The organism is Catellatospora sp. NPDC049133 (genome assembly GCF_040648455.1).
GTDB classification, from domain to species: Bacteria; Actinomycetota; Actinomycetes; order Mycobacteriales; family Micromonosporaceae; genus Catellatospora; species Catellatospora aurea.
In genome coordinates this window covers 60,503-103,619 of the sequence record NZ_JBEZDT010000034.1, presented here as the reverse complement: position 1 = coordinate 103,619, position 43,117 = coordinate 60,503, and the positions used below count along the sequence as shown (strand labels likewise).

Sequence of the window (43,117 nt, the reverse complement as noted above, 5' to 3'; positions counted from 1 at the left end):
TCCGTTGTTTTTCTGGTAAAACGCGGGGGTGGGACCCGAGGTTTTGACCTGAAACGGCGATCATGCCGGGCGCCACGGCGGCGTGAGCTCTACTTCACCGCCCCGGCGGTCAGCCCGGCCTTCCAGTAGCGCTGGAGGCTGAAGAACGCCACGATCAACGGCAGGATCGCCACCAGCGAGCCGGTCATCAGCAGCGGGTAGAACAGGTCCTGGTCGGCGGCGATCTGCTGGCGCCACATGAACAGGCCCAGGCCGACCGGGTAGAGATGGTGGTCGGACAGCATCAGCAGCGGCATGAAGAACGCGTTCCAGCCGCCGGTGAACCCGAACAGGAACAGCGTCGCGAACGCCGGGCGCAGCAGCGGGAACGCGATCTGCCAGAAGGTGCGCAGCTCGCCCGCGCCGTCGACCCGGGTCGCCTCCAGCAGCTCGTCCGGCACGTACGCCGAGCTGAACACCCGCCCCAGATACACCCCGAACGGGCTGGCCAGGCCGGGCAGGAACACGCCCCAGAAACTGTTGGTCAGGCCCAGGTCAGAGGCCATCAGGTACAGCGGCACCGTGGTCACCGCCGCGGGCACCAGCACGCCCAGCAGCACCAGCCCGAACCAGCGCTCCTTGCCCGGGAAGCGGAACTTGTCGAAGGCGTACCCGGCCAGGATCGAGATCATCGAGCTGGCCAGCGCGCCGACCCCGGCGTACAGGAAGCTGTTGAGCAGCCAGCGCAGGAACAGCCCGTCGCCGAAGGTGAACAGCTCGACCAGGTTCTCCCACAGCCGCACCCGGGCGAACTCGAACCCGCCGGTGGAGTAGAGGTCGGCGTAGCCCTTCGTCGCCGCGATGACCAGCCAGGTCAGCGGGAGCACGGTCCACAGCATGGCGGCGACGAGCACGCCGTTGACGACGCCTTTGGACAGCAGCGGCGAGGCGGACCGGGTGCGCCGCGGCTCGGCCGCCGGGGCGGGGGAGAGCGCCGGCTCCGGCCGAGTCAGGGTCTGCGAGGTGCTCACAGCGCCGCCCCCTTCTTCGAGAATCGGGTGACCAGGAACGACGCCACGGCCAGCACCACGGTCAGGATCAGCGAGGCCGCGGCCGCGCCGCCCATGTCGTACGCCTTGGTCAGCTGGTAGATGTACAGGCTCGGGGTCCACGCCTGGTCGATCGTGGTGGCCGCGTCGCGCACGATGAACGGCTCGGTGAACAGCTGCATCGCGCCGATGACGGTGAACAGCACGGCGAGCACGACCGCGCCGCGGATCATCGGCGCCTTCACCGACCACGCGATGCGGATCTGCCCGGCCCCGTCGACGGTGGAGGCCTCGATGACCTCCCGCGGCACGGCCTGCAGCGCGGCGAAGAAGATGATGACGTTGTAACCGGTGTGCATCCAGGTGGTCAGGTTCGCCACCGCGCCGACGGCCCCGGCGTCCGAGCCGAGGTTGAACGGGATGCCGGCCTGCTCCAGCACGTCGATGATCGGCGACAGGCCGGGGGTGTACAGGTACGTCCAGATCATCGCGGCGATCAGGCCGGGCACGATGTTCGGCAGGTACAGCGCGAGCTGGAAGAAGCGCTTGGCGCGGGCGTACGCCGAGTCGAGCAGCAGGGCCAGCAGCAGCGCGATGCCGATCATGACGGGGATGTAGACCAGGCAGTAGACGCCCACGGTCACGAAGCTGCCGAGGAACTGGGTGTCGGTCAGTGCCCGGGTGAAATTGTCCAGGCCGACGAAGACCTGCTCGGGCTCGCCGCCGAGGCCGAGGCCCGAGGTCTGCTCGCGGTGCAGGCTCAGCCAGGCGCCGTATCCGATGGGCGCGAGCGTGAAGGCGAAGAACAGCAGGAAGAACGGGGCGGTGAAGAGCGCGGCGACGCCGTACTGGCGGCGGGCCAGGCCGGAGCGGGTGGGGGGCATGGGCGCACCTCCTTTCAGCAACGAGGGAAGGGCGGGCGGCGCTGCCCCGAAACAGCGCCGCCCGCCCCGGTGGGTCGTCAGGACGCGTTGATGCCGCGGCCCTTCAGGTCCTCGATCGTCTTGGTCTGCACCGGCGCGTACACCGCCGGCAGCTGCTGCTTGCCCGTCTGCACCAGCTTGAACTGCTCGCCGATGCCGTCGAACACGCCGCGCATGCCCGGACCCCACACCCAGCCGGTCTTGATGGTCGGCAGGGCCGCCTTGGCCACCGCGTAGATGTCCTGGCCGCCGAAGAACTTGGTGTCGAAGTTCTTCGCCGCCACGTCGGCCAGCTCCGGAATGGCCGGCAGTGTCGAGCTGGCACCGCTGGCCAGGCGGGCCTGGATACCCTCCGGGGTGGTGGTCATCCAGGTGATGAACTTGAGCGCGGCTTCCTTCTTCTTGCTGGTCTTGCTCACGCCGAACGAGGAGCCGCCGACCATCGCCGAGGCCGGGTTCGCGTCCCACGAGGGCAGCGGGGCCGAGGCCCACTTGCCGGCCTGGTCGGGCAGGCCCGCCTTGAGGCCGCCCGCGGCCCACGCGCCGCCGAGCTGGGTCCAGACCTGGTTGGCGGCCTTGCGCTTCTGCACTTCCTCGGCCGGGACGTTGGTCACCAGGTCCTTGGTGATCAGGTCCTGCCAGTAGCCGGCGACCTTCTGCGACTCGGGGGAGTCCAGCGTGACCTTCCAGGAGTCGCCCTCGATGCCGAACCACTTCGCGCCGGCCTGCCAGTTCAGCGACACGAAGTTGGCCGAGTCGGTCTGGTTCCAGTCGGTGATGCGCGCCTTCGGGTCGGCCTTCTTCACGGCCTCGGCCGCGGCCTTGAACTCGTCCCAGGTCTTCGGCACGGCGATCTTGTGCTGCTCGAACAGGTCCTTGCGGTAGAACATGACCATCGCGCCCGCGTCCAGCGGCACGGTCCAGGTCTTGCCCCCCAGCGTCACCAGCTCCTGGATCGCGGCCGGATACTTCGACTTCACCAGGTCGGTGATGTCACCCGAGACGTCGGCCAGGTTCCCCTGCGCCAGCATGTCCGGGAGCATCGCGTACTCGACCGTGGCCACGTCCGGCGCGTTGCCCGCCTTGACCGCGTTGGTGAGCTTGCCGTAACCCTCGGCGCCGCCCGGGATCTGCTCGAACTTGACCTGCACGTCGGTGTGGGTCTTGTTGAACGCGTCCGTGACCTCCTGCGAGGCGCGCAGCCAGGACCAGAAGGTGATCTCCGTGACGGCGGGCTGGTCGGCGGGGGTGTCGGCGCCCTTGCTGCAACCGGTCGCGACCAGAGCCATGGAAACCATGGCGCCGGCGAGCGCCGCGGCTGCCTTCATCGATCGGGTCTTCATGACCGCTCCTTTGCGGGGGGAATCGGATCGTAGCGGAAAGTTTTCGCAGTTCAGAGCCCTGGCCCTGGGGCCCGGACGGGATGCCGGGGGAGTGGCTCAGATCACCGTGCCCGGCGGAGTCAGAAACTAAACCGTTTTCTACGACGACGTCAAGTCGCTGATTCCATCTCGTCGCAAACGGGGCTTGATCCCAGTGTTGACCACGCAAACGGATGCGGCTACGGTCCTGAATCCATACAGCAAACGTTTACTAGAGATCGCTTTGGGAGATGCCGTGAGCCAGCCGGACCGCCCTGCCGGGCTCATCGTGATGTCGCCGTCGGCGGCGGGCGCGGTGTTCCCCGAGGATCTGCTGACCCGGCTCGGCGGATCGTTACGTCTGCTCAGGCCCGGTGCGGTCGGCGACTTCGCGGCCGCCGCCGAGGCGCTGTCCGAGGTGGAGGTCCTGCTGACCGGATGGGGCTGCCCGCCGCTCGACGAGCCCGTGCTCGACGCGATGCCCCGGCTGCGCGCGGTCGTGCACGCTGCCGGCTCGGTGAAGCTGCACGTCGGCCCGGAGGTCTTCGCCCGCGGCATCGCGGTGTCCTCGGCCGCCGACGCCAACGCCGAGCCGGTCGTGGATTTCACGCTGGCCGTGCTGCTGCTGGCGGGCAAGCGCGCCTTCGCCTTCGCCCGCCGCTACGCCGAGGGCCGACAGCCGACGTTCGCCGTCAACGAGCGCGCGGGCAACGACGGCCGGGTCGTCGGAGTCGTCGGCGCGTCCCGCATCGGCCGCCGCGTCATCGTGCGGCTGCGCGCGGCCGGTTTCCGGGTGCTGGTCAGCGATCCGTACCTGGACCCGCTGGACGCTGCCGCGCTGGGCGCGGAGCCGGTCGGGCTCGACGAGCTGTGCGGGCGCAGCGACGTGCTCACCCTGCACGCGCCCGAGCTGCCGGAGACGGTGCACATGATCGACGAGCGGCGGCTGGCCATGCTGCCCGACGGCGCGATCGTGATCAACACGGCGCGCGGGGCGCTCATCGACACCGAGGCGCTCACCCGCGCCTGCGCCGACGGCCGCATCGACGCGCTGCTCGACGTCACCAGCCCCGAGCCGCTGCCCGCCGGGCACCCGCTGTTCGCCCTGTCCAACGTCTGGATCACCCCGCACCTCGCGGGCGTCCAGGGCACCGAGGCCCGCCGCCTGGGCGCGTACGCCGTCACCGAGGTCGAGCACTTCCTCGCCGGCCGCCCCATGCCCGGCGAGATCCACGCGCACCAACTCGCCGTCCTGGCCTGATCCGGCGGCTCACCCTCGCGGTCCGTGCTCCGCTCCCGGTCCGCGAGTGCGCACGCTCGACGCCCGGTCCACGCGCGGTTCCCGGTCCCGCGGTTCCCGGTCCGCGCAGGGTTCCCGTCCGCGCGCGGGTCCGTCTGCGCGCGGTTAGCGGTCCGGGCGCGGTTCACGGTTCACGCGGTCCGCGCCCGTCGGGGCGCGTCATGCGGGGCGCGTCCCGCACCAAGGTCGTTCGACTTGCCTGGCACCTGTGCGAAAGACCGTTCAAGATACGCACAGGTGCCAGGCAAGTCCGGCGATCTAGGACGGGCGGGGGCGGAGGTGGGACAGGAGGAACGCCGTGATCTCGGCTTCGTAGTGGGCGTGGGCGTAGCGGCCGGCGGGGCCGGTGTGGGCGCCGGAGCCCAGTTCGGTGCGTAGGTAGAGGGGGCCGTCCTCGGGGGTGGCGGTGGCGCGCAGGCGGGCGATCCACTTGGCGGGTTCGTGGACCATGACCCGGGGGTCGTGCAGGGCGCCGGTGGCCAGCAGCGCCGGGCGGAGGCCGGACGGCAGGTGGTTGTAGGGGGAGTACGCCCACATCCAGGCGAACTCGTCGGGCTTGCGGGGGTCACCCCACTCGTCCCACTCGTTGACGGTCAGCGGGATGTCCGGGTCGAGCATGGTCGTGATCACGTCCACGAACGGCACCTCCGCCACCACGGCCGTCCAGCGCTCGGGGCGTCGGGTGTAGACCGCACCCTGCAGCAGGCCGCCCGCCGACAGCCCGCGGGTGGCCAGCCGGGACCCGTCGGCGATGCCGTCGGCCAGCCAGTCGGCCACGGCGAGGTGGTCGGTGAAGGTGTTGGCCTTCGCGGCGAGCCGGCCGTCGTGCCACCAGCCGCGGCCGTTCTCGCCGCCGCCACGTGGATGGGTCAGCGCGAACAGCACGCCGCGGTCGAGCAGGCTGGGCAGCACCGGATCGAACTCCGGGTCCAGCACGGACTCGTACGCGCCGTACCCGTAGAGCAAGGCGGGGGCGGTGCCGTCGAGCGGGGTGTCCGCGCGCCAGGCCAGCGTCACCGGCACACAGGTGCCGTCCGGGGCGGTCGCGTGCCGTCGCTCGGTCCGGTACGCCGCCGCGTCGTACCCCGGCACCTCGCGGCGTTTGCGCAGCTCGCGCTCGCCGGTGCGGAGGTCGGCGGTGTGCCAGGACGGCGGTTCGATCAGAGACTCGACGACGACCGTGACGGCGGTGTCGCCGTACTCGACCGGAGTCGCCAGGCGGACGTGCCCCGCGTCGATGCCCGCGCCGATCTCGACCTCCGCGCCGGTCGTCCGGTCGACGGCGCGCAGCAGCGGGAAGCCGTCGCGGCGCAGCTCGACCAGCCAGTGCCCGCGCAGCGCGTGGCAGGCGGTGACGCGCTCGCCCGGCCGTGGTGCGAGCAGCTCGGTCCAGTGTTCCGGGCCGGGGGTCGCCACCGGCGCGGACATCACGCGGAACTCGGGTGCGCCGTCGTCGGTGACGATGACCAGCCGCCCGTCGGCGTGGTCGACGGTGTAGTCGACGCCCTTGCGCCGCGGCGCGACGAGCACGGGTGCCGTGTCCGGGGCGTCGGCGGGGATCAGCCGCCACTCGGCGGTGTCCCGGCTGCGCGCCTCGATCATGATCCAGCACAGGTCGCGGGTGGCGTGCACGGTGAGTTCGAAGCGGGCGTCGTCCTCCTGGAAGACCAGCACGTCCGCTTCGGCCTGGGTGCCGATGGCGTGCCGCCAGACCTGGTGGGGGCGGAACAGCTCGTCGTGCACGGTGTAGAAGAACGTGCCCGAGTCGGCGCTCCACGCGCCGGTGTAGTACGTACGCGGAAGCTCCTCCGAAAGGTCAGTCAACGTCGCCGTATGGCGGAACTTCAATCGATAGACCTCGTCGCCGGTGGTATCCACTGAGTACGCCAGGAGCGTGTCGTCGGGGCTCAGCTCCCGCAACCCGATCTCGGCGAACCCGTCGGGGCCCGCCAGCCGGGCTCCGTCGAGCAGCACCCGGTCCGGTTCCCCGTCATGTCCGGCTTGTAAGAACTGCTCGTACTCACTTCCCGCGACGGTCCGGGTGTAGTAGAAACGTGAACCACGTCTCCAACTGACTGAGCTATCAGTCGGAAGAAGGCGTCGCTCCACCTCGTGAAAGACCTCGGTCTGGAGGCCCTCCAACCGGCTGGCGGCAGCATCGTAGTACCCGCGCTCGGCGCGCAGGTAGGCGAGAAACCGCGGGTCGGAGTGGTCGCGCATCCACCCGTAATCGTCGGTCCACCGGCGGCCGTGCAGCTCGCGCTCGCACGGCTCGCTCGGGGCGACCGGCGGGACGTCGATGTTGTCGAGATCGTGCGGCATGAACGGGCACCCTACCCGCCACGCCCCCGGGCACCAAGGAGTAAACCGATGAGCAGCACCTCTCCTGCTCCCAGATCCTGGTTGACCAATCAGTCAGCGCGGCGTGCGCGGGCGCGGGTGGCGATGGCGGTGGCCGCCGCCGTGATCGCGCTCGGCGCGCTCGCGACGCCCGCCGCGGCCGACGGGACGCCGTCGCCGGGGGCCGCGGAACGCAGCAAGACCAGCTTCGTCATCGGCATGAAGCAGGACATCGACTCGCTCAACCCCTACGTGGGTGTCGTGTCGGCGGCGTACGAGTCCTACCGGCTCATGTACGACTACCTGATCGGCAACAGCGCCAAGGACTTCTCCCCGACGCCGGAGCTTGCCGAGAGCTGGGAGACCTCGGCCGACGGCAAGACCTGGACCTACCACCTGCGCAAGGGCGTCAAGTTCTCCGACGGCGTCGAGCTGACCTCCAAGGACGTGGCGTACAGCTTCCAGCGGGCCAAGGACGACGAGAAGGCCAACAGCCAGTACGGCAGCTACGTCGACAACATCTCGAAGATCACCGCGCCGGACGCGTACACCGTGGTCATGGAGACGGCGCAGCCGTCGCCGATCATGGTGAGCCTGGCGGTGCCGATCCTGCCGGAGCACGTCTGGTCGAAGATCGACGCGACCGCGGTGGCCAACTACGCCAACGACAGCAACCCGGTCGGGTCCGGGCCGTTCCGCCTGGCCGAGGCGAAGAAGGGCCAGTTCTACCGGTTCACCGCGAACAAGGACTACTACCTGGGCGCGGCGAAGATCGACGAGCTGGTGCTGCGGATCTTCACCGACGACGAGGCGCTGTCGCAGGCCGTGCAGAACGGTGAGATCGACATGGCGCAGGACCTGCCCGCGGCCGTGTTCGAGCCGCTGATCGGCAAGGACGGCATCACCGTCAACGACGCCAAGTACTACGGCTTCAGCGAGCTGGCCTACAACATCGGCGCGGCCACCACCGACGACAAGCCGATCGGCGACGGCCACCCGGCGCTGAAGGACAAGCAGGTCCGGCTCGCCATCGACCACGCCATCGACCGCAAGACGCTGGTCGACAAGGTGATCCGCAACCACGGCACCGCCGCCACCGGCGTCATCCCGCCGATCTACGCCGACCTGCACTGGAACCCCGGCGCCAACGAGCGCGCGTTCGACCTGGCCAAGGCCAACTCGATCCTCGACGCGGCCGGCTACGCCAAGGGCGCCGACGGCATCCGGGCCAAGGACGGCAAGGCGCTGAAGTTCCGGATGTTCGCCCGCAGCGAGTCGGAGTCGTCGCAGAAGGACGCCGAGTACATCCGCGACTGGCTCAAGGAGATCGGCATCGCGGTCACCGTCTCGGTGATGAGCGAGGACAACCTGACCACCGTGCTCGGCAAGGGCGAGTTCGATCTGTTCCACTGGGGCTGGGTCGTCGAGCCGGACCCCGACTTCCAGCTGTCGGTGATGACCTGCGGTCAGCGCTCGACCGAGGAGGACGGCGAGATCTCGGCCGGCTGGTCGGACAGCTACTACTGCGACGCCGACTACGACGCGCTCTACGCCAAGCAGCAGACCATCATCGACCGGGCCGCGCGGGCCGAGGTCGTCAAGCAGGCGCAGGCCAAGCTGTACGACGACGTCGCCTACTCGATGCTCTACTACTACAACCAGGCCGACGTGTACCGGTCGGACCGGTTCACCGGGTTCGTCGCCCAGCCCAGCGACGGCGGCATCCTGGCGCTGCAGTACGGCACCTACTCGTACCGCAACATCGAGCCGGTGGCCGAGAAGGCCGCGACCGACGACGGCGGGCTGCCGACCGCCGTGATCGTGTCCATCGTGGTCGGTGTCGTCGTGCTGATCGCCGTCGCGGTCATCGTGGTCGTGCTGCGACGCCGGTCGACCGCGGACGACCGGGAGTGACCCGCTGATGGGCAACGCCAACGGGGGCGGCGCACCGCGCCGCCCCCGTCCCCTCTCCCTCTCGCTGGTGCTGCGGCGCTGCGCCGCGGCGCTGGCCACGCTCGTCTTCGTGGTGCTGGCCAACTTCTTCCTGTTCCGGATCCTGCCCGGCAACCCCGAGAAGACCTTCGCCCCGCGCGGGCGCAACGCCGACCCCGAGACGCTCCGGCAACTGCGCGAGACGCTGGGTATCAACGATCCGCTGAACGTGCAGTTCGGCAAGTACCTGCAGCAACTCGCCCACCTCGATCTCGGCTGGTCCTGGAGCAAGAAGGAGCCGGTGCTCGACCTGATCCTCCGGGGGCTGTGGCCGACCGTGCTGCTGTCGGGCACCGCGCTGGTGCTGGCCAGCGGCATCGGCGTCTGGCTGGGTTCCCGGGCGGGCTGGCGCTACGGCAGCAGGTTCGACCGCTGGTCGTCCAACCTCGCGGTCACCTTCTACAGCACCCCCGAGTGGCTGCTCGGCCTTGTCGTGCTGGTGGTGCTCGGCCGCTTCGGGCTCGGTGCGGGCGGCATGACCGATCCGCGCTCCGAGCTGCCGGTATGGCTGGACGTGCTGCGGCACATGGTGGTGCCGGTCCTCGTGCTCGCCGTCGTCTACGTCGCCGAGTACTCGCTGATCATGCGGTCCTCGATCCTGGACGAGCGCCGGGCGGACTACCTGACCACCGCACGGGCCAAGGGCCTGCGGGACGACCTGGTGCTGCGCCGGCACGCGATGCCCAACGCGCTGCTGCCGACCGTGTCGCTGCTGTTCCTGAGCCTCGGCTTCGTCGTCGCGGGCGCGATCACGGTGGAGATGGTGTTCTCCTGGCCCGGCCTGGGCAGGCTCACCTACGAGGCGACCCGCGGCCCCGACGTCCCGCTGCTGCAGGGTCTCTTCCTGTTCTTCAGCGCTGCGGTGATCTTCATGAACCTGCTGGCCGACCTGCTGATGCCGGTGCTCGACCCGAGAGTGAGGCAGCCGTGACCGCGGGTTCTGCGCAACGCCGATCCGGCCGGAGCGGGTGGCGCGGGCTGCTGCGCGACGGCGAGTTCCGGTCCGGCGCGATCGTGCTGGTCCTGTTCGGCCTGGTCGCGATTTTCGCGGACCTGTTGGCCGACCCGGACGGGCTCAGCGTGGTCAAGGCGGCCGGCGGGGCCCTGGAGCACCCGTCCTGGCAGTACCTGCTGGGCACCGACGCCGACGGCCGCTCCGTGCTCACCCTGGTCGTGCACGGTACCCAGATCACGCTGCTGGTCGGCCTGGCCGCCACGCTGATCTCGATGGTGCTCGGCACCGTCGTCGGCGTCATGTCCGGGCACTTCACCGGCGTCGGCGGCGGCCTGCTCAACAGGTTCACCGAGTGGTTCCTGGTGATCCCGTACCTGCCGCTGGCGATCGTGCTGGCCACGGTGTTCCCGCCGCAGGTGCCCAAGCTGCTCGCGGTGATCATCGTGATCGGCGTGACGTCCTGGTCGAGCACCGCCCGGCTGGTCCGGGCGCAGACCATGGCCGTCGAGGCGCGGCCCTACCTGGAGCGGGCGCGGGCGCTCGGCGCCGGGCACCGGCACCAGATGACCCGCCACGTGCTGCCCAACGTCATGCCGCTGGTCCTGGCCAACACCACGCTGACCGTGTCGATCGCGATCATCGCGGAGACCTCGCTGTCGTTCCTCGGGCTCGGCGATCCGCTGCGCATCTCGTGGGGCCGGATCCTCGACATGGCGTACAGCGGCGGCGTGATCAGCCAGGGGGCATGGTGGTGGGTGCTCGGCCCCGGCGTCGCGGTGGTGCTGGTGGTGCGGGCCTTCAACATGTGCGGACGGGCGCTGGAGCGCATCCTCGACCCGAGGCTGGGGGAACGGTGAGCAGCGAGGAGCGAGCGGAGCGAGCCCCGCAGGCGAGGGCGAATACGGCGGGCGAGGTGCGGGTTCCGCAGGCGCGTGCCGGCGGCGGCCCGGCGAGCCTGCTGGAGATCAGGGACCTGCGGGTGTCGTACCGCGACCGCGGTGTGCCGCTGCCTGCGGTGCGCGGCGTGGACCTCACCCTCGGTGCGGGGCAGACGCTGGGGCTGGCGGGGGAGTCGGGCTGCGGCAAGTCGACGCTGGCGAGCGCGCTGCTGCGGCTGCTGCCCGCCAACGCCGAGGTGTCCGGTGAGATCCTGCTCAACGGCAGCGACGTGCTGAAGATGAGCTGGGGCCAGCTGCGCGCGGTGCGCTGGAACGAGGCGTCGATCGTGTTCCAGGGCGCGATGCACGCGCTCAACCCGGTGCGCGCCATCGGTCGGCAGATCGCCGAGGCGATCGTGCTGCACGCCCCGAAGTCGTCCGCGGCCACCGCCCGCAGGCAGGTCGGCGAGCTGCTGGAGCAGGTGGGCGTGCCCGCGTGGCGGGCCGAGTCGTACCCGCACGAGCTGTCCGGGGGGCAGAAGCAGCGCGTCATGATCGCCATGGCGCTGGCCTGCTCACCTCAGCTGATCATCGCGGACGAGCCGACCACCGCGCTCGACGTGATGGTGCAGGCCCAGGTGCTGACGCTGCTCAGGCAACTGGTCCAGGAGCGGGGCGTCGGCCTGATCCTGATCAGCCACGACCTGTCGGTGCTCGCGTCGACCTGCGACCGGGTCGCCGTGATGTACGCGGGCCGGATCGTCGAGCAGGGACCGGGGCACCGGCTGTTCGCCGGCGCCGCCCACCCGTACACCCAGGCGCTGGCCGCGGCGTTCCCGGTGATCGGGGACATGGCCTCGCGTCGGGCGCCCCGGGGCCTGCCCGGCGACCCGCCGGACCCGCGCGACCTGGGCGAGGGCTGCGCCTTCGCGCCCCGTTGCCCGGTCGCGCTGCCCGAATGCGCCCGGCACGACATCGCGCTGCGCACGGTCGACGCCGAGCGCAGCGCCGCCTGCGTACACGTGGGGGCGGTGGCATGAGCGAGCGAATCGGCGGGCACGGTTCTCATGCTGGTGACGAGCGAAGCGAGGAACGGGCATGAGCGAGCTGGGCGAGCGAATCGGCGGGCACGGTTCTCATGCTGGTGACGAGCGAAGCGAGGAGCGGGCATGAGCGAGCTGGGCGAGCGAATCGGCGGGCACGGTTCTCATGCTGGTGACGAGCGAAGCGAGGAGCGGGCATGAGCGAGCTGGGCGAGCGAATCGGCGGGCACGGTTCTCATGCTGGTGACGAGCGAAGCGAGGAGCGGGCATGAGCGGGATCTCGGTGCATCCGGTGCTGGAGGCGCGGAACCTGCATGTCGGGTTCGGCGGGCGTGGCAAGGGGACCCCGCCGGTGCGGGCCGTGGACGGGGTCGAGCTGTCCGTCGACAAGGGACAGATCGTCGCGCTGGCCGGAGAGTCGGGCAGCGGCAAGACGACGCTGGCCCGGACCCTGCTGGGCCTGCAGCGGCCGTACCAGGGCGAGGTGCTGCACCACGGCAGGCCGCTGGATTACAGCGGCAAGGGGCTCAAGGCGCTGCGGCGCAAGGTGCAGCTGGTGCTGCAGGATCCGACCGGCGCGCTCAACCCGCGCCGCACCGTGTACGAGGCCGTCGCGGAGGGTCTGCGCATCCACAAGGTGCCCGGGGACGAACGCGCGCTGGTCGCCAAGGCGCTGGGGCAGGCAGGGCTGCGGCCTGCGGAGCGCTTCTTCGGCCGGTATCCGCACGAGCTGTCCGGCGGGCAGCGCCAGCGCGTCGTCATCGCGGGTGCGCTGGTGCTGGAACCCGAGCTGATCATCGCCGACGAGCCGGTGGCGTCCCTGGACGCGTCGGTGCGCGGCGAGATCCTCGCGCTGCTGCTGTCGCTGCGCGCGGAGCTGGGCCTGTCGGTGCTGGTCGTCACGCACGATCTCGGCCTGGCCTGGAACATCGCCGACCGGCTCGCGGTGATGTACCTCGGGCGCATCGTCGAGGTGGGGCGGACCGAGCAGGTGCTGGCCGCGCCGAGGCACCCGTACACGGCGGCGCTGCTGTCGGTGCTGCCGGAGGCTTCGGGGCGTACCCCCGTGATCCTGTCCGGCGAGTCGCCGGACCCGTCGCGGATCCCGGCGGGCTGCCGCTTCCATCCGCGCTGCCCGGCGCTGGCCGACGGTCTCGCGCAGCGGGCGGGCATCGCGGACCGCTGCGTCGGCGAGACGCTGCCGGTGCTGCCGCTGCACGGCCCGCACGCCGCCGCCTGCCTGCTGTCCGGCCACATCGGCGACGGCATCGCCGGCGCTGCCGGCGGCTCCCCGACCGGCCTGCACTCCGCCTGACGGGCAGCTCTGCCTGGATCTAGATGATTTGTGGTCGCCCTGGCGACCACAAATCATCTAGATCCAGCGATGGTGGGGAAATCGCGAGACGGGAGCGTTGCCGCCGGCTTATCGTCGGCCTTTCGGCGACGGCGGAGGGGCAGTGGACGGGTATCGGGTGCGGGCCGCGACCGAGGGCGACTGGCCGCTGCTGGAGGTGCTGGAGTCGGCGGCCGACCGCGTGTTCGAGCCGATCGGGTTCGGCCCGCTGCCGCCTGCCGCGCCTGCCGCGTCCTACGCCGATGCGGACTGCGTGCTGGTCGTGGGCGATCCGCCGGTGGGCTTCGCCCGGCTCGGGCTGGTCGACGGGACGGCCTACCTGGAGCAGCTGTCCGTGCATCCCGACCACAGCGGCCAGGGTGTCGGCACCGCGCTGCTGGCGGCGGCGTGCGCGTGGGCGGCGGCCGCGGGCCATCGCGAGCTGACCCTGACCACGTACGCGGAGATCCCCTGGAACGGCCCGTTCTACGCCGGTCGGGGCTTCCGCCCGGTCGCCGAGCCCGGCCCGCAGATGCGTGAGCTGCGCCTGCACGAGGCCGAGCTGGGCCTGGACGCGCTGGGGCCGCGCCTGGTGATGAGCAGGGCGCTGTGAGCCGGGAGGCGCTCGCGCTGATCGACGTCGACGGGGTGCTCAACCCGCACGGCTCGGCCGCCTGCCCGCCGGGGTACACCGAGCACGAGCTGTTCCCCGGGGAGCTGGTCCGGGTCCGGCCCGAGCACGGGGCGATGCTGCTGCGGCTGGCCGAGCGATACACCCTGGTCTGGGCCACGTACTGGGAGGACGAGGCGAACCGGCTGCTCGCGCCGCTGCTGGGGCTGCCGCGGCTGCCGGTGATCCCGTGCGCGGGACCGCCCGGCGGCGGGCAGGACAAGCTGCTCGGGATCGCGCCCTGGGTCGCCGACCGGCCCGTGGTGTGGTTCGACGACCTGCACAGCGCGGCCGCCCACGAGTGGGCCGAGCGCCGGGACGCGCCGACCAGCCTGATCCACGTCGATCCGGTCTCGGGTCTGACGGACGTCCACATCGATCAGGCGTTGCGGCTCTGACGCGCCGACGGCGCAGTCCTGCGCCCCGCCAACGGGCGGCGGGGCAGCCGGCTGGGTCGGCGGGCGGTCAGGTGGCGAGGTTGGCGAGGATGAAGAGCCCGACGATCGCGGCGACCGGGACGCCGGCCATCCAGCCGATGACGAGCCCGACGGCGTTGGCTCCGTCGCGGCGAACCGTCCGGGCGACGCCGAGGGCGACGACGAAGGCGGCGAGCAGCAGCTGGGCGACTACGCCGCAGACGGCGAAGACCGGGCCCGGGTCGTCGGTCAGCATCGACGGGAGCATCGGCAGGATCACGGCCACGCCGTGACCGGCCAGCGCGGTCCCTATGCCGGAGCGCACCCGCCGCACGCGGCGCGGGCCGCGCTCGGCGGCGGGCGGCTCGAAGGCGTTGGCGCGGTTCTCGACGGCCGAGGCGATGGGCGGCCGGGCGGCGAGCAGCGGAGCCCGGTAGGGGTTGGGGGTCACCTCTTCATTGCACCAACCCGGCTGCCGCGCGGCCCTGTGTTGCACGAGGTCTTCACAGCATCCACACGACCTGCGCCATCGCGTGCCGCGCGTTAGGAAGGGCACCTTCTGCAACGCGGAGCGTTAAGAAGGTGCCCTTCCTTTGCCCTAGAAGTCGGCGAGGACCAGTTCGGCGATCTGGACGGCGTTGAGGGCGGCGCCCTTGCGCAGGTTGTCGCTGGAGCAGAACAGGGCCAAGCCGTTGGGGGCGGTCTCGTCGCGGCGGATGCGGCCGACGTACGTCGGGTCCTGGCCGGCGGCCTGCAGCGGGGTGGGCACCTCGGCCAGGATCACGCCGGGGGCGTGCGCGAGCAGCTCACGGGCGCGCTCGGGGCTGATCGGGTTGGCGAATCGGGCGTTGAGCTGCAGCGAGTGCCCGGTGAAGACGGGCACCCGGACGCAGGTGCCGGAGACCGGCAGACCCGGGATGTCGAGGATCTTGCGGGTCTCGTTGCGGAGCTTCTGCTCCTCGTCGGTCTCGTTCGAGCCGTCGGCGACCACCGAGCCCGCGAGCGGGAGCACGTTGAACGCGATCGGGTGCGCGTACACCTTCGGCTCCGGGTAGTCGACGCCGCGGCCGTCGTGGGCGAGCGTGCGGGCGTCGGCGACCACGGCGGTGGCCTGCTCGTGCAGCTCGTCGACGCCGGTCAGGCCGGTGCCGGAGACGGCCTGGTAGGTGCTGGCGATCAGCCCGGTCAGCGTCGCCTCGTCGTGCAGCGGGCGCAGCACCGGCATCGCGGCCATGGTGGTGCAGTTCGGGTTGGCGATGATGCCCTTGGGGCGCAGCTTGGCCGCCTGCGGGTTGACCTCGGCGACGACCAGCGGCACGTCCGGGTCCAGCCGCCAGCCGGACGAGTTGTCGATGACGACGGCGCCGGCCGCGGCGACCTTCGGCGCGAGCGCCAGCGAGGTCGTCTTGCCGGCGGAGAACAGCACGATGTCGAGCCCCGTGTAGTCGGCCGTGGCCGCGTCCTCGACGGTGACCTCGCCGTCAGCCCAGGGCAGGGTGCGCCCGGCGGACCGGGACGAGGCGAACAGCCGCAGCTCGTCGACGGGAAACTTGCGCTCCGCGAGCACCCGGCGCATGACGCCGCCGACCTGGCCCGTGGCTCCGACAATGCCGATTCTCATACGCACAGGTTACTCAAAAGGTTGATCTACCAGGCGCGCTGTCCCGTCATCCGGGCCGCGCCGTCCCGTGACGAGCGGCACGTCAGCCGCGGCCCAGGGTGACGCCGACCGCGCCGACGACCACGCCGAGCGCGGCGATCAGCCGCCGCCACATGTCGCGCTCGCCCAGGAACCGCGCCCCGAGGAACACCACCAGCAGCACGCTGACCTCGCGCAGCGGCGCGACCACGGTCACCGGGGCCATCGTCATCGCAGTCAGGGCCAGCATGTACGCCCCCGGCGAGCAGATCGCGGTGCCGAACACCTCGCGCCGGTGCTCGCGCCACACCTGCTTGACCTTCGCCCGGTGCCTGATCAGCCACGGGGCCAGCAGCAGCGCCCGGCCGGTGTCGCCGCCCCAGTTGACCAGGATCGGCGAGAGCGCGGCGACCGCGACCGCGTTGCGGTCCCACAGGGTGTACGCGGCGATGAACACGCCCGTCGCCAGCGCGTACAGGATGGGGGCCTTGCGTTTGAGGGCGTCGGGGGAGGGCTTGCCGATCAGCGCGACGCTGACCGACAGCGCGAGCGTGCCCGCCCAGCCGAGCAGGCCCGGGTCCTCGTCGAAGAACGGCACCGCGACGGCGCAGATCAGCACCGGGCCCAGCCCTCGGGCGACGGGATACACCACCGACAGGTCGCCGACCGCGTAGCCGCGCTGCAGCAGCAGGTAGTAGCCGGTGTGCAGCAGCGCCGCGCCGCCGAGCAGCACCAGGCTGCCCCAGCCGAGGGAGTCCCAGCCGGTGACCAGCGCCCAGATGCCGATCGGGGCCCAGATCAGCGCGGCGACCACGGACCAGACGGCGACGAAGACGGTGCCCGCGACGGCGGCCCGCTTGGACAGCAGGTTCCACGTCGCGTGGCACAGCACCGACGCGGCGACCAGGGCGAAAGCGGTGAGCGACACGTCAGGCCACCGTGGCCGGGTGGCGCTCGGGGATCAGGGAGGTCCCGGCGAGGTGGCTCTCGCCGATCAGCGGCTGGCCGAGCACCGCCAGCACGGTCGGGGCGACCGAGACGTGGCTGACGTCGGCGGGCGGCGTGGCCCCGATGCCCGCGCCGCAGGCGGCCAGCCACGCGGTGCGCTCCCACCGGCTGCGGCCGCCGTGACCGCCCTCGTCCCGGTGCCCGTGGTCGGTGACGACCAGGACCGTCCAGCTCTCCTCGGCGTGCCGGGGGCGGGCGCGGACGGCGTCGAGGACCTGGCCGAGGCGGCGGTCGGCGCGCTCGATCGCGGCCGTGTACTCCGCTCCCGTGCCCAGCTCGTGGGCGACCTCGTCGGGTTCGCCGAGGTAGACGAAGGAGGCGTGGAACGTGCCCTGGCCCAGGGCCCGCGCGGCGGCGTCGGCGACGTGCTGGTCGGCCGCGTCGTGGCCGAGCGTGTGCCCGTCGGCGAAGGTGAGCAGGCTGGGCGAGGCGAACATCGGGCCGCCGTACGCGGTGGTGACCAGCGGGGCCCAGCTCGCCCCGACGAACGTGGTGAAACCCCGTCGCTTGGCCGTGGTGAACACGTCGGGGAAGGCGTCGAGGCGGTGGCCGGAGAACACGTTGCCGTAGATGCCGTGCACCCGCGGCCACAGCCCGGTCGCGACCGACGCCCAGGTCGGCCCGGACAGGGTGGGCGCGTCGGTGCTCAGCTCGAACTCGGCCAGCCATCCTTCGCGCTCGATCGTGTCCAGGTGGGGGGTGTGCGCCGCGCGTGCGGTGTCCAGCCGGACTCCGTCGATGCCGACGACCAGGATGTGTGCGCTCATGCGGTCGCTCCAGGGTGTTCAGGGCATGGTCGTGGTACCTGCCCGCCGCGAGTGGGCGGGCAGGTGGGTCAGGGCTGGGTCAGGCGACGCGCATCCAGACGGCGCTGTTCGGGGCGACCTTCAGGTCCTCCAGCGGATCGCTGGTGAGCAGGAGGTACTCGTAGGGAGGCAGCTCGGCGGGGGTGTCGCTCAGGTTGACCAGGCAGGCGAAGCCGTCGCCGCGCTGGAACAGCAGCACGCCGTCGGGGGCGGGCAGCCATCGCATCGGGCCGTCGCCGAGGTCGGGCTCGGTGCGGCGCAGGTGCAGGGCGCGGCGGTACAGCTCCAGCATCGAGCGCCGGTCCCCGGTCTGCGCCGCGGCGGACAACCGGGCCCAGCTCGCGGGCTGCGGCAGCCACGGGTCGGCGGCCGCCCGGTCCGGGCTGAAGCCGTACGGCTTGGTATCGCCCGACCAGGGCAGCGGCACCCGGCACCCGTCGCGGCCCCGGTCGGTGAACCCCGAACGCGGCCAGCGCGGATCCTGCAGCAGCTCGTCGGGGATGTCCTCGACCTCGGGCAGCCCCAGCTCCTCGCCCTGGTAGACGTACGCGGAGCCGGGCAGCGCCAGGGTCAGCAGCGCGGCGGCGCGGGCGCGGCGGGTGCCGAGCGAGAGGTCGCTGGCCTCGAAGTGCTTGGCGTCGTCGAACGAGTGCGCGGTGTGCGCCCGGCCGTAGCGCGTGACGTGCCGTACCACGTCGTGGTTGGACAGCACCCAGGTCGCGGGCGCGCCGACCATGGCGTGCGTGGCCAGCGTCGTGTCGATGACGTCCCGGAACGCGGCCGCGTCCCAGGGGCAGGACAGGAACGGGAAGTTGAAGCCGGTGTGCAGTTCGTCCGGGCGCAGGTAGCGGGTGAACCGGTCGGGGTCGTCGTCCCACAGCTCGCCGACGAAGACCCCGCGCTGCGGGTACGAGTCGGCGATCTTGCGCCACTCGCGGTAGATCTCGTGCACGCCCTCCTGGTCGCGCCAGGGCCGGATCACGTCGGGACCGAGCGTGGCCACGTCCGGCAGGGCCGCGTCCTTGACCAGGTGGTCGGCGACGTCGATGCGGAACCCGTCGACGCCCCGGTCGAGCCAGAAGCGCAGCGTGGTCTGGAAGTCCTCGGGCACCGCCGGGTTGTCCCAGTTCCAGTCGGGCTGCTCGGGGGCGAACATGTGCAGGTACCACTCGCCGTCGGGGACCCGGGTCCAGGCCGGGCCGCCGAAGTGCGAGCCCCAGTCGGTGGGCGGCAGCTCCCCGTGCTCGCCGCGGCCGGGGCGGAACCAGAACAGCTCGCGCTCGGGCGAACCGGGTCCGGCGGCGAGTGCGGCCTGGAACGCCGGGTGCCGGTCGGAGCAGTGGTTGGGCACGACGTCGACGATGACCCGCAGGTGGTGCTGGTGGGCCTCGGTGATGAACCGCTCGGCCTCGGCGAGGGTGCCGAAGACCGGGTCGATGTCGCGGTAGTCGGCCACGTCGTAGCCGGCGTCGGCCATCGGGGAGACGTACCAGGGGCTCAGCCAGACCGCGTCGACACCGAGGTCGCGCAGGTACGGCAGGCGCTCGCGCAGGCCGGTGAGGTCGCCGAGGCCGTCGCCGTTCCCGTCGGCGAAGCTGCGCGGGTACACCTGGTAGATGACGGCGTCACGCCACCAGGGGTGTTCGTGTCGTGAGGACATGTCCGGCTCCGATGGGCGAGTGCGGGTGCGTGGCCCGATAGTAACAAGATGGAAAACGCTTTCCATCGCGGTCGCTCACCCTACCGGGGGTCTTCACCCACGGTCAACGGTCTGTTCATGTTGTTGATCGCCCGACTTGCCTGGCATCTGTGCGTATCTTGAGCGCGCTTTTCCACGAGTGCCAGGCAAATCGAGCGATCTTGGTCGGCGGTGTGCCGCCCGGCGCGGCGGGACGGTTACGAGCGCAGGGCGAGCAGGGCGGCTACGCGGTCGACGGGCAGGCCCTCGGCGGTGTTGCCGCTGCGGCCCACCACGGTCGGGGCGTTGAGCAGGCTGTTGAGGACGCTCTCCTCCGTCGCCTCGACCACGGCGGCGAAGAACGGGTCGAGCTGGCGGCCCTGCAGCGGGGTGACGGTGGAGGCGGTGCCGCGCGGGGTGCGCAGCCCGGTGGCCAGGGCGAGGAAGATCTCGCCGCTGGCGTGGTGCGCGGTCGAGCCGGTGCGGGCCAGGCCGAGCCCGGCGCGGCGGGCCAGCCGCCGGCAGCCCGCCGGATCGACCGGCGCATCCGTGATCACGATGACGATGCAGGAGCCCGCCGGTGGGGCGGTCGGGGCGGGTGCGGGCGGCAGCAGCCGTCCGACCGGGACACCGGCCACCGTCAGGCGGCCCCGCTCGCCGAAGTTCGTCATCACCAGCACGCCCAGCGTGTGACCCGACGGCAGCACCCGGGACGCGGTGCCGATGCCGCCCTTGAAGCCCAGGCAGCTCATGCCGGTGCCCGAGCCGACCGCGCCCTCGGCGGGCGCGGCGGTGGGCCGTCCCGCCGCGCGGTCGGCCTCGGCGGCGGCGGCGCTCGTCCGCGCGGCATTCAGCGCGGCGGCCACGTCGTCGCGGGTGACCTGCATACGGCGCGACTCGGACAGGAAACTGTCGTCGCACTCGGCCACCACCGGGATGACCACGTCGTCGTCACCGATGCCCGGCTCGGACTCCATCAGCAGCTCACAGGCGGCGTCGTACACCCGGCCCAGCTGCATCGTGGAGGTCAGGAAGATCGGCGTCTCGACCAGGCCCCACTCCTGCGCGGACATGAAGCCGGTGCACTCGCCCGCGCCGTTGAGGATCGCGCCGCCCGCCGGGATCGGCTCCCGGAACGCGTTGCCGCCCGGGTCGAGCACGGTCACCCCGGTGCGGGCGACGCCCCGTCCGGCCGGCGGCGGCTCCTCGTCGCGCCACACGGTGGTGTGGCCGACACCCACGCCGGGCACGTCGAGGATGGAGCGGCTGGGGCCGCTGGGCAGCTCACCGATGGTGATGCCGAGGTCGTGAACACGAGGCATGGGCGCAGCCTAACTGAGTCTCGACTCAGTAACGATCCCCGTCGCGGGCCGCCTGCGCTGGCATCATGCCGGGATGGCGAAGCTGGACCTGCCCGTGGTGTGGAGCGACGACGTGCTGCGGCACGTGCCGGACGCGGAGATCTGGATCGGGGTGCGCACGCCCGGCACGGAACTGCCCGAACGGGCCACCGTGCTGCGTTCGGCGCTGGTGCGGGCCGGCGCACGGCTGGTCGAGGCGCGGCCGCTGGGCGATGAGCCGCTCGCGCAGGCCCATACTCCGGAACTGCTGGCGCACCTGGAAGGCGTCTACGGCCAGTGGGTTGAGGGCGGCTACCTGGAGTATCAGGACCGGGTGGTGCCGTACGTGTTCCCGACCCCGGCGATGCTGGAGGGGCTGCCGGTGCGCAGGCCTACGGCCACGCACGCGCGGGCGGGGCAGTTCTGCTACGACACGATGACCCTGGTCGGTCCGGGCACCTGGCCCGCGGCACGGGCCGCCGCGCACGCCGCCGCGACCGCGGCCGACCTGGTCGCCGCGGGGGAGCGGGCCGCGTACGCCATCTGCCGTCCGCCCGGCCACCATGCCACCCGCAGCGGGTTCGGCGGCTCGTGCTACCTCAACAACGCCGCCGTCGCGGTGCTCGCGCTGCGGCGCGCGGGCGTGGCCCGGGTCGCCGTGGTCGATGTGGACGCCCACCACGGCAACGGCACCCAGTCGATCTTCTACGACCGTTCCGACGTGCTCTACACCTCGGTGCACGTGGACCCGGGCGAGGGCTGGTTCCCGCACTACGCGGGCTTCGCCGACGAGACCGGCACCGGCGCGGGCGAAGGCGCGAATCTGAACGTGCCGCTGGCCCCGGGCACCGGCGACGAGGGCTGGCTGGCCGGGGTGCGCGAGCTGGTCGAGTTCATCGGCGACCGGGCCGACGCGGTGGTGCTCTCGCTGGGCGTCGACGCGGCCAAGGACGACCCGGAGAGCCCGCTGCAGGTCACCGAGGACGGCTACGGCCGCACCGGCGAGCTGATCCGTGAGCTGGGCCTGCCCGTGGTCGCCGTGCACGAGGGCGGCTACCACCTCCCGACGCTCGGCCCGCTGACGGTGGCCACCCTGGCGGGCGTCACCGGAACCCGCTAACCTCACTGCGGTAAGCGCTTTCCGTGATGGGAGAGGTGGCGGGTCCGCGTGGAGTTCACGGTGGCGGGACGGGTGGTCGCGGAATACCGCTCGGGGCTGGGGATCGAGGCGACGCTCGGGCCGCGGCCCCACCTGCATCCGATCAGGACGCTCGCCGGGACCGTGGTCACCGATACGCTGCCGGCCGACCACCGGTGGCACCTGGGCCTGTCGCTGGCCATGCAGGACGTCAACCGCAACAACCTCTGGGGTGGGCGTACGTATGTGCGCGACCAGGGGTACACCTGGCTCGACGACCACGGGTCGATCACCGGCGAGGGCTTCGACGAGGTGCGGCCGGACGGGTTCACCCAGCGGCTGGCCTGGCGCGGCGCGGACGGCAAGGCGCTGCTGTCGGAACGGCGCACCATGACGGCGACCTACCTCGACGAGCGGTCCTGGGCGCTGGAACTGGGCTGGGAGTTGGCCGCGGAGCAGGCCGTGACACTGGGCAGCCCGGCGACGAACGGGCGGCCGGGCGGGGCCGGCTACGGCGGGTGTTTCTGGCGGGTGGCGCCGGGGGCGAACCTGGGCCTGACCGCGGGGGAGCTGTCCGGCGAGGAGCAGGTCAACGGGAGTGCGGAGCCTGAGCTGGTCTGGCGGGGCGAGTCGGGCGGGGCGGCGTACACCCTGCGGTTCTCGGGCCTGGGCGACGGCGACCGCTGGTTCGTGCGGACCACCGAGGGTTCGACCGGGTATCCGGGCGTCTGCGCGGCCTGGGCCTACGAGCGGACCCGCGTCATCGAGGCAGGCGATACCCGCACCGGCGCCCTCCGCGTGGTGATCAGCGACTGAGCCCGGGACGCGGCAGTTTCGGGGAAACTGTGGCAATGGGGCGCTGATTCGTGCAGTTTCCCGGAAAGTGCGCGACGGCTCGGCCGTGCGACGGCGGGGGCCGTCAGGCGAGGGCGGCGGGGTCGAGGCCGACCTCGCGGGCGGCGGTCATGCGCATCCATTCGAAGGCCTGCTTGCGGGAGATTGCCTTCTCGTGCACGGTGAGCTGGACGGCGAGGCCGTCGATGATGGCGTTGATGCGCCAGGCCGCGCCGGCCGGGTCGTCGCAGGTGAACGAGCCGTCGGCGACCCCGTTGGCGATGACCTCGGTGAGGCCCTCCTTCCAGCGCAGGTCCATGCGGCGCGACACCTTCTCCAGCTCAGGGGTGCGCAGCGCCTCCGACCAGCCGTCGATCCACATCATCCAGGACTTGGACCGCCCGGTCGGGGCGAGCAGTTTCACCAGCTTCTTGAGCTTCTCGACGGACGACGCGTTGGAGTCGATCACCGCGTGCAGCCGGGCCATGTCCTGCTCGGCGGCGTACGCGAACGCCTGCGCCAGCAGCGCGTCCTTGCTGGTGAAGTGGTAGAAGACCAGCGCCTGGCTGACCCCGGCCGCCTTGGCGACGTCGGCGGTGCGGGTGTTGGCGAAGCCGCGTTCGACGATCACGTCCACTGCGGTGCGCAGCAGCGCGTCCAGGCGCACTTCGGCAGTTCGTCGAGCCACCGCTGAACCCTAACGCACGCCCGTCCATGCCCCACCATCCACCAACTCGCCGACCAGGCCCTCGCCCGGCGGGCAAGATCGTCCGAGTTGCCTGGCAGATGGGCGAATGCGCGGTCAAGATACGCACAGGTGCCAGGCAACTCGGACGATCAACCGGCCTGTGGCGGGTCAGTGGGCGGCGGCGGGGGCAGGGAGGGCCGCGGGGTCGGGGTTGGCGGCGGCGTCGGCGGCGATGCGGCGGCTGGCGGTGATGGCCAGCAGGGCTCCGGTGGCGACCATGGCGGTGGCGATCAGGATGACGACACTCAGGCTGGTGCCCTGGTTGATGATCAGGCCGGAGATCGACGAGCCCGCCGCGAAGCCGACGTAGATGCCGGTGCCGACCCAGGTGAAGGCCTCGGTGCTGCGCCCGGCGGGGGCGATCCGGGTGACCAGCGCGCACTCGACCGCCGTGGTCGGGGAGATGACCATGCCGCCCAGGAACAGGATCAGCGCCAGGCTGGGCAGGCCGTAGGCCAGCAGCATCGCGCCGAAACCGAGCGTGTTCAGGCACAGCAGCAGCGCGAACAGCTTCGCCTGGCCGAGTTTCGGGTTCATGCCGGAGAACCAGACGCCGCCGACGATGGAGCCCGCGCTCCAGGCGGCCACCACCGCACCCGCGGCCTGGGGCGCGCCCAGGTCGGCGGCGTACTTGGGGATCGCCACCTCCATCACGCCGTACGCGGCCGCCTCCAGCGCGCCGACGACCAGCACGACGACCAGGCTCAGCCGCATCAGGCGGTTGGCGCGCAGCGCGCGGGCGCGAGCGGCGGAGCTGAGGTCCGAGGTGGTGGCCGCGGCGGCGAGCGCGGCGGTGCGCACCTCGCGGTAGCGGGCGGTCAGCCCGGGTGCGGCGGCCAGGCCCAGCGAGCCGACGGTGGCCAGCAACGCAGTGACGATCACCGCGACGTACGGGTTGGTGGCCGCCGTGACCAGGGCGATCAGCATCGGCCCGAGCACGTAGGTGAGTTCGACGGTGATGGCGTCGAAGGCGTACGCCGTCTGCACGTGCGCCGGGGCCAGGCCGGGCAGCACGACGCGGGTGACCGCGCCGACGGGCGGGTTGGCGGCTCCGGCCAGCGCGGCCAGGCCGATGATCAGGGCCACCGGCTGGTGCGTCCACAGCGCGGCGACCATGCCGGTGAGCAGCAGCGCGTAGAGCACACCGGTGACCCGCAGCACCGCGACGGCGTGCCCTCGGTCGCACAGCCGGCCCAACCACGGCGAGGTGAACGCCGTGATGGCCGAGTGCGCGCCGGTGGCGATGCCGGCCACGGCGTACGAGCCGGTGCCGTGCTGGACGGCGAGGATGAACACGAGGGTCGCCATGCCGTAGGGCAGGCGGCCGATCAGGGACGGCAGCGCCACCCGGGCGACACCCGGGCTGGCCATCAGGGCACGGTAACGGCGGGCAGCGGTGACGACCGCGAGGCCGGACATGGAAAGGGCTCCCAAGCAGGAAGTGAGGAAAGGGTCGACGTCGGCGCGGCGGGCGGCGTCAACCGAAGCGGCGGGCCGCCTGGTGGTTCCAGCAGCGCTTGCTCACGACGGCGTCGCCGTCGTACGCCCGCAGCGTGATCGCGACCGTCAGGTGGTCGGCGTCGGCGGTCAGTTCGACCGTGCATTCGGTGCTCACGCTGGTATCGCCCCAGGTGAGCGTGAACCGGGCGGTGGACGTCGACGTCTGCCGCCAGGTGCGCCGGTCGACGGTGACCGAGGCGCTGTACCGGTCGGTGCAGGTGCCGCCGGTGACGTCCCAGGTCGAGCCGTGCTCCACGGTGGCCGTGGTGACACGGTCGATCACGTCGTCGCTGATCCGCCACGCCACCGCGTCGCCCTCGACCGCACGCTGCCCCTGGTCGTAGCGGGGCGCCGGGTCGTGGTCCTGCGGGGCGGGCAGGTGGATCGTGCTGCGGTCGCCGTCCACGGCCAGGGTCACCGGACGCGGCGGCGCGACGGTGTTCGGCCAGTCCACGCCGCTGACCGACAGCCGCAGCCGGCGTCCGGGCAGCACCGTGTAGGCGCAGGTCTCCAGCTCGACCTCGGCGTCGGTGAACTCGCCCGGCGTGAGCGGGACCGGCTCGGTGTGGCCGTCGCGGTGGGCCAGGTTGAGGAATCCGCGCGTGATCAGCGTCGAGGTGCCGTCGTCGGCGACGTCGCACAGCTTCACGGCCACGCTCGCCAGTGGCTGGTCGGCCGCGACGCGCAGGCTGACCCAGCCGGGCCCGATGAGCGTCAGCGGCTCCGTCTCGGTGGGGAAATCCCAGGTCAGCGAGGCGGCGTCGTCGAAGCGCTGGTCGGTGGGCTGGCCCCAGGGCAGCCGCCCGGCGCAGCTGTTCCACGCCGCGGTGCCGGTGTCGGCGCGCACCGCGAGCACCCGGGTGCCACCGCCGATCGCCCAGGACCGCGGGCAGCGCCAGGTCGTGTTCGGCCAGTCCGGCATGCTCCGCCAGGACCCGGCGACCTGCGCCGCGTCCGGCTCCGGAGTGCCGCCGGATTCGCGCAGGAAGAAGGTGTACGGCGGTTCCGCGTCCACCCCGTTGTCGGCGCCCCGCAGCCAGCGGTCGAACCAGCGCGCCAGCTCGGCGACCAGGTCGAGGTGCGGTCCGGGCAGCGCGGACTCGGCGGACATGTGGCTCCACGGCCCGGCCAGCAGCCGCGCCGGGGTGCCCGCGTCGCGCAGCTGCGCGACGGTGCGGAAGCTGTTGTTGCGGTAGCCGTCGGCCCAGCCCGCGACGATCATCGTGGGCACGGCGATCCGGGCGTAGTCGTTGCCGTAGCTCTCGTCGGTGTCCAAAGACGGGTCGCGCAGCGAGCCGTGCCGCCAGTAGGGGCCGTCGACGGGATCGTCGAGCCAGCGCAGCAGCCAGGGCTCGGTGCGGTCGAGCCGGTCGTGCCAGCGTTCGCGCCAGTCCGGCCCCGCGATCGACGGCACCGGCGGCAGCGCGTTCATCGCGATCATGTACGTCGGGTAGTCGACGACGTCGAGCAGCCGCAGTGATCCGCCCATGTAGTGCACGTCGTCGGTGTAGCGGTCGTCGGTCGCGTAGATCGGCACGATCGCCCTCAGCGCCGGCGGGCGGCGCATGGCAACCTGGATCGCGTTGAACCCGGAGTAGGACGTGCCGTACATGCCCACATTGCCGTCGCACCAGGGCCGGCCGGCCAGCCACGCGATGACGGCGACCAGGTCGTCCTGTTCGCGCAACGGGTACTCGTCGACGGCGATGCCCTCGCTGGAGCCGGTGCCGCGCAGGTCGACCCGGCACACGGCGTACGAGAACTCGTCGCGCAGGCGCTCGTACTCCTCGGCGTACGAGGAGGTGATGTCGTCCTTGCGGTAGGGCAGCGCCTCCAGCAGGCAGGGCTGCGGGGCGTCGGTGGCGGGGAGGTACAGGGACGCGGCAAGCCGGACACCGTCGTCCATGGTGATCCAGACCTGCTCGCTGCGCCCTGCGGCCCGCGTGGCCATGCCGACACCCCTCCCGGTTCCCCGCAAGGTTACTTGCTGACTGAGTCATCAGTCAACAAAGCACGCATGAACCGCAGCGGTCACCCAGGTCACAGCCGTATGAGCGGGTCTCAGTTCTTGTCAGGAGAGTGCAGCAGTGCCGTGATGCCGGCGAGGAAAGTTTCCGGATCGGGCCGGCCGAGCAGCACCCGCTGCAGCGCGTACCCGGGCACCATGCTGAACAGCACCGCGCCGACCGCCTCGGGGTCGGCGTCGGCGGGCAGTCGGCCGGCGGCCTGCTGGTCGCGGGCGATCTCGTCGAAGTGGCCGCGGACCCGCCCGTAGATCGTGCGGACGAACTCGGCCAGCTCCGGGTTGCGCAGCGACTCGGCCCAGACCTGCAGCGCCATCGGGAACACGCCCTCCGGGCTGAACTGCGGGTCGACGGTCTGCAGCAGCCGGCGCATCACGTCCTCGATCGGCGGTGGCGGGTCGATCGCGCGCACCTCGTCGAGCAGGTAGCTGACCCGTCCGATCACCTGTTCGGCGATGGCGGTGACGAGCTCCTCCTTGCTCTTGAAATAGCGGTAGAACGCGCCGACCGACAGCCCGGCCTCGGAGATCACGTCCTGCATCGAGGTGGCGTGGAAGCCGTTGCGCGCGAAGCAGGCCCGGGCGGCGTCGAGGATCTGCTGGCGGCGGGCGGCGAGGTGGGCTTCGGAGACGCGTGGCATGGCTCTCATCGTAAAACGAACGATCGTTCTTGACAGGCGGCAGGGGCCGGGCGCATCGTTTCCCTAAGAGAACGAACATTCGTTTTAAGGAGATCCCCATGCGCCGCACCCCGCCCCCCGCGGTCCTGGCGGTGGCCGTAGCCGTTGGCGTGATGGCCCTGCAGGCCCTGCTCCTGCCCTTGTTCGCCGCGCCCGCCGCGAACGTGGAGCCGCGTGACCTACCCGTCGTCGTGACCGGTCCCGCCCCGGCCGTCGCGGCGTTCACTTCCAAGATCGAGTCGATGAGCCCGGGAGCGTTCGAGGTCACCACGGTCGCCGACGCCGCCGCGGCGGACGCGGCGGTGCTGGACCGCGAGGCGTACGCCGCCTTCGTGCTCAGCCCCGACGGCGTCGCCCTGCGCACCGCCTCGGCCGCCGCACCCGCCGTGGCCGGCCTGTTCAGCGCCGCCGCCGCGCAGCTCGGCGCGAGCACCGGCACCCCGGTGACCGTCACCGACCTCGCCCCGCTGGGCCCCGACGACCCGCGCGGCGGCGGCTTCGCGGCGGGCTTCTTCCCCCTGGTGATCACGTCCATGGCGGCCGCGATCGCGCTCTACTTCGTCGTTGCCGGTTTCGCCGCGCGGCTCGTCGGGCTGCTCGCCTTCGCCGCCCTGTCCGGCGCGGCCGGCGCGACTGTGCTGCAGACCTGGCTCGGTGTCGTCGGCGGCGACTGGTGGCCGGTCGCGGGCGTCATCGCGCTGATCACCCTCGCCATCAGCGCTACGATCCACGGCCTGGCCGGCGTCGCCGGGCCGCGCGGCATCGGCCTCGGCGCGGTGCTGATCCTGCTGGTCGGCAACGCGCTGGGCGCGGTCGGCGCGGCCCCAGAACTGCTGCCGCAGCCCTGGGGCGAGGTCGGCCAGTGGCTGCCCATCGGGGCCGGGGCGACCCTGTTGCGCTCGGCCGCCTGGTTCGGCGGCGCGGGCGGCGGCGCGGCTGCCTGGGTGCTGGCCTCGTGGGCGCTGACCGGACTGGCCCTGGTCGGCCTCGGCCGGCTCGGGCGCAAGGAACAGGCGCTGCCGGAGGAGGCGGAGGCGCACGAGGCGGCCCGTCATCTCGGCGCTACGGTGGCAGCCTGAGCTGACGTACGCCGGGCGCGCCCGCCTGCGCGCCCGGCGTATCCCCCTGCGGAACGGGGTTCCGTTAGACGGCGGCACGGGAATCCGGAACGATGGTGTTCCGGAACAGGAATGCGCTCCCCGTGCGCGTTGTTGGCTCCGGTGGAACGACCATCTGCAGGAGGCGAACGACGTGCTCGACCCACAGAAGCTCTACCAGCTGACCGACGAACTGCCCGAGCTGGGCCGTCCGGTCCTGCTGCACGCGCTCTCCGGGTTCGTCGACGCCGGTTCGGCCGGCAAGCTCGCCCGCGAGCACCTGCTCGACTCGCTCGAGTCGACCGTGGTGGCCGAGTTCGACCTCGACCAGCTCTACGACTACCGCTCCCGCCGGCCGCTGATGCACTTCTCGGCCGACCACTGGGAGGCGTACGACGAGCCCAAGCTGGAGCTGCACGCCCTGCGCGACCACGACGACACCCCGTTCCTGCTGCTCACCGGTCCCGAGCCGGACTTCCAGTGGGAGCGGTTCGTGGCCGCCACGACCGGGCTGATCGAGCAGCTCCAGGTGCGGCTGACCATCGGCGTGCACGCGATCCCGATGTCCGTGCCGCACACCCGCCCCGCCGGCATCACCGCGCACGGCACCCGGCCCGAACTGGTGGTCGGGCACGAGCCGTGGATCGCCGACGTGCAGGTCCCGGCGAGCATGACCAACCTGCTGGAGTACCGACTGGGCGAGGCCGGGCACGACGCCATGGGCTTCGCCGCGCACGTGCCGCACTACCTCGCCGACAGCGAGTACCCGCAGGCCGCCGAGCTGCTGCTGACCTCGGTGTCGCGGGCCACCGGCCTGCTGCTGCCGACCGAGGATCTGCGCGAGGCCGGCGACCGGGTGCGCGCCGAGATCGAGCGCCAGCTGACCGACAACCACCAGGCCGCGGCCGTGGTGAAGGCGCTGGAGGAGCAGTACGACGCGTTCATGCGCGGCCGGGGCAGCAACCTGCTGACCGAGCCCGCGCCGCTGCCGACGGCCGACGAGCTGGGCGCGGAGCTGGAGCGGTTCCTCGCCGAGCACAGCAAGGGCGACAAGAGCGAGGGCTGAACCGGCACGGGCCCGCGTGGTTTGCGCGGGCCCGGCATTCTGTGCGGCATGGACGACGGGGGTTCTCACGACGCGCTGCGCCGCGCGCTGGCGTGGTCGGCGCATCCGATCAGCGTGGCCGGCCTGGCCCTGCTGCTGGCCAACGATCATCTGTTCAAGGCCTGGCAGCCGGGACCGGTCACCGGCAAACTGAGCGACGTCGCGGGCATGCTGATGTTCCCGCCGCTGCTGGCGGTGCTCGTGGCGGTCGTGGCGCCGCGCGTTCCGGCACGGGCGCTCGCGGTGGGGGCGCTGGCCGCGACCGGCGCGGGCTTCGCTTTCGTGAAGGCGACGGCGTACGGCGCACAGCTCGCCTCGCAGGCGTGGTCGATGGTCAACGAGCCGTCCCTGGTCCGAGCCGACGTCACCGACCTGCTGGCGCTGCCCGCGCTGACACTGTGCTGGTGGGCCTGGCAGCGCACCGCCCGGCGACCGGCCCCGGGCCGACGCACGGCCCGCCTGGTGCGCGGGGCGCTCCTGCTGCCGGTCGCGCTGCTGGCCACCACCGCCACCACCGCGAGTCCGGAGCACGGGCCGGAAGCGATCCTGCTGCACGAGGACGGCGGGCGGCTCGTGCTCGGCGTGAACGGAAGGTTCGACGTCGAGTGGGCCGTCAGCGCGGACGACGGGCTCACCTGGACCGCCCTCGACGGCGAACCGGACGGCGCGACCGCGCTGCAGGCGTCGAAACAGGACTGCGCCGGGAGGGTCTGCTACCGGGTCGTCACGGGCGAGCTGCGGGTCGAGTCCAGCGCGGACGGCGGAGCGACCTGGCAGACCGCCTGGGAGATCAGCGGCAGTCAGCTCGCGAAGTTGTCCGAAGCCTACGAGCGACGCGGGCTCTTCGGCCCGACGGGTGAGCCGACTGGTGACCTGATGTCGTTCGCGCTGGTGGTGCGTGAGGTGGGAAACGAGCATGTGGTGCTGGTGGCCAACGGTCGCGACGGGATCCTGCGCCGCGGCACCGACGGTCGGTGGACCCGGCTCGGCTCGTGGCATGGCGGCGTGCTGGAGTCACCGCCCCCGTTGGCATAGGCGCATCGGCGGCTTGCCCAGGCGACGCTCGACAGACACGGTGCCGGGGCGGCCGCGGCTGCACGCGCTCGAAGAAACACCGGGCGGCACGCCGTGCGTGCCGCCCGTTCCGTTCAGGCTTCTGTCGCTCAGGTGGCCAGGGCGAACTGGAAGCCGGTCGACACGTCCTTCGGCTTGTCCAGGCCGGTCACCACGGTGGCCGGGACGAGCACCGGGTCGAACCCGGTGAAGCCGATGCCGACCTGCCCGGATGCGTTGTCGCCCCAGGCCTTGATGACGCCGTTGCTGATGGCGACGGTGAAACCGCCGTCGAGGCCGGCTCCGGACCCGTTGGTGGAGATGTCGACGACGCCGGTGAGGCCGACCGCCTCGGCGGGGCGCAGCTGCGGGGTCGCCGTGGTGCCGAGGCCGAGTTGGCCGTCGCCGTTCGCGCCCCAGCCCTTCACCCGGCCGTTGGCCAGGATCGCCAGGCTGGAGAAGCCGCCCGCGTTGACGGTCCTGGCCCCGGTGAGGTCGACGACCGGCGTCGGGATCGGCACCGGGGCGGTGCTGGCGGTGCCGGTGCCGACCTGGGCGCGCGAGTTCTCGCCCCAGCCGCGCACGGTCCCGTTGCCGAGCACCGCGAGGGCGTGGCTGTCACCGGCGTCGACCTGCTTGACCCGTACGCCCGCGAGGCCTCCCACCGCCACCGGCGTGGTCTGCGGGTCGGGGCCGGCCTCGCCGATGCCCAGCTGACCGGAGCGGTTGTCGCCCCAGGCGCGCAGCGTGCCATCGGCCAGCAGCGCCAGGCTGAACTGCGAACCGGCCGCGATGCCGACGACCTTCAGCCCGGTCAGCCCGGTGACGGCGACCGGGGTGGTGCGGTCGTCGGTGGTGCCGTCGCCGAGCTGGCCGCGGGCGTTGTCGCCCCAGGCGAGCACGGTGCCGTTGCCCAGCAGGGCGAGGCTGTGCGCCCCGCCCGCGGCGAGCGCCTTCACCCCGCGCACGTTCGGCACGGAGCCGGGGATCGGGCGGTCGATGGTGGTGCCGTCGCCGAGCTGGCCGTCGTCGTTGTCGCCCCACGCCTTGACCGTGCCGTTGTGCAGCAGCGCCAGGCTGAACCGGCCGCCGCCCTCGACGTCGAGGACCTCGTCCGGCACGGCGGCGCTGACCGCGCTCGGCCGGGTGATCAGCGTGCCGTCGCCGAGCTGGCCGGAGTCGTTGAAGCCCCAGGACTCGACGCCCGCGACCGGCGCCTGCGGTTTCGGTTTCGGTTTCGGTTTCGGTGTGCCGTGGCTGCCGCCGCCGTGGCTGCCGCCGCCTTTCACATCCTCCGCCCAGGCGGCGTGGGGCGCCCCCAGGGCCATCATGGTGGTGACGGCGACGGCCCCCAGGGCGCGCAGTCCTGTTGTGACAGGTCGCATGTACGTTTCCCCCGCATGGTTGCGACATGAGTCGGCCGCGCCCGAGCGCGCGATGAAAGCGCAGCTCACGGCCTCGTGCTAGTTGTATCGCAGGCCGGTCCGGCGATCATCGCGACGCGCGACGGCGGCCCGGTCCGGATCGTCGCCGACCGTTGCCGGGGTATTGCCGAACGGTGAACCTGCACGCATGATGACGGAACTTCGACGTGCACCGCGTACGAGAGTGAGGCGACGATGCCCTTTTCCAGCCCCATGGCCGACGTCGAGATCCCCGAGGTCTCCGTCCCGCAGCTCGTGATCGGACCCGCGGCGGCACGCGGCGACCATCCCGCGCTCGTCGACGGCCGCACCGGGCAGACGCTGACGTACGCGCAGCTCGCGCACATGGTGGACCGGCTCGCCGCCGGGCTGGCCGGGGCCGGGCTGCGGCCGGGTGACGTGCTGGCCCTGTTCAGCCCGAACACGCTGCTCTACCCGGTGGTGTTCCACGCCGCGCTGGCCGCCGGCGCGACGGTCACCACCGTCAACGCGCTGGCCACCCCGAAGGACCTGACCACCCAGCTCAGCGACTCCGGCGCGAAGCTGCTGGTCACCGTGTCGCCGTTCCTCGACCGGGCGACGGCCGCCGCGGCACAGGTGCAGGAGATCCTCGTCTGCGACACGGCCGAGGGATACCGCTCGGTGCAGGAGTTGACGGCCACGACCGAGCCCCCGCCCGTGGTGGACATCGACCCGGCCTCGGCGCTGGCCGTGCTGCCGTACTCCAGCGGCACCACCGGCGTCGCCAAGGGCGTCATGCTCACCCACCGCAACCTGGTCGCCAACATCGCGCAGACCCAGCAGGTAGTCAAATACGACCCCGCCGACAAGGTGCTGGCGGTGCTGCCCTTCTTCCACATCTACGGGCTGACCGTGCTGATGAACATGGCCCTGTCGAAGGGCGCGACGCTGATCGTGCTGCCACGCTTCGACCTGGTCGAGTTCCTGACCGCGATGCAGGACCAGAAGGTCAGCCGCGCGTTCGTCGCACCGCCGATCGTGCTGGCGCTGGCCAAGCACCCGCTCGTCGACCAGTACGACCTGTCGGCGCTGCAGGTCGTGTTCTCCGGCGCGGCCCCGCTCGACGGCGAACTCGCGCAGGCCTGCGCGAACCGGCTCGGCTGCGTGGTGCAGCAGGGCTACGGGATGACCGAGCTGTCGCCGGTGTCGCACGCGCAGGTCCACGGCGACACCCGGGTCAAGCCCGGCACCGTCGGCCCGCTGATCCCGAACACGCTGGCCCGGGTGGTGGACGTGGCCACCGGTGACGACCTGGGCTCCGGCGAGCCCGGCGAGCTGTGGATCAAGGGGCCGCAGGTGATGCAGGGCTACCTGGGCCGCCGGGAGGACACCGATGCCACCGTCGACGCCGACGGCTGGCTGCACACGGGCGACGTGGGCCTGGTCGACGCCGACGGGGACTGGTTCATCGTCGACCGGGTCAAGGAGCTGATCAAGTACAAGGGTTACCAGGTGCCGCCGGCCGAGCTGGAGGCGGTGCTGCTGGGCCATCCGTTGATCGCCGACGCGGCCGTGGTCGCCGGGCACGACGCCGAGGGCGAGGAGATCCCGCACGCCTTCGTCGCGGCCGCTCCCGGCGCCGAGCTCAGCGCCCAGGACGTCAAGGACTACGTCGCCGAGCGGGTCGCGCCGTACAAGCGGGTCCGTGCCGTCACCTTCGTCGACGCCATCCCCAAGAGCGCCTCCGGCAAGATCCTCCGCAAGGACCTCCGCGCCCAGCTGTAACGGGACGGGACGGGACGGGACGAAGGAAGGGCACCTTCTTAACGCTCCGCGTTATAGAAGGTGCCCTTCTTAACGCGGAGAGCGGGGTGAGCAGGGCCGGCGGATCCTCAACGGTCCGGTGGGCGTGTCCGGCACCGCCATGATCGTTCGACTTGCCCGGCACCTGTGCGTATCTTGAGCGCCCATACGACCACATGCCGGGCAAGTCCGGCGATCATGGGGCGGCGCCGGTGTGGCTGGCGGCACCCGGCCGTGTGGGCTTGGCGGGCGGGGGACTAGCGTGACCAGGTGTTCGCCGCGTTCGCTCCGATCTGGATGATCACCGCCCTGGGCTGGGGCACGATGCGCTTCGGGGTGCTGACCCGGGCCACCCAGCAGGCGCTGGCGAACTTCACCTTCGTCATCGCGATCCCGTGCGTGCTGTTCACGTCGTTGGTCAAGGTGCCGCTCGGCGACCTGCCGCTGCGTCCGCTGGCCGCCATCGCGCTGAGCACGCTGCTGATCGGGCTGTCGGTGTACCTCGTCGCGCGCCGGCTCATGCCCGGCCCCGACGGGGACCGGGTCATCGCGGCGATGGCGTCGGCGTACGTCAACGCCGGCAACCTCGGCGTGCCGGTCGCGGTGTACGTCCTCGACGACGTCTCGCTGATCATGGCGGTGCTGGTCTTCCAGACCATGCTGGTGACCCCGCTGATCGTCGGGCGGCTCGACGCCTCCGCGCACCGGGCCGAGCGGGACCGCCTGGCGGCCGGTCCGGAGCACGGCGCCGGGGCGGAGGAGCGGGCGGGGAGCGCCGCGGCGTCGCGCTGGCGGCGGCTGGCGATGCTGCCGCTGCGTACCCCCGTGATCCTGGGGTCGATGGCGGGCGTGACCGCGAGCGCGGCCGGGTGGCTGCCGCCGGAATGGCTGCTGCGGCCGCTGGAGCTGCTGGGCGGCGCGGCGGTGCCGGCGGCGCTGTTCGCGCTGGGCATGTCGCTGCACCAGACGGACGCGTCGGCGTGGCGGCTGCCCGGGCGCGAGGTCACCGCGGCGGTGCTGCTGAAGGTGGTCGCGCAGCCGGTGGCGGCGTACCTGATCGGGCGTTGGCTGCTCGGCCTCGACGGCGCGGCGCTGCTGGCGGTGACGCTGGTCGCGGGCCTGCCGACGGCCCAGAACACCTTCGTGTACGCATCGGAGTTCCGTGCCTCGACCGCGCTGAGCAGGGACGCGATCCTGTTCTCCAGCTTGCTGTCGATGGGCACCCTCACGCTGATCCTCTGGCTACTCGGCCCAGCCTGACGCGGACCGCTTCATGGCTGCTCAGAGCAGGTGGAGTGTTAACAAGGTGCCCTTCCTCCACATATAGCGATGTGAAGGTGCCCTTCCTTTCCTCGCGAGGGGAGGGAATGATGGGGGTGGAGCTGAGGCGCCGCCGTGCGAAGGGCAGAACCATTCGGTTCGTACGGGTGGCGTAGGCCGTGACGTCTGTCGTAGCCGTGTCCGGGCAGGAATCTGCACGTCGACCGCATCACAGACGTCTCTAGGAGAGTGCGTTGACCCCCGATCTCACGTCATCGCCGCACCACCACCGCCGCAGGGCCGACCGCCGCCTGGTCGCGCTCGGCGCGGCCGCCGCCATGACCGCCGCCACCGCCCTGGCGGGGGTGCTGCTGGCGAGCACCGAAGCCGCCGCAGGCACGTTGAGCGGCAGTTTCTACCGCGACCCCACGTCCGGCGTGAACCAGTGGCTCGCGGCCAACCCGAACGACTCGCGCGCGTCGCTGATCAGCCAGCGCATCGGCAGCCAGCCGCAGGCCCGCTGGTTCGCCAACTACAACCTGAGCACGATCCAGTCGCAGGTCACGTCGTACGTGAACGCCGCGAACAGCGTGAACCAGATCCCGGTGCTGGTGCCGTACATGCTGCCCAACCGCGACTGCGGCGGGGCGAGCGCGGGCGGCGCGCCCACCATCAGCGCGTACCGCACCTGGATCGACAGCTTCGCCGCGGGTCTCGGCACGCGCACCGCCGTGATCATCCTGGAGCCGGACTCGCTGGCCCTGCAGACCTGCCTGTCGTCGAGCGACAAGGCCGACCGCAACTCCGCGCTCAGCTACGCCGTGACGAAGTTCAAGCAGGTCAACTCCAACGCCAAGGTGTACCTCGACGCGGGCCACTCGGCCTGGAACAGCGCGTCGGACACCGCGTCGCGGCTGCAGGCGGCCGGTGTGTCCAACGCGGCCGGTTTCTACTCGAACGCGTCCAACTTCCGCTGGACCGCCGATGAGGTCAACTTCGGCCGCAACGTGCTCAACGCGCTCGGCAACGGCAACCTGCACCAGGTCATCGACACCGCCCGCAACGGCAAGGGCCCGCTGGGCAGCGAGTGGTGCGACCCGTCCGGCCGGGGCACCGGCCAGGCGCCGACCACCGCCACCAACGAGTCGACCGTCGACGCGTTCATCTGGATCAAGCCGCCGGGCGAGGCCGACGGCTGCGCCGCGAGCGCGGGGCAGTTCGTGCCGGACCTGGCGTACTCGCTGGCCCAGAACGGCATCGTGACCAGCCCGCCGCCGAGCCCGTCCACGGTGCCGTCGCCGTCGGTGTCCCCGTCGCGCTCGGCGTCGCCGTCCCCGTCGGCTCCGCCGTCGCCCTCGGCCTCGCCGTCCACCCCGCCCTCGCCGTCCCCGTCGGCCAGCCAGGGCACCGGGGCCTGTTCGGTGAGCTACAAGGTGGACAGCCAGTGGAACAACGGCTTCGTCGCCTCCGTGGTCATCACCAACCGGGGTCCGGCGATCACGTCGTGGACGCTGACCTGGACGTACGGCGGCAACCAGGCGGTCACCAACGCCTGGAACGCCACGGTCACGGCCAGCGGGGCGAACGTCACGGCACGCAACGTGGCGCACAACGGCAGCATCGCCACGAACGGGACGGCGAGCTTCGGCTTCCAGGCCACGTACAGCGGGACCAACACCAACCCGACCGCCTTCAAACTGAACAACGTCACCTGCAGCTGAGAACGGCTGAGCAGGACCGGAGGGCCGATACGCTGCGTATCGGCCCTCCGGCCGCCGGTGCGGGAACAGCCGCCCCGGGGCCGGTGTTCGACCTGGGCGGACACGAATACGATTCGGGTCCGACGGTGGATGTTCCGGTGACAGTGGAGGCAGGCATGGCGAAGGCACGTGGTCCGCAGGTGGGCGAGGTGGCTCCCGACTTCGAGCTGCCCTCGCAGGGCGGTGAGACGGTGCGGCTCAGCGACTTCCGGGGCAAGCAGACCGTCGTCCTGTACTTCTACCCCAAGGACAACACGTCCGGCTGCACCGCGGAGGCCTGCTCCTTCCGGGACAGCTACGAGGTCTTCACCGAGGCCGGCGCGCAGGTCATCGGCGTCAGCTCCGACTCCGTCGAGTCGCACGACGGCTTCGCCCAGCGCTACAAGCTGCCGTTCCTGCTGCTGGCCGACGCGGGCGGCGAGGTCCGCAAGGCGTACGACGTCCCGGCCACCTTCGGCCTGCTGCCCGGCCGGGTCACCTACGTCATCGACCGCGAGGGCGTGGTCCGCAACGTCTTCTCCTCCCAGGCCAACATCGGCAAGCACGTCACCAGCGCACTGGAAGTCGTCCAGTCCCTCGCCTGACGGGCAAAGGAAGGGCACCTTCTTAACGCTCCGCGTTGCAGAAGGTGCCCTTCTTAACGGCCGGTGGTGCCTGAGCAGGGCGGGAGCGCCGCCGCCGCGAAGGCGTGACGCAGGCCGCCCTGGCCGCACCGGTCGCCGTCGCCTAGGCTCGTGCCCGGACTTCGAAGGCGAAGGGCTGCTCGCCGCACCCGAGGACCTCCGAAGCGCGCGGGCCGCCCGGCGAGGCAGGTAACGAACATGGCGCTGGCCCAGCACCCCCTTGACCACCGCTACCACGGCGAACACCCGGTGCGCACCGTCGCCTACCTGCTGCGCGAGGACCGCTGGCGGCTGCTGCTCGGCGTGCTGGCGTTCGCCGTCAAGCACAGCCCGACCTGGCTGCTGCCCCTGGTCACCGCCAACGTGATCGACGTCGTGGTGCGCCACGAACCCGTCGAGCGGCTGTGGTGGAACGCCGGCCTGATGCTCGCCTGCCTGAGCCTCAACTACCCGTTCCACGTGCTGTTCGTACGCAACCACAGCGGCTCCGTCCGCCGCATGGGCACCCGGCTGCGCTCGGCCCTGTGCCGCCGCATGCAGGAGCTGTCCATCGGCTACCACTCCCGCTCCAGCGCCGCCGTGCTGCAGTCGAAGGTGATCCGCGACGTCGAGGCGATCGAGCAGATGGTGCAGCAGGCCGGCGACGTGGGTGTGGGCGCGCTGATGATGCTGCTCGGCGGCACCGTCGTGATCGCGCTGCGGGCCCCGCTGTTCCTGCCGGTCTTCCTGGTGCTGGTGCCGTGCGCGGCGTTCCTGGTGATGAAATTGCGCAATCGGATGCGCACGGACAACGAGTCGTTCCGCCGCGAGGTGGAGCGGTTGTCGTCACGCGTCGCCGAGATGACCACGCTGATCCCGATCACCCGCGCGCACGGCCTGGAGCGCGACGCGCTGCGCCGGGTCGACGGCTCGCTGGACCGCGTACTGCGCGCGGGTCTGCGCCTGGACCTGCTCAACGGCCGCTTCGGTGCGCTGGCCTGGACCCAGATGCAGGTGCTGAGCGTGGCCTGCCTGGCCGGCTCGGCGCTGGTCGCGTACTACGGCTGGGCCCCGATCAGCGAGGGCGACGTGGTGATGCTCAGCGCGTACTTCTCCACGCTGACCGGCTCGGTGATGACGCTGATGAGCCTCGGCCCGATCTTCGTCAAGGGGCTGGAGTCGGTGCGCTCGGCGGGCGAGCTGCTGCAGGCCCCCGACCTGGAGGTCAACGCGGGCAAGCTGCGGGTCGACGAGGTGCGCGGCGCGGTGCGCTTCGAGGGCGTGGGTTTCGCGTACGACGGGGCGGCGGGCAGCGCTGTTCGCGACTTCGACCTCGACGTCGCGGCGGGCGAGCGCATCGCGCTGGTCGGCCCGTCGGGCGCGGGCAAGTCCACCATCCTGAACCTGGTCATCGGCTTCCTCCGGCCGACCTCCGGCCGCCTCCTGCTCGACGGCCGCGACATGGAGACCCTGGACCTGCGCACCTACCGGCGCTTCGTCTCGGTGGTGCCGCAGGAGCCGATCCTGTTCGAGGGCAGCATCTTCGACAACGTCACGTACGGCATGGCCGACGTGCCCCTGGAGCGGGTGCGCCAGGCGCTGGCCGACGCGAACGCGCTGGACTTCGTCGACCAGCTCACCGACGGGCTGGACACGGTGGTGGGGGAGCGCGGCGCGCGCCTGTCCGGCGGCCAGCGCCAGCGCCTGGCCATCGCGCGCGCCCTGATCCGCGACCCGCGCGTGCTTATCCTCGACGAGGCCACCTCGGCCCTGGACACCCACTCCGAGGCGCTCATCCAGCAAGCCATGGAGCGCCTGGTCGCGGGCCGTACCGTCTTCGTCGTCGCGCACCGCCTGTCCACCATTCGTAACGCCGACCGCATCATCGTCATGCGCGACGGCCGCATCGAGGAGATCGGCCCGCACGACGACCTGCTCTCCCGCCGCGGCTCGTACGCCCGCCTTCAGTCCACCCAGCTCGCCTGAGGAAACCCGCAGCTCAGTGCATAACGAAGGTTAGGAAGGGCACCTTCTTTAACGCGGAGCGTCAAGAAGGTGCCCTTCCTTTGGAGCGAGGAGGAAGAGGGAGATCGGCAGGGCGAGGCCTGCGATCAGGGTGAACAGGCTTGCCCAGAGGTCGGGGCCGGTCAGGGTGCCGTGGTGGAAGGTGTGGAAGCCCAGGTGGAGGGTGTTGAAGGTGATGGAGCCGGCGAGGGCGAGGCGGGCGGTGGCGCGGCGGTAGCGGATCGCGGGCACGGCCAGCAGGACGGCCAGGGTCAGGAAGGTCGCGCCCAGGTCGGCCGTGAGGTGCTCGTTGTAGGGCGGGTACGCGGCGGTCCAGTGGTGGCCGAGGCCGGGGAACGTGGTGAAGAAGTGGCGTGGGGCCGCATAGGCCCATAGCCCCCACCACAGGTGCACCACCGCCATGCCGGCCAGTCCGAGCCGGACGATCAGCTTCCGCATGCCCGCAGTGTGCCCTACACCTCCAGTTGCTGCACGGCCGCCTCGATGGCGCGGTGGAAGGTCGGGTACGCGTAGATCATGTGCTGCAGGACGTGCACCGGGACCTGGGCGTGCACGGCGACGGCCAGCGCGCTGAGCACCTCGCCGCCGGTGGGCCCGGCCGAGGTCGCGCCGACGAGCACGTCCCGGTCGCGGTCGGCGACGAGCTTGATGAACCCGTCGTTGCCGACCTTGTGGATCCAGCCGCGGGTGGACTCGGGCAGTTTCGTGTACGCGGTCTGCACGTGGATGCCCTGGTGCCGGGCCGCTTCCTCGGTCAGCCCGACCGAGCCGATCTCGGGGTCGGTGAAGGTGACCCGGGGGTGCGCCCGGTAGTCGGCGGGCGGCCCCTCCTGGCCGAGGATGTCGCGGATCGCGATGGCCGCCTGGTACATCGCCATGTGCGTGAACGCGCCGTGGCCGGTGCAGTCGCCGACGGCCCACAGCCCGTCGGCGGCCCGCATGTGCCCGTCCACGGTGATCTCCTTGGCGGCCGGGTCCAGGCCGACCGTGTCCAGGCCGAGCCTGTGCAGGTCGGCGGTGCGCCCGGTGGCGACGAGCAGCTTCTCCGAGGCGAACTCCCGGCCGTCGGCCAGGTGCACGGTGTTGCCGTCGACCCGTACCGCCCGGCAGCCGGTGTGCACGGCGACGCCGTCGCGCTGGAGCACCTCGGTGATCAGCTCCGACGACTCGGGCTCCTCGTACGCCATCAGCCGGTCCATCGCCTCGATGACGGTGACCCGGACCCCGAAGCGCTGGAACATCTGCGCCAGTTCGAGGCCGATCGCCCCGCCGCCGAGCACGGTCAGCGACGTCGGCAGCTCCTCCACCTCGATGGCTTCCTTGTTGGTCCAGAACGGGGTCTCGGCCAGCCCGGGGACCGGCGGGATCGCGGCCTTGGTGCCGGTGCCGACGACGACGCCCTTGCGCGCGGTGTAGACCTGCCCGTCGACCTCGACCCGCTTCGGCCCGGCCAGCCTGCCGGTGCCGCGCAGGAAGCGGCCGCCGCGCCCGGTGAACCGGTCGACGGCGACCTTGTCGTCCCAGAAGTCGGTGGCCTCCTCCCGGATGCGCTTGGCCACCGGGGCCCAGTCGGGGAAGACCTCCGAGGAGCCCGCCATGCCGCTGATCCGGCGGCCCTCGGCCAGCAGGCCGGAGGCCCGGATCATCATCTTGCTGGGGACGCAGCCCCAGTACGGGCATTCGCCGCCGACGAGCCGGTTCTCGATGCCGAGCACGCTCAGCCCGGCCATGGCCAGCTTGCCGCCGACCTCCTCGCCGCCGACGCCCATGCCGAGGACGATGACGTCCACTTCTTCAGCCATGAGTCCTGTATATCCGAATCCGGTCAGGCTGATGCGCGTACCACGAGTTCGGTCGGCAGGACCACGGCCGGCGGGACCTCCTCGCCCGCGATGACCCGCAGCAGCTGGCGGGCCAGCTCCCGGCCCAGCTCCAGGATCGGCTGCCGGACGGTGGTCAGCGGCGGGTCGGTGTAGCGGGAGATGTCGAAGTCGTCGAAGCCGACCACGGCGACGTCCTCGGGGATGCGCCGGCCCAGCTCGCGCAGCGTGGTGATGGCCCCGTGCGCCATCAGGTCCGAGGCCACGAAGACCGCGTCGAGCTGCGGGTCGTCCTCCAGCAGCTGGCGCATCGCGGTCGCGCCGGACTCGCGGGTGAAGTCGCCGACGGCCACGATCGAGCGCCGGTCGGAGCCGCGCAACTCGGCGCGGTAGCCGGCGAGCCGGTCGATGCCGGCGACCATGTCCTGCGGCCCGGCGATGGTGGCGATGCGGGACCGCCCCGAGTCGAGCAGGTGGCGCACGGCTGCCCGTACGCCGCCGATGTGGTCCACGTCGACGTACGGGACCGGCGAGCGGCCCAGGGGGCGGCCGCTGACGACGACCGGCATGCCGAGCCGGTGCAGCTGTCCGGGCAGTGGGTCCACGCCGTGGGTCGAGGCGAACAGCACCCCGTCCACGTGCCGCGCCGTGGTGTAGCGCTCGACCCGCTCGTATCCGCCGACGGTGTTGGTCATCATCAGCACGAGCTGCTTGTCGGCCGCGTCGAGCTCCTGGCTGACGCCGTGGATGATGCTCGGGAAGAACGGGTCGTCGGAGAAGACGCGGCTGGCGCTCTCCGGCAGGACCAGCGCGATCGAGTCGGTGCGCTGGGTGACCAGGCTCCTGGCGGCCGCGTTGGGGATGTAACCGAGCTCCTCGACGGCTCGGCGCACCGCGCTGCGGATCGGCTCGGCGACCTTGGGCGAGCCGTTGACCACCCGCGAGACGGTCGCCCGGGACACCCCGGCCAGACGCGCCACAGCCTCCAGCGTCGGCCGCTCGTGTGCCTGGCTCATGCCTGCTCCTCGCTGCGCTCGTCGCATGCATGCGTGCCGAGCCTTCTGATTCGCCCGCCTAGCTCGCTCATGCCTGCTCCTCGCTGCGCTCTGCCGGACGGCAGTGCCGCCGACCTGTACCGGATCACATCCCGGCGACCGTGACCTTACCCCTTCCGCGTTACGGCACGAAGCCGCATGTGAGAGCGCTTTCAGAGAGAGAGCGGTTGCACAGCTCGGTAACGAGAAGGTAATCAACCCTTGACAGGGCCTAGGTCCGACTCCATTCTCTGCTGTGAGAGCGCTCTCTCAACCCGGCCGCGAATTGCCCTGATGAGCGGCCGGGTTCCTACTGACACCCCCAAGGAGGGTCGTCATGCGTGCCTCCCTGCGCCGCCTGCTGGTCCCGATCATGGTGACCGGACTGCTGGCGACCGCCGCGTGCGGTTCCGACGAGCAGCCCGGCGGCAACGAGAAGATCACTTTGAACGTCGCACTCTTCGGCGACTTCGGCTTCAAGCCGCTGTACGAGGAGTACTCCAAGGCACACCCGAACATCACGATCAAGGAGCGGATCTC

Annotated in this window: 37 protein-coding genes (1 of these 37 only partly in view); 19 read left to right on the top strand and 18 right to left on the bottom strand. The window is 71.7% G+C overall.

The features are described 5' to 3' along the window. Nucleotides 1–89 precede the first annotated feature (89 nt). The 3 genes from AB0B35_RS32105 to AB0B35_RS32095 form a co-directional block, all read right to left on the bottom strand. Complete coding sequence (locus AB0B35_RS32105) at nucleotides 90–1,010, bottom strand: carbohydrate ABC transporter permease (RefSeq protein ID WP_361052565.1); 921 nt, start codon at nucleotides 1,008–1,010, stop codon at nucleotides 90–92. Next, nucleotides 1,007–1,912: a sugar ABC transporter permease gene (locus AB0B35_RS32100; protein ID WP_361052562.1), complete on the bottom strand. Its 906-nt coding sequence runs from the start codon at nucleotides 1,910–1,912 to the stop codon at nucleotides 1,007–1,009. Before AB0B35_RS32100 ends, AB0B35_RS32105 begins: the two co-directional genes overlap by 4 nt. Nucleotides 1,913–1,989: 77 nt before the next feature. Then, nucleotides 1,990–3,294 carry a sugar ABC transporter substrate-binding protein gene (locus tag AB0B35_RS32095; protein ID WP_361052559.1) on the bottom strand — a complete coding sequence of 435 codons (1,305 nt, stop codon included), beginning with the start codon at nucleotides 3,292–3,294 and terminating at the stop codon, nucleotides 1,990–1,992. A gap of 274 nt (nucleotides 3,295–3,568) precedes the next feature. Here AB0B35_RS32095 and AB0B35_RS32090 point away from each other — a divergent pair, with 274 nt between their 5' ends. Continuing rightward, on the top strand, nucleotides 3,569–4,573 hold the full coding sequence (locus AB0B35_RS32090; RefSeq protein WP_361052557.1) for a hydroxyacid dehydrogenase: 1,005 nt from the start codon (nucleotides 3,569–3,571) through the stop codon (nucleotides 4,571–4,573). Nucleotides 4,574–4,870: 297 nt separating this feature from the next. On the opposite strand, the gene AB0B35_RS32085 is transcribed toward AB0B35_RS32090, so the two are convergent. Then, nucleotides 4,871–6,934: a prolyl oligopeptidase family serine peptidase gene (locus AB0B35_RS32085; protein ID WP_361052554.1), complete on the bottom strand. Its 2,064-nt coding sequence runs from the start codon at nucleotides 6,932–6,934 to the stop codon at nucleotides 4,871–4,873. Nucleotides 6,935–6,982: 48 nt separating this feature from the next. Here AB0B35_RS32085 and AB0B35_RS32080 point away from each other — a divergent pair, with 48 nt between their 5' ends. The 7 genes from AB0B35_RS32080 (at nucleotide 6,983) to AB0B35_RS32050 (ending at nucleotide 14,221) form a co-directional block, all read left to right on the top strand. Beyond that, entirely contained in the window at nucleotides 6,983–8,866 is a 1,884-nt protein-coding gene (locus tag AB0B35_RS32080) for an ABC transporter substrate-binding protein (protein WP_361052550.1), read from the top strand. A gap of 7 nt (nucleotides 8,867–8,873) precedes the next feature. Next, the gene (locus AB0B35_RS32075; protein ID WP_361052547.1) at nucleotides 8,874–9,875 is read left to right on the top strand and encodes an ABC transporter permease; all 1,002 of its coding nucleotides are present in this window, start codon (nucleotides 8,874–8,876) and stop codon (nucleotides 9,873–9,875) included. Further along, nucleotides 9,872–10,756 (top strand): ABC transporter permease, encoded by an 885-nt coding sequence (locus AB0B35_RS32070; RefSeq protein ID WP_361052544.1) that lies wholly within the window; start codon nucleotides 9,872–9,874, stop codon nucleotides 10,754–10,756. Before AB0B35_RS32075 ends, AB0B35_RS32070 begins: the two co-directional genes overlap by 4 nt. 56 nt (nucleotides 10,757–10,812) lie before the next feature. Beyond that, nucleotides 10,813–11,817, top strand: coding sequence for an ABC transporter ATP-binding protein (locus tag AB0B35_RS32065; protein WP_361052541.1), 1,005 nt, complete (start codon nucleotides 10,813–10,815; stop codon nucleotides 11,815–11,817). A 271-nt stretch (nucleotides 11,818–12,088) separates the two neighbouring features. Beyond that, nucleotides 12,089–13,135, top strand: coding sequence for an ABC transporter ATP-binding protein (locus AB0B35_RS32060; RefSeq protein ID WP_361052538.1), 1,047 nt, complete (start codon nucleotides 12,089–12,091; stop codon nucleotides 13,133–13,135). A gap of 142 nt (nucleotides 13,136–13,277) precedes the next feature. Next, nucleotides 13,278–13,766, top strand: coding sequence for a GNAT family N-acetyltransferase (locus AB0B35_RS32055; RefSeq protein ID WP_361052535.1), 489 nt, complete (start codon nucleotides 13,278–13,280; stop codon nucleotides 13,764–13,766). Next, nucleotides 13,763–14,221 carry an HAD domain-containing protein gene (locus AB0B35_RS32050; protein ID WP_361052532.1) on the top strand — a complete coding sequence of 153 codons (459 nt, stop codon included), beginning with the start codon at nucleotides 13,763–13,765 and terminating at the stop codon, nucleotides 14,219–14,221. The genes AB0B35_RS32055 and AB0B35_RS32050 overlap by 4 nt, the downstream gene beginning before the upstream one ends. A 67-nt stretch (nucleotides 14,222–14,288) precedes the next feature. On the opposite strand, the gene AB0B35_RS32045 is transcribed toward AB0B35_RS32050, so the two are convergent. From AB0B35_RS32045 to AB0B35_RS32020, 6 genes are all read right to left on the bottom strand, one after another. Further along, the gene (locus AB0B35_RS32045) at nucleotides 14,289–14,690 is read right to left on the bottom strand and encodes a hypothetical protein (RefSeq protein WP_361052529.1); all 402 of its coding nucleotides are present in this window, start codon (nucleotides 14,688–14,690) and stop codon (nucleotides 14,289–14,291) included. 147 nt (nucleotides 14,691–14,837) lie between these two features. Then, nucleotides 14,838–15,860, bottom strand: a complete 1,023-nt coding sequence (locus AB0B35_RS32040) for an aspartate-semialdehyde dehydrogenase (RefSeq protein ID WP_361052526.1) — start codon at nucleotides 15,858–15,860, stop codon at nucleotides 14,838–14,840. A gap of 82 nt (nucleotides 15,861–15,942) precedes the next feature. After that, nucleotides 15,943–16,806, bottom strand: a complete 864-nt coding sequence (locus AB0B35_RS32035) for a DMT family transporter (RefSeq protein WP_361052523.1) — start codon at nucleotides 16,804–16,806, stop codon at nucleotides 15,943–15,945. Nucleotide 16,807: 1 nt separating this feature from the next. After that, the gene (locus AB0B35_RS32030) at nucleotides 16,808–17,653 is read right to left on the bottom strand and encodes an alkaline phosphatase family protein (protein ID WP_361052520.1); all 846 of its coding nucleotides are present in this window, start codon (nucleotides 17,651–17,653) and stop codon (nucleotides 16,808–16,810) included. Nucleotides 17,654–17,732: 79 nt separating this feature from the next. Then, a complete protein-coding gene (locus AB0B35_RS32025) occupies nucleotides 17,733–19,352 on the bottom strand; it encodes a glycoside hydrolase family 13 protein (protein WP_361052517.1) in 1,620 nt (539 codons plus the stop codon). Nucleotides 19,353–19,588: 236 nt separating this feature from the next. Continuing rightward, nucleotides 19,589–20,692 carry a P1 family peptidase gene (locus AB0B35_RS32020; protein WP_361052514.1) on the bottom strand — a complete coding sequence of 368 codons (1,104 nt, stop codon included), beginning with the start codon at nucleotides 20,690–20,692 and terminating at the stop codon, nucleotides 19,589–19,591. 73 nt (nucleotides 20,693–20,765) lie between these two features. Between AB0B35_RS32020 and AB0B35_RS32015 the strand changes: the two genes are divergently transcribed. Both AB0B35_RS32015 and AB0B35_RS32010 read left to right on the top strand, forming a co-directional pair. Beyond that, nucleotides 20,766–21,830, top strand: a complete 1,065-nt coding sequence (locus tag AB0B35_RS32015) for a hypothetical protein (protein WP_361052511.1) — start codon at nucleotides 20,766–20,768, stop codon at nucleotides 21,828–21,830. Between the two features lie 48 nt (nucleotides 21,831–21,878). Continuing rightward, entirely contained in the window at nucleotides 21,879–22,664 is a 786-nt protein-coding gene (locus tag AB0B35_RS32010) for a DUF6807 family protein (protein WP_361052508.1), read from the top strand. A gap of 103 nt (nucleotides 22,665–22,767) precedes the next feature. Here AB0B35_RS32010 and AB0B35_RS32005 read toward each other — a convergent pair whose 3' ends face one another. The 4 genes from AB0B35_RS32005 to AB0B35_RS31990 all read right to left on the bottom strand — a co-directional run bounded on the left by AB0B35_RS32005 (nucleotide 22,768) and on the right by AB0B35_RS31990 (nucleotide 27,594). Further along, a complete protein-coding gene (locus tag AB0B35_RS32005; protein ID WP_360528321.1) occupies nucleotides 22,768–23,370 on the bottom strand; it encodes a TetR/AcrR family transcriptional regulator in 603 nt (200 codons plus the stop codon). Between the two features lie 168 nt (nucleotides 23,371–23,538). Further along, entirely contained in the window at nucleotides 23,539–24,849 is a 1,311-nt protein-coding gene (locus AB0B35_RS32000) for an MFS transporter (protein ID WP_361052505.1), read from the bottom strand. A 58-nt stretch (nucleotides 24,850–24,907) separates the two neighbouring features. Then, complete coding sequence (locus AB0B35_RS31995; RefSeq protein ID WP_361052501.1) at nucleotides 24,908–26,881, bottom strand: CocE/NonD family hydrolase; 1,974 nt, start codon at nucleotides 26,879–26,881, stop codon at nucleotides 24,908–24,910. A gap of 110 nt (nucleotides 26,882–26,991) precedes the next feature. Then, nucleotides 26,992–27,594: a TetR/AcrR family transcriptional regulator gene (locus AB0B35_RS31990; RefSeq protein ID WP_361052498.1), complete on the bottom strand. Its 603-nt coding sequence runs from the start codon at nucleotides 27,592–27,594 to the stop codon at nucleotides 26,992–26,994. A gap of 98 nt (nucleotides 27,595–27,692) precedes the next feature. On the opposite strand from AB0B35_RS31990, the gene AB0B35_RS31985 reads away from it, so the two are divergent. The 3 genes from AB0B35_RS31985 (at nucleotide 27,693) to AB0B35_RS31975 (ending at nucleotide 30,870) form a co-directional block, all read left to right on the top strand. Next, a complete protein-coding gene (locus AB0B35_RS31985; RefSeq protein ID WP_361052495.1) occupies nucleotides 27,693–28,712 on the top strand; it encodes a hypothetical protein in 1,020 nt (339 codons plus the stop codon). A gap of 172 nt (nucleotides 28,713–28,884) precedes the next feature. Further along, on the top strand, nucleotides 28,885–29,796 hold the full coding sequence (locus tag AB0B35_RS31980; RefSeq protein WP_360528336.1) for a PAC2 family protein: 912 nt from the start codon (nucleotides 28,885–28,887) through the stop codon (nucleotides 29,794–29,796). Between the two features lie 48 nt (nucleotides 29,797–29,844). After that, entirely contained in the window at nucleotides 29,845–30,870 is a 1,026-nt protein-coding gene (locus AB0B35_RS31975; RefSeq protein WP_361052492.1) for a hypothetical protein, read from the top strand. A 128-nt stretch (nucleotides 30,871–30,998) separates the two neighbouring features. Here AB0B35_RS31975 and AB0B35_RS31970 read toward each other — a convergent pair whose 3' ends face one another. Next, entirely contained in the window at nucleotides 30,999–32,273 is a 1,275-nt protein-coding gene (locus AB0B35_RS31970; protein ID WP_361052489.1) for a hypothetical protein, read from the bottom strand. Nucleotides 32,274–32,507: 234 nt separating this feature from the next. On the opposite strand from AB0B35_RS31970, the gene AB0B35_RS31965 reads away from it, so the two are divergent. The 5 genes from AB0B35_RS31965 to AB0B35_RS31945 all read left to right on the top strand — a co-directional run bounded on the left by AB0B35_RS31965 (nucleotide 32,508) and on the right by AB0B35_RS31945 (nucleotide 39,684). Next, complete coding sequence (locus AB0B35_RS31965; RefSeq protein WP_361052486.1) at nucleotides 32,508–34,058, top strand: AMP-binding protein; 1,551 nt, start codon at nucleotides 32,508–32,510, stop codon at nucleotides 34,056–34,058. Between the two features lie 288 nt (nucleotides 34,059–34,346). Next, nucleotides 34,347–35,336 carry an AEC family transporter gene (locus AB0B35_RS31960; protein WP_361052483.1) on the top strand — a complete coding sequence of 330 codons (990 nt, stop codon included), beginning with the start codon at nucleotides 34,347–34,349 and terminating at the stop codon, nucleotides 35,334–35,336. Nucleotides 35,337–35,590: 254 nt separating this feature from the next. After that, entirely contained in the window at nucleotides 35,591–37,057 is a 1,467-nt protein-coding gene (locus AB0B35_RS31955; protein ID WP_361052480.1) for a glycoside hydrolase family 6 protein, read from the top strand. A 155-nt stretch (nucleotides 37,058–37,212) separates the two neighbouring features. Then, entirely contained in the window at nucleotides 37,213–37,680 is a 468-nt protein-coding gene (locus tag AB0B35_RS31950; RefSeq protein WP_360528350.1) for a peroxiredoxin, read from the top strand. A gap of 237 nt (nucleotides 37,681–37,917) precedes the next feature. Continuing rightward, nucleotides 37,918–39,684 (top strand): ABC transporter ATP-binding protein, encoded by a 1,767-nt coding sequence (locus AB0B35_RS31945; protein ID WP_361052477.1) that lies wholly within the window; start codon nucleotides 37,918–37,920, stop codon nucleotides 39,682–39,684. A 48-nt stretch (nucleotides 39,685–39,732) separates the two neighbouring features. Here AB0B35_RS31945 and AB0B35_RS31940 read toward each other — a convergent pair whose 3' ends face one another. From AB0B35_RS31940 to AB0B35_RS31930, 3 genes are read right to left on the bottom strand one after another with little or no spacing between them, the layout of a single operon-like run. Beyond that, nucleotides 39,733–40,161, bottom strand: a complete 429-nt coding sequence (locus AB0B35_RS31940; protein ID WP_361052475.1) for a hypothetical protein — start codon at nucleotides 40,159–40,161, stop codon at nucleotides 39,733–39,735. A gap of 14 nt (nucleotides 40,162–40,175) precedes the next feature. Next, on the bottom strand, nucleotides 40,176–41,525 hold the full coding sequence (locus AB0B35_RS31935; RefSeq protein WP_361052472.1) for an NAD(P)/FAD-dependent oxidoreductase: 1,350 nt from the start codon (nucleotides 41,523–41,525) through the stop codon (nucleotides 40,176–40,178). A 23-nt stretch (nucleotides 41,526–41,548) separates the two neighbouring features. After that, nucleotides 41,549–42,559, bottom strand: a complete 1,011-nt coding sequence (locus tag AB0B35_RS31930) for a LacI family DNA-binding transcriptional regulator (protein WP_361052470.1) — start codon at nucleotides 42,557–42,559, stop codon at nucleotides 41,549–41,551. Between the two features lie 355 nt (nucleotides 42,560–42,914). Here AB0B35_RS31930 and AB0B35_RS31925 point away from each other — a divergent pair, with 355 nt between their 5' ends. Then, on the top strand, nucleotides 42,915–43,117 hold the start of the coding sequence (locus AB0B35_RS31925; RefSeq protein ID WP_361052467.1) for an extracellular solute-binding protein. It continues 1,066 nt past the right edge of the window; the window shows 203 of its 1,269 coding nt (coding positions 1–203); it begins with the start codon at nucleotides 42,915–42,917; the stop codon falls past the right edge of the window.

Coding starts and splice junctions, on each gene's coding strand:
- AB0B35_RS32100 (WP_361052562.1), bottom strand. CDS start 1,912: ATGCCCCCCACCCGCTCCGGCCTGGCCCGCCGCCAGTACGGCGTCGCC.
- AB0B35_RS32095 (WP_361052559.1), bottom strand. CDS start 3,294: ATGAAGACCCGATCGATGAAGGCAGCCGCGGCGCTCGCCGGCGCCATG.
- AB0B35_RS32085 (WP_361052554.1), bottom strand. CDS start 6,934: ATGCCGCACGATCTCGACAACATCGACGTCCCGCCGGTCGCCCCGAGC.
- AB0B35_RS32080 (WP_361052550.1), top strand. CDS start 6,983: ATGAGCAGCACCTCTCCTGCTCCCAGATCCTGGTTGACCAATCAGTCA.
- AB0B35_RS32075 (WP_361052547.1), top strand. CDS start 8,874: ATGGGCAACGCCAACGGGGGCGGCGCACCGCGCCGCCCCCGTCCCCTC.
- AB0B35_RS32060 (WP_361052538.1), top strand. CDS start 12,089: ATGAGCGGGATCTCGGTGCATCCGGTGCTGGAGGCGCGGAACCTGCAT.
- AB0B35_RS32040 (WP_361052526.1), bottom strand. CDS start 15,860: ATGAGAATCGGCATTGTCGGAGCCACGGGCCAGGTCGGCGGCGTCATG.
- AB0B35_RS32030 (WP_361052520.1), bottom strand. CDS start 17,653: ATGAGCGCACACATCCTGGTCGTCGGCATCGACGGAGTCCGGCTGGAC.
- AB0B35_RS32025 (WP_361052517.1), bottom strand. CDS start 19,352: ATGTCCTCACGACACGAACACCCCTGGTGGCGTGACGCCGTCATCTAC.
- AB0B35_RS32020 (WP_361052514.1), bottom strand. CDS start 20,692: ATGCCTCGTGTTCACGACCTCGGCATCACCATCGGTGAGCTGCCCAGC.
- AB0B35_RS32015 (WP_361052511.1), top strand. CDS start 20,766: ATGGCGAAGCTGGACCTGCCCGTGGTGTGGAGCGACGACGTGCTGCGG.
- AB0B35_RS32000 (WP_361052505.1), bottom strand. CDS start 24,849: ATGTCCGGCCTCGCGGTCGTCACCGCTGCCCGCCGTTACCGTGCCCTG.
- AB0B35_RS31995 (WP_361052501.1), bottom strand. CDS start 26,881: ATGGCCACGCGGGCCGCAGGGCGCAGCGAGCAGGTCTGGATCACCATG.
- AB0B35_RS31990 (WP_361052498.1), bottom strand. CDS start 27,594: ATGCCACGCGTCTCCGAAGCCCACCTCGCCGCCCGCCGCCAGCAGATC.
- AB0B35_RS31985 (WP_361052495.1), top strand. CDS start 27,693: ATGCGCCGCACCCCGCCCCCCGCGGTCCTGGCGGTGGCCGTAGCCGTT.
- AB0B35_RS31975 (WP_361052492.1), top strand. CDS start 29,845: ATGGACGACGGGGGTTCTCACGACGCGCTGCGCCGCGCGCTGGCGTGG.
- AB0B35_RS31970 (WP_361052489.1), bottom strand. CDS start 32,273: ATGCGACCTGTCACAACAGGACTGCGCGCCCTGGGGGCCGTCGCCGTC.
- AB0B35_RS31965 (WP_361052486.1), top strand. CDS start 32,508: ATGCCCTTTTCCAGCCCCATGGCCGACGTCGAGATCCCCGAGGTCTCC.
- AB0B35_RS31950 (WP_360528350.1), top strand. CDS start 37,213: ATGGCGAAGGCACGTGGTCCGCAGGTGGGCGAGGTGGCTCCCGACTTC.
- AB0B35_RS31945 (WP_361052477.1), top strand. CDS start 37,918: ATGGCGCTGGCCCAGCACCCCCTTGACCACCGCTACCACGGCGAACAC.
- AB0B35_RS31940 (WP_361052475.1), bottom strand. CDS start 40,161: ATGCGGAAGCTGATCGTCCGGCTCGGACTGGCCGGCATGGCGGTGGTG.
- AB0B35_RS31935 (WP_361052472.1), bottom strand. CDS start 41,525: ATGGCTGAAGAAGTGGACGTCATCGTCCTCGGCATGGGCGTCGGCGGC.
- AB0B35_RS31930 (WP_361052470.1), bottom strand. CDS start 42,559: ATGAGCCAGGCACACGAGCGGCCGACGCTGGAGGCTGTGGCGCGTCTG.